This is a genomic window from Clostridium sp. OM02-18AC, assembly GCF_003481825.1.
GTDB lineage: Bacteria > Bacillota > Clostridia > Lachnospirales > Lachnospiraceae > Brotaphodocola.
Genome location: NZ_QULW01000009.1, coordinates 1 through 57,671 on the forward strand (window position 1 = coordinate 1; position 57,671 = coordinate 57,671).

Genomic DNA, 57,671 nt, shown 5'->3' on the forward strand with positions numbered 1-57,671 from the left:
GGTGGAGTACGACCTTGCCAAGGTCGGGGTCGCGGGTTCGAGTCCCGTCTCGCGCTCTCAAGAGTACAAGAAAGGGTATCCGAAATGGATACCCTTTCTTGTGCTGTTCAAGCCCTGCCGGGCTCGAACGTTCGAGGTCTCCGCTCCGGTCGTTGCAAAGCGAACGTCCACTGAACGTTCTGCAACGTCTCGCGCTCTTCTGAAAAGTGTGCCGAAGCCTGTATTTATAAGGGTTTCGGCATTTTTCTATTTGAAGACATGTGTCTGAGTTTGAAGACAGTCTAAATAGGAAAAAGGTTCCGAGATTTGCGGAACCTTTTTCCTATATAAAGCCAATAGTTTGATTTGCTGTTTACACAAGATCATGCGTGAGCACTAGGCGTTTGACGGCTGAGACCAGATAGTGTATAATAGCCAGTACTGCGGTAACGCGGAAACAAGTTTTGTCACAATGAAGTATAGTCATTAAATCGGCAAAATGGGGGAAAAGAAGGAGGAAAATATTTTGAAACAACGAGAAACCTTTCAGTCAAGACTGGGATTTCTGCTGCTTTCAGCAGGATGCGCCATCGGTATCGGAAATGTATGGCGTTTTCCATATGTGGTTGGAGCAAACGGCGGCGGCATTTTTGTCGTAATCTATCTGCTGTTTCTGGCTATTATGGGTGTTCCGGTTCTTTCTATGGAATTTGCGGTGGGACGTGCAAGCCGCAAAAGTCCGGTTAAGGCTTATCAGGAGCTGGAAAAACCGGGAAGCAAGTGGCATCTGCATGGTTATGTGGCGCTGCTTGGCAACTATGTACTAATGATGTTTTATACCACGGTTGCGGGTTGGATGCTTTATTATTTTTACAGCTTTGTGACCGGAGCATTTACCGGACTGGATACCGAAGGCGTTCAGGGAATGTTTGGTGAGATGCTGGCGAGCCCGGGCATCAATGTATTCTGGATGGTGATTGTGGTAATTCTTGGAATCATGATCTGTTCTTTTGGTCTGCAGGCCGGAGTGGAGCGTATTACCAAGGTGATGATGATCGGTCTGCTGTCGCTGATGATCATCTTGGCGATTCATGGCGTATTCCTGGAAGGCGGTATGGAAGGCCTGAAATTCTACGTGCTTCCTGACGTGGAGAAGATGAAATCCGTGGGAATCGGTCAGGTGATCGTGTCTGCCATGAACCAGTCCTTCTTCACGCTAAGCCTGGGTATTGGAGCCATGGCGATTTTCGGAAGCTATCTGGAGAAGAATAATACACTGCTGGGCGAGTCGGTCAATGTTGCAGTGCTGGATACTTTTGTAGCGATTACCGCAGGTCTGATCATTTTCCCGGCGTGCTTTGCGTTTGGCGTCAATCCGGACAGTGGTCCGAGCCTGATCTTCATTACGCTGCCGAACGTATTTATCTCCATGATCGGCGGACGGATCTGGGGAAGCCTGTTCTTCTTATTTATGTCCTGTGCGGCTTTCTCTACCGTCATTGCGGTATTTGAGAATATCATTGCCTGCGATATGGAATTATTCGAGATCGACCGGAAAAAATCTGCGAAGATCAATATGATCCTGATCATTTTACTGTCCCTTCCGTGTGCATTGGGCTATAATGTACTCAGTGGATTTGAGCCGCTGGGAGCTGGCAGCTCTGTGCTGGATCTGGAGGATTTCCTGGTGAGCAATATCCTGCTTCCTCTGGGTTCTCTGGTGTATCTGCTGTTTGCCACCTGGGATTTCGGCTGGGGCTTTGACAAGTACCGGGCTGAGGCAAATGAGGGTGTCGGAATCAAGGTGCCGGCATGGATCCGCGGGTATGTGAAGTATATTTTACCGCTCATGATCCTGGGACTGTTTGTTCAGGGAATCTGGGTGAAGTTTTTCGCCTAAATAGTGACCGATGTATGCGAGGAAAGAGAGGAATTGCCATGATTCGCTGTTGTATTTTTGATTTGGATGGAACCTTATTAAATACGCTGGAGGCGCTGACCTACACGACCAATCTGACATTAAAGGAGTTTGGCTACGGGCCGGTCGGAGAGGAGCAGGTCAAGCAGTTTGTGGGAGACGGATACCGCATGCAGATCAAGCGCGCACTGCAGTACTGTGGGGATGAGGCGCTGACCCATTATGAGGAAGCGCTTTCTGTCTACATGAAGCTGTTTGCGGAGCATTGTCTCTACCATGTGCATCCGTACAATGGAATTCCGGAACTTCTCGAGACATTAAAGAAACAGGGAATCCGCATTGCAGTTCTTTCCAATAAACCGCACGCACGGACAGTGGAAAATATTGAGTCTGTGTTTGGCAAAGGATATTTCGATGTTGTGGCAGGACAGAAGGATGAGATTCCGAAGAAGCCGGACCCGGCAGGTGTGAACCTGATCCTGGAGCAGTTTGGCTGTAAGCCGGAGGAGTGCCTGTATTTTGGTGATACCAATACCGATATGCAGACAGGGCTGAATGCAAAAGCGCATACGGTCGGCGTAACCTGGGGATTTCGGGGACGTGAGGAACTGGAAGCATTCCACCCGGATTTTGTGATCGATGAGCCGCAGACTGTGATAGAGAAAATCCTGAAATTTTATGTATAAGATTCTGGATGTGACGATACATAATATTATAGAAGAAATTCTGCTGGAAAAATTTTTGAAACAAGCGAACCTGTTTCCAGAATGGTGCAGTTAAAACATCGTTTTGGGTGAATGGCTTCCGCACAAAAGAAGAAAAAAGAGGAAATTTGTGGATAATCTGCAGATTTCCTCTTTTTTTCACTCCATGGCACTTGATTAATTTCAGAAATCCGATATAATGGGTTAGTATATGTTTTATATTTATGCAGAATATTCATCCGTAGATGAATAAATGCAAATCGAGGAGGATTATTATGAAGAAGAAAATTGTGGCATTATCCATGGCAGCATGTATGGCAGCTTCTGTAACCGCTTGCGGCGGCAGCAAGCCGGCAGAGACAACCGCAGCAGCTTCTGAGGCAGCTACCGAAGCAGCAGAGAGCAGCGCTGAGGAAACCAAAGCAGCAGCCGAGATCGAGACTGTAACTTCTGGCAAGCTGACCGTAGCAACCAGCCCGGACTTCGCTCCGTATGAGTTCTACGCAATCGGTGAGGACGGAACCCCGAAGCTGTCTGGTTTCGATATGGATCTGGCTCAGTATATCGCAGATTATCTTGGACTTGAGTTAGAGGTTGTTACCGTAGATTTCGATGGTGTATTAAGCGAGCTGCAGACCAAGTCTGTTGACATTGGTATGGCTGGTCTTTCCCCGGATGAGAAGCGTATGGGCATCATGGATTTCTCTGATATTTACTATACCGGCGGTCAGTCCTTAGTAACTGTTAAGGACAACGCTGAGACCTACAACAGCTTCGAAGCAATCAACAAACCGGAAGTTTCCGTAGGCGCACAGATCGGTTCCATCCAGATGGATCTGGCAAATGAGAACAGCCCGGAGGCTGACATTGTTGGTCTTCCGAAGGTTACCGATATCATTTCTGAGCTGTTAACCGGCAAGATGGATGCTGCTTACATCGAGACGGATGTAGCAAAGAGTTATCAGCAGAACTACCCGGAGCTTGCAATCGTTATGGACGTTCCGTACGATACCGAAGGTTCCGCAATCGGTGTCTGCAAGGGCAACGAAGCTCTGTTAGCTGGTGTTAACGAAGCAATCGCAGCTGCAAAAGAGGATGGAAGCCTTGAGAAGTTCATCGCTGATGCTGGTGAGCTTGCTGCAGGTGAGAAATATGAGGGTCTTCTGGACGCAGAAGGAAACGTTCAGAACTAAGACTGAAAGGAGCACCCAATGAGTCATTTTGTTCAATGGAGCAATTTTTCAAAAATAGCGCCGTATGCCGAGTTGTTTCAGCAGGGCATTATCGTTACAGTCCTGTTATCCGTATTTACGGTTGCAATCGGCTTTTGCATCGCGCTGATACTGGCACTGATGAGAATGTCCAATGTCCGTCCATTCCAGGCATTGGGACTTGATAAAGACGGTCATATGCGGGAGGGCGGTCCGCTTGTCTGGATCAGCAAGTTTAATCCGCTGTCTTTCCTGGCAACGGCTTACGTTGAGATCCTGCGTTCCACGCCGGTTATCGTGCAGGTGTTTATCATCTACTACGGCGTGTTCGGCATCATCCAGCTTCCGTCTTTCCAGATCCTCGGATTTATCAAGTTCAGCCGGTTTTTCCCGGGCGTTGTGGCTCTGGGCATGAACTCCGGCGCATATCTGTGTGAGATCATCCGTGCGGGAATCCAGTCCATTGACGGCGGACAGACAGAGGCAGCCCGTTCCCTCGGACTGTCCCAGACCCAGAACCTGCGCTATATCATTTTCCCGCAGGCATTAAAAAACATTCTCCCGGCAATCGCTAACGAGTTTGTTGTAATCATTAAGGAGTCTGCGATCACCTACACCATCGGTGTACAGGATATCATGTCTGCTGTAAATGCAGTTAAGGGTGCAACCTTTGTTATCGTGGAGCCTTTGCTGGTGGCAACGGCAATTTATTTCTGTCTGTGCTTCCCGACTTCCAAGATCATTGCATATTTTGAGAGGAGAATGAGCCGTGGCGACAAACGATAGCATGATTCAGGTAAAAGACTTAAAAAAGCATTATAAAATGGGAACCATCAAGGCGCTGGACGGTGTGACGATCAACATCAATAAAGGCGATGTTATGGCAGTCATCGGGCCGTCCGGTTCCGGAAAATCCACATTCCTTCGCAGCTTAAACCTTCTGGAGGAGCCGACCGGAGGAGCTATCATCTTTAACGGGATCGACATCACCAAGAAGAAATATCAGGATGAGAGCGGAAAAATGGTAAAACTGGACATCGATGCCCTGCGCCAGCGCATGGGAATGGTGTTCCAGCATTTCAACCTGTTTCCGCATATGACGATTCTGGAGAACATGGTGCTTGCACCGATGAAGGTAAAGGGGGTCAGCCGTGCAGATGCGGAAAAGAAAGCCTTAGAGCTTCTGGACCGTGTTGGTTTGAAAGACCGTGCAGATGCTTACCCGATCCAGCTGTCTGGTGGACAGAAACAGCGTGTAGCAATTGTGCGTGCGCTGGCGATGGAGCCGGAGGTGATGCTGTTTGACGAGCCGACTTCCGCACTGGACCCGGAGATGGTTGGTGAGGTTCTGGATGTTATGAAGGAGCTGGCCCATGAGGGCATGACCATGGTGGTCGTAACCCATGAGATGGGATTCGCGAAAGAGGTTGGAAACCGCGTCCTCTTTATGGCAGATGGAAAGCTGTTGGAAGAGGGAACGCCAGAGGAGATCTTCGATCATCCGAAGCATGAACGTCTGAAGGAATTCCTTGCAAAGGTATTATAAAAAGGATTATAATCATATTGCTGCGGCACAAGGAGCAACGGTATTGAGATTATGGTTTGAAGTTACATCAGAGTGCCGGGCTTGGTTCCCGGCACTTTTTGCGTTATATGGAAAATAATAGACAGGAGGAGCATCAATATCATGACAGAAGAAAAGAAAGCAGCCCTCGCAGCCATCGAAGTCAGAAAAGATCAGATCTGCGATGTGGCAGACCGCATCTGGGAGTATGCGGAATTATCTTTGCAGGAGGTAAAGTCCGCAGCGCTTTACTGCAAAGTGCTGGAGCAGGAAGGATTTCATGTAGAAAAGGGAATCAGCGGCATTGATACGGCATTTTCTGCGAGTTTTGGAAGCGGCCGTCCGGTGATCGGTATTCTGGCAGAGTACGATGCGCTTTCCGGTTTGTCACAGACTGCGGGCTGTACGGAGGAAAAGCCGCTGGTCGAGGGCGGCAGCGGACATGGCTGTGGTCATAACATTCTGGGCGCCGGTGCGATGGCAGCTGCGTTTGGCGTGAAGACTTATCTGGAGCAGAATAAAATAGAAGGAACTGTGATCTTATATGGCTGTCCGGGGGAAGAAGGCGGTGCATCCAAGGCATTTATGGCGCGGGATGGTGTCTGGAAAGATCTGGATGCGGCACTGACCTGGCATCCGGAGGATGTCAATGAGGTTGCGACCGGTTCTTCCAATGCCTGCATTCAGACCCAGTACAAGTTCCACGGAATCGCTTCCCATGCATCCGGGACCCCGGAGAAGGGACGCAGCGCACTGGATGCAGTAGAACTGATGAACACGGGCGTGCAGTATCTGCGGGAGCATATGAGCGACAAGGCGCGGATCCATTACGCGATCACCGATGCCGGCGGATGCAGCCCGAATGTGGTGCAGGCGAAGGCCAGCGTACTTTATATGGTGCGCTCTAACCATGTAGCAGAGGCGATAGAGCTTCAGAAACGGGTCGATAAGATTGCCCAGGGTGCGGCGCTGATGACGGAGACAACCTTTGAGAAGAAATTCATCGACGGACTTTCTGACACGATCAGCAACTTTGCGCTGGAGCGCGTTTTGTACAAAAACTACGAGGAGCTTGGTGTGCCATCCTATACGGAAGAAGAGAATGCATTTGCAGACGCTCTCGCGAAAACTTATCTCGGTAATGACAGGGTTCCGGGGGTGGCAGCAGACAACGATGAACAGGCAAAGGAGCAGGTCATCGCCATGCAGCAGGCGTGCGGTCATGCCATGAATGCATTTCTGGCGCCGCTGTACCAGGGGGATGCATTTAAAGCGGGATCTACCGATGTAGGTGATGTGAGCTGGCTGACTCCGACTGCGCAGATCCATGTGGCTGCATGGCCAAACGGCTGCCCGGGACACAGCTGGCAGAATGTTTCCTGTGACCGGACTGAAATTGGACACAAGGCAGCGGTCCATGCAGGAAAGGTACTGGCGGCGGCAGCCATCGACCTTTATAACCAGCCGGAAATCTTAAAAGAAGCAAGGGCAGAATTTGAGAAGCGCACGGCAGCAGGCTTTGTGAGCCCGGTCCCGGCGGACGCAGTCCCGGTCATCCCGGATTAGTTTGTTAAATTTGCAGTTCACAGATGCGACACAAAGAATTTAGAAAGTTTTAACAGGAGCGGGGGTTTAAAATTCCCCGCTTCTGTTGTATACTTAATAGAACAGAAAAAGCTGGGAAACATTCGTTTTCAGTCACATATGGGGGAAGGGCAGTGTGTGAACAGCCATATGTGAAGAGAGAAGAACAGCTGCAAAAATTCTGGATACAACACGAAAGACATAAAGGAGAGCAAACGTATGGGTATGAAAGAAGACGGACCAAAGCGGCCAAATAAAAAGCTGCTTTATTACTATGGCATCATTCTTCTGATTACGGTTCTGCTGAATGCGCTGGTTATGCCGGCCCTGGCAGAGCGTTCCGTAACGGAAGTTACCTACGATCAGTTTCTGGATATGCTGGACAACAAACAGATCGCAGGAGTAACAAGAGGAGACAATCAGCTGACCTTCTGGACAGAGGATGTGCAGCAGGTTTTAAATGGTCAGCTTCCCATGAAGTCCTGGAAAAACGCAGATATTAAACTGTACAAAACAGGTATCTGGCCGGATGATGACCTGACGACCAGACTGAGAAATGCAGGAATCAGTTTCTCAGAGACGATCCCGACACAGGCATCACCGCTGCAGAATTTTATTTTTAGCTGGGTTCTGCCGATCCTCATGTTTGTGATCATCGGTCAGGTGCTCAGCAAGAGTATGGCGAAGCGTATGGGAGGCATGGGCAATGCCATGACGTTCGGAAAGTCCAATGCCAAGATCTACGCGGAGACTGAGACCGGCAAAACCTTTGCCGACGTAGCTGGTCAGGAAGAAGCGAAAGAGGCATTGAAGGAGATCGTAGATTTCCTTCACAATCCGCAGAAGTATGCAGATATCGGTGCTGTACTTCCGAAGGGTGCCCTGCTTGTGGGCCCTCCTGGAACCGGTAAAACCCTGCTTGCAAAGGCAGTAGCCGGTGAGGCACATGTCCCGTTCTTTTCCATTTCCGGTTCGGAATTCGTGGAAATGTTCGTTGGTATGGGCGCAGCCAAGGTGCGTGATCTGTTTAAGCAGGCAAATGAAAAGGCACCTTGTATCGTATTTATCGATGAGATCGATACCATTGGTAAAAAGCGTGATGGTTCCGGTTTCTCCGGAAATGATGAGCGTGAGCAGACGTTAAACCAGCTGTTAACCGAGATGGATGGTTTCGATGGCCGCAAGGGTGTTGTGATTCTGGCAGCAACCAACCGTCCGGAGTCCCTGGATAAGGCGCTGCTTCGTCCTGGCCGTTTTGACCGCCGGATCCCGGTTGAACTTCCGGATCTGAAGGGGCGTGTGGCAATCCTGAAAGTTCATGCAAAGAATGTAAAACTCGGAAGTGACATCGATTTCGATGCCATCGGACGTGCAACCTCCGGTGCCAGCGGTGCGGAGCTTGCCAATATCATCAACGAGGGCGCACTGCGTGCGGTCCGTCAGGGTCGCGCTTTTGTAAGCCAGGCAGACCTGGAAGAGAGTGTTGAGGTAGTCATTGCCGGTTACCAGAGAAAAGATGCCGGTGTGTCCATGAACGAGAAGCGTATCGTATCTTACCACGAGGTGGGTCATGCGCTGGTGGCAGCGTGCCAGAGCAACAGCGCTCCGGTGCATAAGATCACCATCATCCCGCGTACCTCCGGTGCCCTTGGTTATACCATGCAGGTGGAAGAGGGCGAGCGTTTCCTGATGAGCAAAGAAGAGGCATTGAACAAGATCGCGACGCTGACCGGCGGTCGTGCCGCAGAGGAATTTATCTTCCATTCCATCACGACCGGTGCGGCAAACGATATCGAGCAGGCGACCAAGCTCGCACGTGCCATGGTAACCCGGTACGGTATGAGCAGCCAGTTTGGTATGGTAGCATTGGAAACCGTGAATAACCAGTATCTGGGCGGCGATACTTCCATGGTATGTTCCCCGGAGACTGCAAGACTAGTCGATGAAGAAGTCGTCAACATCGTAAAACAGCAGTATGACAAGGCAATGCAGATCTTAAAGAACAATGCAGCCAAGTTAAACGAGATTTCCGCTTATCTGCTGGAGCGCGAGACCATTACCGGTGAGGAATTCATGGAGATTCTGAATGCCGGGAAGGAAACAGAGGAAGATAGCGTTCCGGTGAGTCAGGAAGAAGCTGCGCAGTAACAATATCGCATGATAACAAACGAGGTGCGAAAGCTCCCACAGCCGCCATGCATGGCGGCTGCGGGAGCTTTCGCACCTTTGATATTTACTGTGCTAAATTGTTTAGTCTGCGAACAAATGTTTGCAAGCAGCCTGTTGCTGTGGTATAATGGGCTGGTATCTGAGTTACACTAAAAAGAGGAATCGTACAAGTGACGATGCAACGATGCACAAGAAAGGTTTACGGCCATGGCAAAGCAGTATATCAAGATTCGAGGTGCCAATGAGCACAATTTAAAAAATATATCCCTGGATATCCCAAGAAATGAACTGGTAGTTCTGACTGGATTAAGTGGTTCGGGCAAGTCTTCCCTGGCGTTTGATACCATCTATGCAGAAGGACAGCGGCGTTATATGGAGTCGTTGTCTTCCTACGCCAGACAGTTCCTGGGACAGATGGAAAAGCCGGATGTGGAAAGCATTGAGGGACTTTCTCCTGCCATCTCCATCGACCAGAAATCGACCAACCGCAACCCGCGTTCCACGGTGGGAACGGTGACGGAGATCTACGATTATATGCGTCTTCTGTATGCACGCATCGGTATTCCGCACTGTCCGAAGTGTGGACGTGAGATCAAAAAACAGACCATCGACCAGATGGTTGACCAGATCCTGCAGCTGCCGGAGCGCACGAAGATCCAGCTTCTGGCACCGGTGGTGCGCGGGCGCAAGGGGGAACACGTCAAGCTTTTGGAGCAGGCGCGCCGCAGCGGCTATGTGCGCGTGCGCATTGACGGGAATCTCTATGACCTTTCCGAGGAGATCAAGTTAGAAAAGAACATCAAACACAATATTGAGATCGTGGTAGACCGTCTGGTGGTGAAAGAGGGCATCGAAAAGCGTTTGACGGATTCCATCGAGACCGTTATGGGACTTTCGGATGGTCTCATGATCGTTGATGTGATCGACGGGGAGCCGATCAATTTCAGCATGAGCTTTGCCTGTCCGGACTGCGGCATCAGCATCGAAGAGGTGGAGCCGCGAAGCTTTTCCTTTAATAATCCGTTTGGCGCCTGCCCGGAGTGCTTCGGTCTTGGGTATAAGATGGAATTTGATGAGGACCTTATGATCCCGGATAAGTCCTTAAGCATTTCCAAAGGAGCCATTGTGGTGATGGGCTGGCAGTCCTGCACGGAAAAGAGCAGTTTTACCCATGCCATTTTGGATGCGCTGTGCAAGGAGTATCATTTTGATCTGGATACTCCGTTTGAAGATTACCCGAAGGAAATCCAGGATGTGATCCTGCATGGAACGAACGGGAAAGAGGTCAAAGTTTATTACAAGGGACAGCGCGGTGAGGGCATTTACCCGGTCGCATTCGAAGGTCTGATTCGCAATGTGGAGCGCCGCTATAAGGAAACCTTTTCCGAGGCATCGAAAGCGGAATACGAGACGTTTATGCGCATCACACCGTGTAAGGCCTGCAAGGGTCAGCGTTTAAAGCCGGGTTCCCTGGCGGTTACAGTTGGTGATCTGAATATTTATGAGGCAACGGAGCTGTCCATTACCCGCTTCCGTGCTTTTCTGGAGGATTTAAAGCTGACGCCGATGCAGGAGTCCATCGGTCATCAGATCTTAAAAGAGATCAAGGCGCGGCTGGATTTCCTGCTGAATGTCGGTCTGGAATATCTGTCACTCTCCCGCGCGACCGGTACGTTATCCGGCGGTGAAGCACAGCGGATCCGTCTGGCAACGCAGATTGGTTCCGGCCTGGTTGGAGTTGCCTACATTCTGGACGAGCCGAGTATCGGCCTGCATCAGCGCGACAACGACAAGCTTCTTGCGACCCTGACACATCTGCGCGACCTTGGAAATACCGTGCTTGTGGTCGAGCACGATGAAGATACCATGCGGGTAGCGGACTGTATTGTGGATATCGGACCGGGAGCGGGGGAACATGGTGGAGAAGTCGTGGCGGTTGGCACGGCAGAAGAAATCATGAAAAACGAAAAGTCCATCACAGGTGCGTACTTGAGCGGACGCATCCAGATCCCGGTTCCGAAGGAGCGCAGACAGCCGACCGGCTGGATCACGGTGCGCGGGGCAGCAGAGAACAACTTAAAAAATATCGATGTTTCCTTCCCGCTTGGCATTATGACCTGCGTGACCGGTGTCTCCGGCTCGGGAAAAAGTTCCCTGGTCAACGAAATCCTTTATAAGGAACTGGCAAGAAAGCTGAACCGTGCGCGTACTATTCCGGGCAAATTTAAGAAGATCGAGGGATTGGAGCAGCTGGATAAGGTCATCAACATCGACCAGTCCCCGATCGGCCGTACTCCGCGTTCTAACCCGGCAACTTACACGGGCGTGTTTGATATGATCCGCGACCTGTTTGCGTCGACGCCGGATGCCAAGGCGAAGGGCTATAACAAAGGACGTTTCAGCTTCAATGTGAAGGGCGGTCGGTGTGAGGCCTGCAGCGGTGACGGCATCATCAAGATTGAGATGCATTTTTTGCCGGATGTCTATGTGCCGTGTGAAGTCTGTGGGGGCAAACGCTATAACCGCGAGACGCTGGAAGTGAAATATAAGGGAAAGAGCATTTACGATGTGCTGAACATGACGGTAGAAGAGGCTATGAAATTCTTTGAGAATGTGCCGTCGATCTACCGGAAGATTGCGACCTTGAATGATGTGGGACTTTCGTATATCCGTCTGGGACAGCCGTCAACCCAGCTTTCCGGCGGCGAGGCACAGCGGATCAAGCTGGCGACGGAGTTAAGCCGCCGTGGAACCGGAAAGACCGTTTATATTCTGGATGAGCCGACAACCGGTCTGCATTTTGCGGATGTCCACAAGCTGGTGGAGATCCTGCGCAGATTGTCGGATGGTGGTAATACGGTCATTGTCATTGAGCACAACCTGGATGTGATCAAAACAGCGGATTACCTGATCGATATTGGACCGGAGGGCGGCGAGCGCGGTGGAACTGTTATCGCGAAAGGAACGCCGGAGGAAGTCGCAGAAAGCCCGGTATCTTATACTGGAAAGTATGTGAAGCGGTATCTGAGTAGAAACTGATCATCATAGGTGTTTTTAGAAAAATCCGAATGTCATTACACGGTAACATATGGTGTAATGACATTCGGATTTTTTATGTTTATAAAGGATAGAGCTGTGGGATTAATTGTTTACGAATTAAATCAAGCATATCTTGAATTAAATTGACGTTATTGGGATTTTCAGCATAAAAGGCGTGAATGTTTTGAACGGGAGGTGTTGAATCCAAAGTACAAAAATAAACATCGTATCGAGATGCAATTTGTTCCCATCTGCAAATGCTTTGAGAAATGAATGTAACGCCCATGCCATTGCTGGCAAGAAGCAGAGCAGCTTGAGGCGTACCATAGGTTATTAGATTTCCATATTTAAACTGATAGCGATTCATTTCTCGTTCTAAAAAATATGTGTAATTATTAATATTTTCGCCACAAACAAAAGGTGCACCGTCTAATATAGAAGAATCGATAAGGCAAGGATGTTCAATAGAGCATCCTTTGTATTTTTCTGGTGAAATAAGGCCAAGCGATTGAGGTATTACATAGATAAGATTTTCTTGGATTAAAAATTCATCTTGAATATTGTTATGCGTGTTTGAAAGGCTAAAAGTTCCGATCGCTAGAGTAGCAGGAAGATTGTCAATGTTTTTGTCATGTGTATTCAAAGCGTTGTTATTGATGGACAATTGTACGTCTGGATGAAGTTTTGCAAACGTGGGCAGTAAAAGGGGAAGCCAATAATGCCCACGTCCACTTCCGATGCTTAGACAGAAACGAGTTTTTGATAAAGATGATAATTGGTTTTGCATTTTGATCTGCAGTTGCCGGATATGGTTCATTTCTTGTATATAGAGATTTCCGGCAGCGGTCAGTCTGATCGGTGAATGTTTACGATCAAAAAGTTTCACACCTAATTCGCTTTCTAACTTATTTAATGCACTTGTTAATGCGGGCTGTGAAATATATAGTCTGGCTGCAGCTTTTGTTAAATTTTGTTCTTGAGCAACAGCTATGACATAATCTAATTTATCGAAAGACATAAAGCACACTCCTTGAATTATAAATATTTGTTTATAGTATTATTTATGGGAACATATTGGACAAAATGATGAATTACACAATATAATTATGTCATAAAGTATATGATGCTTTTGCAGCAAAGTCAATAAATGCAGAAATTGCATAAAAATTCTTGATATATGTCGACAAATATTTAAGAAAAAAGAAAAAAATATAAGGAGAATATTATTATGGGTGTTTCGAAAAAGTATGAATGGATGGGTTTGCCTTTACTGACATGGGTGGTGTTAGCTGGGATAACGGTATTAGGTATGTACTCAGGAAAAATGGGAACAGATTTTGGCTCTACAATATTTTGGCTTACAGTAATCGGAGCTATAATCATGGGAGTGGGCAATCAGCTTCCAATCGTAAAAGATTATTTAGGTGGTGGACCATTACTTTTATTATTACTTGGTTCTTTTGCAACATGGGCGAAATTAATACCGGAAGCTTATGTTGAAGCTGCAAATAACTGGATGTCTGGAATCAATTTTCAAGCTTTTTTTCTTACATTATTGATTGTAAGCGCAGTTATGGCTATTGAGCGAAAAATTTTGTTAAAATCTTTGGTCGGATATCTTCCGTGTATTTTAGGTGGCTTAGTAGGAGCTGCGATTATGGCGGCTGCAGCAGGCATGATTTGTTTCCATTTAAGTATCGGAGACATTTTGATGACTTATGTGATGCCTATAATGGGTGGTGGAAGTGCAGCAGGTGCTCTTCCAATGAGTAGCATTTATGAAGAGGTGACAGGAAAAGACAAGGATGTATATTACGGCATTGCGATGTCTGCATTGATGGTTGCTAATATTCTTTGCATTTTCTTTGCTGTTGGTTTGGATCTTTTAGGAAAGAAATTTCCAAAAATGACAGGAGATGGAAGTCAATTATTACGTAAAAAGAATGACAAAGATAGCATTGGAGATTCGGAGCAGGTTACATACAGTTTAGAAGATATGGGAAATGGAATGATGATCATGGCTGGGTGCTGGGTATTTGCCGGTCTTTGTTCCAAATGGTTTCTTCCTAAAATTTTTGGTGTATCGATTCATCAGTATGCATACTTGGTTATTATTGCGGTTGGATTAAATATTAGTGGTGTGTTGTCTGCAAAATTAAGAAAAGGAATTTGCAAAGTCTATGATGTAATGAAAGTTTGGCTGACACCGTCAGTATTTGCAGGAATGGCAATTTCTCTTCTGGATTTTCAGAGCTTTATCGATGCTATGTCAGTGAAAACACTGGTGCTTTCTGTTGCTATTATTGTAGGTTGTATTTTGGGAAGTGCGCTGATTGGTTATCTCGTGGGCTTTTATCCAATAGATGCCGCAATGACAGGAGGGTTATGCATGGCTAACATGGGAGGCAGTGGAGATATGCTGATTTTGGCTGCTGGAAACAGAATGGATCTTATGACTTACGCATCAATTTCCTCTAGAATTGGTGGAGCCATTGTACTTGCAATTTCGGGAGTTGTATTTGGTATGTTTGGCTGAATGGACATGCCGAGCTATGATTCATATAAACAATATGGTAAAAGGTTGGAGAAGCGATATGAAAATTGTAAATGTAAAAGTAATAAAATCAAACAGAGCTGTTTATTGTAAGATACTCACAGATGAAGGAATCACAGGTTTGGGGGAAAGTGGAGCATGGGGATTTTTGGATGCCAGTGCACAGGCAATAGAAACGTTTTCCCAGTATCTGATTGGAAAAGATCCGATGGATATTGAACATCTTTGGCAGTCCATGTATCGCTATTCGCATTTCCGTGGCGCAGCAATCATGGGTGCTTTGAGCGCGATAGATATTGCATTATGGGATATCAAGGGAAAATATTACAATGCGCCTATATGGCAGTTGCTTGGTGGAAAATGTAGAGACAAGGTGAGAGTATATGCACATGTGAATGGCTGTACGGTAGAAGAACAGGTCGAACATTGCTTAAAGGCAAAAGAAGAGGGATATACAGCAGTGGGACATATTAATCCGTTTTTGGATGAACCTTCGGATGTGCCATTTTCTGATGGAACTGCGGCAATGTTATATAAAGCAGAAGAGCGGGTAGGAAAAATACGAGAAGCAGTAGGAAAAGATATGGACATTTGTCTGGAATTGCATCGAAGACTGGAACCTGCTTTGGCTATTTCTTTGTCGGGTAAACTGGAACAATTTAACCCTATGTTTTTGGAAGATCCAATTAGACCAGATAATTTTGATGCAATGGCACAAGTGGCTTCTGCTTCTAGGATTCCCATTGCTACTGGAGAACGTATTCATAATATTTTTGAATTTCAAATGCTTTTGGAAAGAAGAGCATGCCATTATGTAAGAGCAAGCATTTGTTTATGTGGAGGTATTACGGGAGCTATGAAAATTGCGGCTGTGGCAGAATCTCATCATTGTAGTCTGGTGCCGCACAACCCGCTGAGTCCTGTTGCTACGAATGCAGAGTTACAGTTATGTGCAGCCATTGATAATTTGGCTATTGCAGAGTATCCATCACCAGATGTTCGTTCCACCCAAGATCAGTTTATGGGTAAGAAAAATGGATTACGCATGCGTGATATGGTGAATCATGTACCAAATGTAAAAGACGGTTATGTTGAAATTCCAACAGAACCAGGATTGGGAATTGAACTGGTGCCAGATGTAGAGAAACTATTTCCTTTTCAGTCGCACAAAATTGCTACTAGAATGAGAATAGATGGTTCTGTGTGCGATCAATAAGATTTCAGTAACAAAAAGGTTCTCTTTTTACGAAATAACCGGTAAAAGAGAACCTTTTATTGTCGAAGCAGTTTATAATGAATTTGGTGTTATTTCAGAAAATAATTCTGCCTACCTTCCCGGAAAAAGTATTTCCGGTGCATACCAATGGACAGAAGCAGAGTGAGAAACTCTGCCATCGGTACAGCGAGCCAGGCACCGTTGATTCCAAGAAACTGCGGCAGGATCAGCAGGGAGATCGTGGTAAATACCAGAGTTCTCGCAAAGGAAATGATTGCGGATACCCTTCCGTTCGACAACGCGGTGAAAAATCCGGAGGAAAGGATATTAAAACCGCAGAACAGGAAGTTTACGGCAAACAGCTGGAAGCCGGTGACAGCCAGTTCATAGGTTTTCGGATCATCCGTGAAGATGGTGACAATGCCAGTGGAAAGAAAAATGGCGGCCGCAGTCATAAATACGGAAATGATTGCAGTGAACCAGAAAGAAATATGGTAAATATTTTTCAGCTCCTTTCGGTTTTCAGCGCCGTACTGGAATCCGATCACTGGGCTGATGCCGATGGAGAATCCCAGATAAAAGGCCTGGAATAAAAACTGACCGTACAAAAGAATGGTGATGGCGGCAACCCCGTTTGGTCCGGCCAGGCGCATCAGGATGATGTTAAATAAAAGGGTGATCACGGCATTGGAAAACTGGGTGACCATTTCGGAAGAACCGTTGTAGCAGGCCTGCAGGAGTTCTTTTACACGGAAAGAAAAACGGGTCAGATGCAGTTCGTGTCTGGGTGACAGGAAAAAGACCAGTCCGATCACGGCAGGGATGGTCTGTCCCAGTCCGGTTGCCATGGCGGCTCCGCCGATTCCAAGCTGACACGGTACAATGAGAACATAATCCATAACGGCATTGACCAGTCCGGCCAGGATTGTGAGGATCAGCCCCATATGCGGAGCTCCGGCAGTAACCAGAAAACACTGGAACAGGGTCTGGAGCATACAGGCCGGGGAAAACAAAAGCAGGATCTTCAAGTAGGTTATGCTGTCAGCCAGAAGCAGGTCGTTTGCACCAAGCATCCGGCAGATCGGTTCTGGAAAGAGAACAGCGATCAAAGCGGCGAAAAAGCTGAATAACAGTCCGACTAAAAGAAACAGAGAGAGGCATTCCCGTGCCTCTCTTTTTTTGCCCTCGCCCAGATATTTGCTGATGACAGCTGTGCCGCCGGTTGCCAGCATGGTGCCGACAGCGATGACAACGCTAGCAGCAGGAAAGGCGATATTTAAGGAAGAAAGCGCATTGCTTCCGACAAAGCGGGATACGAAAATGCCGTCCACAATTGTGTAGAGGGACATAAACATCATCATGATAATAGATGGAAACGCAAATTTCAGCAGCGACCAGGGGCTGAAATACTGATTAATGGATGTTGTCATTATAAAAACTCCTCGATATTCTGAAAATAGTCTTGAACATACAGGTGACTTTTGAGAGAATAAACCATAGGGTTACCCGATAGTCAAGAGAAATTGAAATTATTTTTGAAATAGATCATGACAGAAAGGAATTGGATATATGGATCGTAATTTATATATGACAACCGGAGAGTTTGCGGCTTTGACCGGAGTGACGAAGCATACCTTGTTTCATTACGATGAAATTGGTCTGTTTTCCCCAGAGTTTGTGGCTGAAAATGGTTACCGCATGTACTCCCTGGATCAGGTGGAAACTCTGGATACGATTCTGATTCTGCGGGATCTTGGCATGCCGCTAAAGGAAATCCGCCGGTTCCTGCAAATGCGCAGCCCGCAGGAACTGATGCGCATTTTTACAGAGCGGGAAGCGCAGATCGAGCAGGAAATCGCAAAACTGGAAAACATGCGAGGGTGGATCCGGCAGCGCCGGGAAAAAATCAGTACAGCACTGAGACAGGATTTTTCCAAAATACAGATCCGGCATTATCCGGAGCGGTATTATCTGATCCGGCAGATGGACGGCAGCTCGGAGCAGGATTACGTGGAAAAAACCAATGCATTGATCCTGGATTTTAAGAATACGGAGCAGAGAAATGATTATGAGGTGGCATATTTTCAGCATGAAGGAAATGTGCAAAATCAGGATTATAACGTGTACGATAATGTACTTATTCTGTTACAGCAAAAGCCGGATCATATGACGTATCAGATCCTTCCGGAAGGAGACTACCTGACTGGATTTCATGTGGGTTCCTGGATGGAAATGAGGGAAGCGTATGAGCGTATGGAGACCTACCGAAAGGAACATAAAATCCAGACAGAAGGTCCCTATGTAGAGCGCGATGTGATGGACAATCTTTCGGTAAAGCGGATGGAAGATTATGTGACAGAAATCGCGGTACGGATCGCAGAAAAAGAATGGTCATGACAGTGGCTGGATGATATTTTTGCGGAGATCATTGCAGAGAGTATGCGCCGGGTAGGGGAACTGTGGCCAATCGATATTTATACAGAAGATGCAAGGGAACTGGTAGAAAAAGCGAATGAAACGTATGCACAGTGATGAGTATCAGGCAGTGTTCCTGTTATGTGAAAAAATTGGAAGATCAGGCGGATTTTTAAAGAGGACCGCGGTAACCGGGTTAAAACAGATACCTTCCTGGAAGAATATCTGGAAAATCCGGAAGTGCTGTTTGAGGCAGAACTGCACAAAAACCGTGACACCGTGCTTTCTTTTCGGTTAAAAGGTTTTGCGCATGAGATATCTGCGTGTATTAAGGCAGTCCAGAAGCATCATCTGGTATTTATCGGCTATATCACATGCCAGCAGGATTTCAAACATTTTTCCTGGGACTGTGCGGAGTATTTTTCCTGGGCAGACAAGTACCTGTGTATTCCCTATGATGATGGCTATTACCAGATCCAGCTGAATCTTCCCTTGCCATGGCGGCAAGGCTGCTGGTCGATTATTTAAAGCTGGACCGCCAGTTTGTGGTGGAGGATGTGAACGACAAGCGCCACCAGGAGGTCATCCGCTTTATCATGAATATGGCAAAAGCACTGAACATGCAGGTAATCTTCGAGGGAATCGAGACAAAAGAACAGGCAGAGCTGATCTACGATATGGGCTGTGATTTCGCGCAGGGACATTACTACAGTAAGCCGAGGCCGTTCGCAGAGCTGCTGGATGCAGAGTAACGAAAAACTGGACTGGTTAAAAATGCAAATACTGGCTATTTTGAAATATCCAGATAGCGCCTATAATGTGGAACAAGATCACCGATGCGGTCCGGAACGCATAGGAGTGTTTACGCAAAGGAGATTGTTGGATATGTTTGAGGAGGCAAAGGTTTTAAGAGTTCCGTATGACCTGGTGCAGTATGTGCATGACAACGGACGTCTTCCGGTTGTAAATTTCGCGGCAGGTGGCGTGGCAACCCCGGCAGATGCGGCACTTATGATGCAGCTTGGCGCGGAAGGTGTTTTTGTCGGATCCGGTATTTTTAAATCCGGTGATCTGAAGAAGCGTGCGGCAGCGATCGTCAAGGCGGTTACCAACTTCAATGACCATAAGATGCTGGCAGAGCTTTCTGAGGATCTTGGCGAGGCCATGGTTGGCATCAACGAGCAGGAAATCGCGCTGTTAATGGCAGAGAGGGGCAAATAGGATGAAGATTGCAGTCCTGGCAGTCCAGGGAGCCTTCATCGAGCATGAGAAAAAGCTGGAAGTCCTGGGTGCGCAGTGCATCGAGCTGCGCAAAAAAGAAGATCTGGATGCAGAGTTTGACGCTCTGGTGCTTCCGGGCGGTGAGAGTACTGTTCAGGGAAAGCTGCTGAGGGAACTTGGGATGTTTGATATCCTGAAAGAAAAGATTGAGGATGGGATGCCGGTTCTTGCGACCTGTGCCGGACTCATTCTTCTGGCAGAACATCTGACGAACGACGAGCATGTGTATTTTGGAACCCTTCCGGTTTCTGTGCGCCGCAATGCTTATGGAAGACAGCTCGGAAGTTTTCACACTGTGCAGGAGTTTGCCGGAATTGGAAAGGTGCCTATGACCTTTATCCGTGCTCCTTATATGGAAGAGGCAGGGACGGAGGTGCAGGTGCTGGCAGAGGTGGATGGACATCTGGTTGCGGTCCGTTATAAAAACCAGTTTGGCATGTCGTTTCATCCGGAACTGGATGAAGATAGCCGGATCCATGCGTTATTTTTGCAGACAGTGGCTTGTTCCATGGAAATGAAAGAAACTGCGATGCTTCGGTAAGAAATAGAAAAGTGGACAAAAAAACAACCCCCGGCTGTACATCTGGTGAGAAATTCACCAGGCTGTACAGCCGGGGGTTTGTGTGAACATACAGAACGTTTATTCGGCGACCGGTTCTGCCGTACATACTTTTTTGAGCGGCGCTTCCAGGAAAGAACGCCACAGACGGACCAGCTGTCCAACGCAGAGTGCGTTGATCAGGGTACCTTCACGCACGCCGTTGAGTTTGTGGAATGCAATGAGGGCAACGACCATAGCCAGGATGGTCAGGGTGCTGTCGAATGCGACCTTGACATTTCCGAAACGGATGCCGGTCTGTCTGGACAGCTCGCGAACCAGAGCTTCTGCCGGAAGCATGATCACATCGGCGATGACCTCAAAGCTGATGCCCAGTGCCATAATGACACATCCGATGACCAGATAGACAAAGGATGCTCCCCATGGACCGCCAAAGCGGGTCGGGATGAAGCCCATGGCCTGATCGATGCAGAAACTGAAAAAGAATGTGATCGGAATCTGCAGGGCCTGCTGGATGCTGAATTTTTTGCGGAGCAAAGCTTCCAGGACCAGGAATGTCATATTGAATAAAAATGTGTAGGTCCCCATGGAAATTCCAGTGACCAGGCTCAGCACAAACGGCAGTCCGGATACCGGTGATGTACCAAGTCCTGCGCGTGTGATGAAAGCGATACCGGTGGCGCTCAAGATGACTCCGGTTAAAAACAGCAAATAGCGCCGGATGTAAGTGTGAATAGACATGACGGTAAACCTCCCCAGAACGGCAGATGAAATTTGCTTGTATTGATAGAAGATGGGTCCCGAACATTATGCTTTTTATACAAGATGCTGCCGTTAAAAAACTGTCAGTGTCTATATTTTAAACGAAAACTAACTATTTTTCAATGCTAAAAACTATTTTTTAGATAAAAATTATTTTTTGAGCCCGCGGATGAACTGGATCAGTTCAGCAGAACAGTTCGCTTTTACAATGATCATGCCCTGATTTGCGGCAGTCATCAGATAAAAGTGGGTTCTGGTCTCTACCAGATGTGCGATGCTGCTGTAAGGAATGTCAACAGACTGGTGATTGCTGGTTTCCTGCAGATGGTCTTCGTAGAAACGCATGACAGAGTGGCGGTTCTGCAGTTCCGGATTGGCATTGTAAACCTTGCGGCACTGGCGCTTGGAGACGTACACCAGAACAAGCGGAATGGCAAAGACAATCAGCAGATAAGTGAAGGCAGAGGTTCCCGGATCGGTAAATACGCGTAAAAATCCGGAAAAGATCATAAGAATATAGCATACAGTAAGGAATTTGGAGCGGAATTTGCTGATCCGGAAAGGAACGATCATATTAAAACGTGTAAATTCCTCCAGATTGTAATCGGTAAATGTCTGGTGCAAAAATGGCATGGATAGGGCCTCCTTGTAAAAATTATGCAGAAACAGATGGTTTTAAAATCCCGGATTGCTGTATCTGAACAATACGATTATAGCGAAAACAGATAAAAATTACAATCTGCATTGTGTATTTTATACAACTTTTCCGTTGTGAACGGCACAAGAACACCATGTAAACTTAAGATAGTTAAGAAAAATTGTGTGGAAATTTAGGAATTGATGTGCAAAATAGAGAAAGCTCATGTCTTAACTTGACTTTTGAAAATCATCATGCTATCATACGTGGCAAGACAAAGGGGTCTACATCAGATGAGAAGATGTAGGCCCCTTTTGTTATATCACAACATACCCCTTTGTTACATGATTGGAATTACCATTACGGTTAGAAAACAAAAAACAGCCGTGCAGCTGTTCTTTCCGAGAGAGGAGATGAGTAATTTTGAAAAAAATAGTCGGGCTGATTCCTCTTTATGACGATGAGAAGGACAGCTATTGGATGCTTCCTGGATACATGAAGGTACTGGAAGCATGTGGAGCACTTCCGGTTATGCTTCCCCTGACGATAGACACGGAAGAACTGGATGACTGCTTCCGGCTGTGCGATGGAATCCTGATGACAGGAGGACACGACGTGGATCCAAAATTGTATGGAGAACATGCGAAAGCGACCTGTGGTACGGCATGCAGCAGCCGGGATCAGATGGAAACGTATCTTTTCAAAAAAGCACTGGAGGAAGATAAGCCGGTGTTTGGCATCTGCCGGGGCGTTCAGCTCATGAATGTCCTGCTTGGCGGAACACTTTACCAGGATCTTCCAACCGAGCATCCATCCGGAACGGAGCATCATATGACACCACCGTATGACAAACCGATCCACAAGGTTGATGTGGTTTCAGGAACAAAGCTTTCTGATATCATTGGTGCCGGGGAACATGCGGTGAACAGTTATCACCATCAGGCAATCAAAGAACTGGCGCCGGGAGCTGAAGCGATGGCGTACTCAGAAGACGGACTGGTGGAGGCTATTTCCGTACCGGGCAAATCGTTTCTGGTCGGAGTGCAGTGGCATCCGGAATTTGCGTTTGAAAGCGATCCGGAGTGTAAAAAGCTAGTTCAGGCATTTGTCGATGCCTGCAATGGAAAAAAGTGATCTTGGATTGGCGAGAGCCATTTCAGATAAATGCGTGATCGGAAGAGGAAACATGCGAACCGTCACGGAGAAAAGAGAGGAGAACAAGATTATGAAAAAGAAAGCAATGGTTATGGTAATGGCAGCAGCAATGACAGCAGCTCTGACTGCATGCGGCGGCTCTAAGAGCACAACCGCAGACACCACCGCAGCAGCAGATACTACCGCAGCAGACACCACTGCAGCAGAGTCCAAGGCAGATGAGACTACCGCAGCAGCAGATACTTCAGATAAGACCTGGGTCATCGCAACCGATACTGCTTTTAAGCCGTTTGAGTATACCGATGAGAGCGGTAATTTCGTAGGAATTGATATGGATATCCTCAAGGCGATTGCAGAGGACCAGGGCTTCAAGTACGATGTACAGGTTCTTGGATGGGACGCTTCCATCGCAGCATGTCAGTCCGGTCAGGCAGACGGTATGATCGCAGGTGCATCCATTACCGATGAGCGTAAGTCTTCCGGCTGGATCTTCTCCGATGGCTATTACGACGCAAACCAGAGCATGGCAGTTGCTGAAAACTCCGATATCACCGGCTTTGATGGCTTAAGCGGCAAGAAAGTAGCAGTAAAAACTGCTTCCATGAGTGCAGATTATGCAGAGAGCATCAAAGATGAGTATGGTTTTGAGATTACCTATTTCGAGGATTCACCGACCATGTACCAGGCAGTTGTAGGTGGTCAGGTTGCAGCCTGCTTCGATGATACCCCAATCATGGCAAGCAACATCAAGGATACCGGCATTGCCATGAAGCTGGTAGACGGTACCGGCAACGATCCGGCTGAGTATGGTTTCGCCATCTTCGATGACAGCAAGCAGGAACTGGTTGATATGTTCAACGCTGGTCTGAAGGACATCAAGGATAACGGAACTTATGATGAGATCATTGCGAAGTATCTGGGTGAGTAATCAAAAGATAGCAGGTATGTGTCTGAAACACAAAAACTGAAACACAAGGCGGACGCGTCTTAGGCGCGTCCATGATGTGTGTAACAAAGAAAAAGAAGGGTGAGGCATTATGGTTAAGATTATCACCACCTACGGAGAGCTTCTTCTGCTTGCAATGGGACGGACCCTGCTGCTTGCATTCTTAGGTTTGGTATTTGCATGTATTCTGGGAATGATCTTCGGACTTCTCAGTGTTGTAAAGAACAAGGCATGCAACATCATTGCACAGATTTTCGTATTCGTCATACGTGGTGTGCCAATGATCGTGCTGGCGTTCTTTGTATTCTTTGGTATTCCGTATCTGCTCAATACCATTCTGGGCATCGGAAATGGATTTACCCTGTCAGCACTTCAGGCCGGCACCATCTGCCTCGCCTTAAACTGCGGCGCTTATATGGCTGAGATCATCCGTGCCGGTATCCAGTCCGTGGATATCGGTCAGATGGAAGCCGGAAGATCGTTAGGTCTTCCTTACTGGAAAACCATGAGAAAGATCATTCTTCCCCAGGCAATCCGCACCATGATCCCGAGCATCATCAACCAGTTCATCATCACCGTAAAGGATACCTCAATTCTGTCGGTAATCGGATTTCCGGAGCTGGTACTTGCTGCGAAAAATGTACAGGCAAATACGTTTAAATCCTTTGAGACCTGGACGATCGTCGGCATCATGTATCTGGTCGTGATCACGATCCTGTCTTACATTGCAAAGCTGGTAGAGAGGAGGATGAACCGCGGTGTCAAACGATAAAACAGTAAAAATCAAAGTCGAGAAACTCCGGAAATGCTTCGGAGACCTGGAGGTTTTACGGGATATTTCCACGGAAATCCACGAAGGAGAAGTGGTGGTCATCTTAGGACCATCTGGTTCCGGTAAATCCACCTTTCTGCGCTGCTTAAACAAGCTGGAGACTGCTACTGCAGGAAGTATTGTGGTGGACGGCGTGGATATTTCCGACAAGAAAGTAAACATGAATAAGGTTCGCGAGAACATCGGCATGGTGTTCCAGCATTTCAACCTGTTCAATAATATGGATGTCCTCCATAACCTGATGCTGGCTCCGGTAGAACTCAAAAAAATGACGAAACAGGAAGCCGAGGAAAAGGCAAGGGCAATGCTAAAGCGGGTGGACTTAGCGGAGAAAGCCGATGCATATCCGTCCCAGCTTTCCGGTGGACAAAAGCAGCGTGTTGCCATCGCACGTGCGCTCTGCATGCAGCCGGATATCATGCTGTTTGATGAGCCAACTTCCGCGCTTGACCCGGAGATGGTCGGCGAGGTACTGGCAGTCATGAAGCAGCTGGCAGCAGACGGCATGACCATGGTCATTGTCACCCATGAGATTGGTTTTGCAAGGGAAGTAGCAGACCGTGTTATCTTCATGGATGGCGGTTACATCGTGGAAGAGGGAACTCCGCAGGAAGTCATCTTAAATCCGAAAGAGCCGCGTACCATCAGTTTCTTAAACAAAGTACTGTAAAACGGAGGTGAAGACATGGAAAAATATGTGATTACCATCTCCAGACAGTACGGTTCTTTTGGACGTTTGGTGGCGAAAGAGCTTTCTGAGCAGCTTCACATTGATTTTATGGACCGCGACATTGTGGAGGAAACCGCAAAGCGCATGAACACTTCCATAAAAGAGATCAGCCGCGAAGAAGAGGATACCCGGTCCAAATTTGCTTACCGCAGTTACCCATTCGGACTTGGCATGCCGGATGTGCGGGATGAGATCTTCCTGGTGCAAAAAAGCATCATCCAGGATTTCGCCCGGAAAGGTTCCTGCATCATTGTAGGGCGCTGCGGTGCGTATTGCCTGCAGAACGAGCCGAGACTTCTTCGGGTTTATATCTATGCGCCGTATGAAGTGCGCGTGAAGAACTGCATCGAATACTTCGGAATGACTGAAAAAGAAGCCTTAAAGGCGGTAACGGAAGCAGACAAGGCGCGGGAAAGCTACCACAAAAAATACATACCAGGCTTCCAGAGCGACACTTTGAACAGTGATCTGTGCATCAACAGTGCGTTTTATAACATTGAGGAGGCAGCAGAGCTGATCAAACAGGCAGCGCGGATGAAGTTTGGGGAGATATAAAATAGAAAAGGGAATCATGTACACAAATGTGAGTTACTCACAAAAGGTACATGATTCCCTTTTTACAGTTCTTTGGTCATTCGTTTCTTTTATGCTTTTAAATATTTGTCAAAAAAGCGTTCTACGATTCCGCGGGTTTCCGGCTGGAAAAATTCAGGAGTTCCGTGTCCGCCATTTTTCAGCATATAAAAATCTGCCTGATCTTCCATTCCAGCATCACAGATTTGATGATAAAAGGTTTTGCTGATGTCACATGGAACCAGAGGATCGGCATCTCCGTGCATGATCAGGATCGGACACATCTTTTTCGTAATATAAGTACCGGCAGAAGCAGCTTTTGCCCGTTCTTTCATGGTTGCCGGATCTCCTCCCATAAGAGCTCCGGCATGCGTATCCTCGATGGTTTTCCAACGGTGATTTGGATTGGCTTTCATTTCACGTTCGTCACTTTCCATCAGGGTTACGATATCGACTGGTCCAAACATATCATAAGCTGCCTGTACTTCCGAAGAATATTCACTCCATTCTTCTGTATCATAGCCAGGTGTATTCATTGCAGCCATAGCTGCCAGATGACCTCCGGCAGAACGTCCCATGACTCCGATCCGCTCTGGGTCGATTTCATATTCTGCGGCATGAGCCCGCAGAAAACGAATGGCTGTTTTTACATCGATCAGCTGATCTGGATAATGTCCCTGCGCGCTGCTGCGGTAGTACATGGATGCGACCACATATCCGGCTTCCACAAGATATTCCACTTCTGCAACCATTAAATTTTTGTCTGCTCCGCGGTAGCCACCACCCGGAATCCACAAAATAGCAGGTTTTCGACTGCGAAGATCTTTATTTTCGTCGATACCGGCTGCAATGCGCATTTCACTGTTTCCATTTTGAAGCATGACAGACATTTTCAGCTCGAGGTCATTTCCATCCAGATCCTTTTGATGGGAGTAGACAATATTATCGATAAAATTTACACTTTTGCGAAGTCGTCCAGGGTTGATATAATATTCCATTTCTGTTTCCTCTTTCTAGATGTTAGTAATCGTCAGGTGTTTAACTGTAAATAGGATAAAAGATGTTTGCGCAGATAATCAATGTTACAAGAAGCAGTGCAACAAGCGGCAGCGTAAACTTCATGGTTTTTAGTGGGTTGTGGTTTCCGGTTCCGTATGCCATAATTGCGCCGGAACTTCCGGTCGGCATGATAAATGCAGTCAGCCAGGATGCTGCGGTAACGACCAGCACGATTGATTTTACATTCATTCCTCCGGCCAGAGCGGTGGATGCAGCAATCGGACACAGAACACCCATGGTTCCAAAGTTTGAAAGGAAGTTGGTCATGATCGTTGCAAACACTGCAAAGACAACCATTACAAATAATCCGCTTGGATTGCTTCCGAGAATGGTAAGGACACCTTTACCGATCAGTTCGCCAACACCAGTTGAAGCCATGGCAGCGGACATGGTCTGCATACCTGCAACCATCCAGATCATATCGGAAGTGAGAATCTTTACGACTTTTTCAGCTGGAAGAACTTTAAAAATGATCAGTGCCAGAACACCTGCTGCCGGCATGATGTTTGAAATATTGCTGCCAAGCTGTTTCTGAAACGCAAATCCTCCGGTTACTGCAAAAAATACTGCCCAGATAACAATCTCATCTTTGATCGGCAGTTTTTCATAACTTTTTACTGCATTCTGATCGCCGGTGATTTTGGTTTTCGGAATCAAACGATAAAAGAGCAGACAGTAGATGGTGCCGACGATGGATGGAATGATACCAATCCGGAACAGGTCGTAGATGCCAAGAAGATCTTCCGGTCCGACTAATCCTTCGTACAGGGAATTAGTCATACCATACATGGCAACGCCCATACCGATCGGAAATCTTGCAACCCACATGCAGTTCATGACGCAGAGAATGAAAAAGATGCGTCCCGGACAGATTTCACTTTCATCGTCCAGCGTCTGTGCAAACAGCAATAAGATAGAGAGACAGGCCATCTGTCCCATAAACTGAGAAAGCGGGATCAGGATTGCGAATAACATCAGAATCAGAAAAATTCCGGATTTGCCCTGAAGGTGACTCAACGATTCTCTTAGTTTTCCCATAGGTCGGGTATTTCCCAGGACAGAAGCAATGACAATCATACATGCTATCATGATGGTATTGCCGCTGGAAAATCCGGCAAACGCAGTTGGAATGTCATTAATTCCGGTGAGAACGAGCACGACGCAGCATGTCATGCCGATTACGCCATAAGGCAGAAAATGGGTTAAAAGTCCTACAACCATAAACAGAAGCAGGCATAGTACAATGATTACTTCCCGTGTAAACATAAGAAACTCCTTTTGGTATTTTTAGTTATACTTTTTAGTTCAGTGATCATTTCCGGAAATATGATATTGTCATTATATAAGGGATTTTTTTGATTGACAAGTTCGACATCTTTATATATATTGTTAGAAAAAGTTATAATATAAGGTGACAAAAACCATGAATTCACGACCGTATGAATATATTCTGGCTATTGCAGAATGTCAGAATCTTACAGAAGCTGCCAGGCAGCTGCATATCTCCCAACCTGCACTGAGTAAGTTTTTGGCAATGCAGGAAGAAGAAGCAGGTACACCGCTTTTTATCTCTTATCATAGAAAGTTAATTCCAACTCCGGCCGGTCAGATTTATATTAGAAGTGCAAAAGAATTTTTGCGTGTAAAAAATATTACATATCGCCAAATCCAAAACTATATCGAAAATTCAACACGGCAGCTGACGGTTGGAGCTTCGGGATATTCCGGTTCGATTCAGATGTCACCGGTCATAGCAGATATGTTTGAACAGTTTCCCAATATTTCCATTCGAATACAGGAAGGTGCATCAGGAACACTTCTTCGTCTTCTTTCAGATGGAAAGATTGATTTTGCGATTCTCGCTTTCCCGGCTGAACAGGATATTCCTTTTACGTTTTATCAGTTTTATGAAATGGAACTTTGTATGGTGGTGCCGGTGTCTTTCAAGGCGTCTTTATTCTCCACAAATGATGATACACCGCTTGTGGATTTGGCAGAATTCCAACATACACCATTTATCCTTCCAGATTCGGATATTTCTTACCAGCCCTATCTGCTTACTTTTTTTGCAGAAGTTGGTTTTTCACCGATCGTAATTTATACTTCATCCAATCCGTTTGTCGTAAAAACACTGGTGGAAAAGGGACAGGGAGTTTCCTTTCTTCCAGATCATTTTATTTCACAGCTTGATTGGGAAAAATGCAGTGTGTTCCGCTTGCGGAAACCACCTCTTCTTAGGGCTGGGTTAGCTGTGAGAAAAGATTTGTATGTTGCAGATGAGGAAACATATTTTATAAATCGTTTTCTTGAGTATGAACAGAAACATTATGTTCAGCATTTTTATCCCAATGAAGAAACGATGAAAATACTAAATACAAGGATGACTGATATATGATGGATACAAGAATTGTAGAGTATATCACTGCAATTTATGAAGAAAAAAATCTTACCCGTGCAGCGGAACGTTTATTTATTACACAATCAGCGCTCAATCAGCAACTTAGAAAACTTGAAAAAGAACTTGGAACACCGCTTTTTGAGAAGAAGGGACGTCAGATGGTTCCAACAGGTCCTGGAAGAATTTATCTTTCCGGGGCAAGAATGATTCTGGAAATGAAACATAATGCCGAAAAGCAATTAGCAAATATAAAAAATTCAAAGTCTGGTTTTGAAATTCGCTTCGCTTTTTTTTATACAATGCTTCCCTTTTTTCAACAGGTGATTGAACCGGCATTTTCTGAGCGTGTTCCGGATGTTTCCCTAAAACTGGTTCCGGTTGAAGAGAAATCGGTCAAATCTGCCATAAAAAACAATCAGGCCGATCTGGGACTTATGGTTACCCCATTGCCTTCGACTTCTGCTTTGGAATATATACCGATACGCAGGGAAGAAATTCATCTGGCATTTCCAGCTGTTTTGGAGGAAACGTTCCCGGCAGCAACTGGATTTCCACAAAAAGATTTTGCTGCAAGGATACACGCACTTTCTTCTATTGGCTATATTCAGCATCCGGAAGTTTCTTTTTTAAATCTGACTTCGGAATATTATTTGAAGCGTGCAGGGATTCATCCGCATTATTTGTGCCAGGCATCATCTGTTAAGGATTTATTTTATTTACTGAACCAGCAGTTCGCCTGCGGACTCATACCGGAGACACTGATTCAGCTAACAGACACCTTCGGACATATGCCATTGATTCCGGAAGCAAGCTATTATCTTGGAATTGCTTATAAAAAGGATCTGGCCATAACATTGCCAGTGCGGGAACTCATTTTGCTTTTACTTCATGTTTGTGACCGGGAGTATGAGGATTACGATATTTTTTCTGTGCAAAACCTGAACCGGTCACCTGACGCGGCAAGGGATGATCGCTGATGTAGTAGCTGACGAAGTATGCACATTCGTTCTTGCGTAAGTGTGGAAAACACCGTACAATGGATAGCAGATGATGCAGGAAATGGTAGTCTGATCCCTGCAAGGATGAATCATTTTTGAATTTGTATATGAGGTGGAATGTTTATGAATAAGGAAAATAGAGGTTGTCTGATCGATCTTCATGCCCATCTGGATGGAAGCGTTACGGTAGATATCGCGAAAAAACTGGCTGCTCTGCAGAATATCGCGTTGCCAACGGACAAGGAGGAAGAACTTCTGGCGCTCTTATCAGTGCCAGAGTCCTGCGAGAGCTTGAATGACTTTTTGCAGTGCTTTGACCTACCGGGGAAGCTGATGCAGACACCGGAAGGATTAAAGAATGCGGTGAGACTGGTTTTGGAGAACATGGCAGCGGATGGCGTGATCTATGCGGAGCTTCGTTTTGCGCCGCAGTTTCATACGATGGGCGGTATGCCCCAGGAAGAGGCGGTGCAGGCGGCATTGGAAGGACTGAAAATAGCTCCGATTCCGGCAAACCTGATCTTATGCTGCATGCGCGGCGAGGGCAATGACAAGGAAAATGAAGAAACTCTGATGCTGGCTAAGAAATATCTGGTTGAGGATCATGGTGTGACGGCTATGGATCTTGCCGGGGCAGAGGCACTGTTTTCGACGGAGAAATATCTCGGCCTGTTTGAAAAGGCAAAGGCAATGGGAATCCCGTTTACTGTTCATGCAGGAGAGGCAGCAGGACCGGAGAGTGTGCGTACTGCAATCCAGACTGGAACAAAGCGGATCGGTCACGGGGTGCGCAGTACCGAGGATGAGAGCGTGGTGGAGCAGATCCGAGAGAGCGGTATTACCCTGGAAATGTGCCCGACCAGCAACCGCCAGACACACGCAATCCCGGATATGAAACAGTATCCACTGATTCCTTTCCTGGAAAGTGGAATCCGGGTTACGGTCAATACGGATGATATGGGAATTGAGCGGACCTGCCTGTCAAAAGAATTTGAATATCTGAGGCGCGAGTTTGGATTGACAAAAGCACAGGAAAAGAAATTGTTGCTGAATGCGGCAGACGCGGCATTTGCGAGTGAGGAAACGAAGAAGATGCTGCGGGAGAAAATTCTTGCGGCATATGAAAATAACTGTGAATAACGGATACTTTTTACGAATCAGATGTGGATTTTACGATTTGCAAAAAGAGGGGAGATTCCTATGATTAATCGGGAGGATATGCTGGAACTGACCAGACGCATGACACTGGCGCGTTCGTCGATTGGGCGGATCGCTGGGGCATATTTTGACGAGGAAGGCTATGTGGATGGAACCTTCAATACCAATTTCCTGAAACTGTCTGTGCCGGAGCGGACAAAAAACTTAAATCTTGCCAAGTCTGTACTGTTTTCCAGTACCAATGAACAGTTAAAAGAATACCGCATTCCGGACGGCGCAAGAAAACCGGGCGGATTGTGGCAGCTCCTTAACGCTATCAAAAAAGACGGCATGAAGAATGATGCATCATTGGATTTATTTTATGAGGTCTTTGGAGAACATTTCCAGCCGGGTTACCCGTATGCGGTCTTTCTCTTCCACGGACGGTACGATGTACCGGTAAAGGGAAGTGATAAAGAGTGGCTGGAGGGATCCGAGGAGATTTATGAGTATCTGATCCTGACCGTCAGTCCGCTGGCTGGGGAGTATGAGCCGGGAGAGGCAGAGTTTGGATTTTTGTATCCGGCATTTAAAGAGCGCGGCGCAGCACTGAATTTTGTGAATATTTTTGAGAAGGATCCAGCGCGTGTGCACCGGGATCTTGGCGCCTGGATGCTAAAGGGTTAAGTGCCATGACCAGTCGAAACAAGATGAAGTTGCAGCAGGCGGTCCGGATTCTGAATCTGTCTGAGAAAGATGATTTCGATACAGCAAAAAAGAAGTACCGGAAACTGATGGGAACCTTTCACCCGGATGCGGTGGACCGGGATCAGCCGGAAGAGATCCGTCTGGAATATGTGCGGCGCTCTCAGGAAATCAACGAGGCATACCGGGTTCTGCGGGAGATTGCGGAACAGGGAAAATGGGGGAGCATACGAATCTGTTTTGAGAGACAGCAACGTAGTGGAACGAATTCAGCGAAGGGACACAGTGGACAAAAACAGGCAGGTGGGTATCCTGAACAAAACTGGAAGCAGGAATATCAGCAAAACTCTGCTTCAGAGCACGAAAAATGGGCTCCGTACCAGAATGGCGAGGAGAATGAATCTGCGTTTTGTGAGCGTAATATTTACTGCCATTACAGTATGAAAACCGAGATGGAAACACCGCTTTCCTACAAAGCAGCCCGGGGACGGTATTTCTGGAATCCAGAAGAAGAGACCTTTTCTTTGTTTCTGACCAGTCTTCATCATGCGTCAAAGGAACTGCTGGAACAGGCAGAGGAAGTGTGGCTGGCATCGGGAAAAGGAAAAATGGGTATCAGTGCCGAAGAACGATTTGCGCGTCAGGCGCAGCTGATTCCTCTTCTGGCAGGACAGTTTCTTCATCCTGTCAAGACACTGCAGCGTCTGGCAAAGCCAGAACAGACCGATGAGAATGGGCGTGTCATTTATCATTTTCAAGCTTTTCTGGGTGCCGGAGTGTACGGAACTTTTGGAAAACAGGTGGATGCGTTAAAAGAGGGAGACTGGCTGTTCCCGGAGTCTTTTCAGGGAAATAAGATCATGGTAAAGACGCAGGAAGGAATGAGTCTGGGTCACCTTTCGCTGAAAGAGGACTGGCTGTATTTCTGTCTGATTCCGCTTCTGAAAAAACGGAAAGGCCAGATAAAAATGGTGGTGCGGCACAAAAAGGCGGTGCAAAAGAATGGAAGACGCCAGACTGTGGCAGAGATTGATCTGTATTTCCGTATGGAACCGGAGATAACGTGGCATGCTGACAGTGATACGAATCTTGAAATTGCAAAGATTTTGAACTTTTGATCTTCGGGAAAGTTGGGGTGATATTATATAATGAAGAAACGGGAATTTTACCTTCCGTCCAGTGACGGGAAAAACAGGCTGCATTGTGTGGAGTGGCTGCCGGAATTAAAAAATGAACAGCAGCCGCAGATTCGCCTCTGGGTACAGCTGGTACATGGGATGAATGAGCACATGGGCCGCTACGGAGAATTTGCATCTTTTCTGGCAGAGCATGGCATTGCTGTGATCGGACATGACTGCCTGGGACATGGATCAACAGCGCCATCCAAGGAAGAACGGGGATTTTTCGGGGAACATCAGGGCGGAACGTTCCTGATCCGTGATATGCACCGGGTTGCCAGCTACGGAGCAAAACGGTTTCCTCATGCAAAGCATGTGATGCTGGGACACAGTATGGGTTCTTTTCTGACCAGACGGTATCTGGCGGCATATCCGGGGGCAGAACCGGATGGCGTGATCCTGTTAGGCACAGGTTTTCCATCTCCCGGCCTTGTGTTTACCGGCGAAATGCTAGCGATGATGTTTGGAAAATTATGTGGAAATCATTATCGGAGCCGTCTGCTGTATGAAATGTCGATTGGAAATTACAGCCGGAAATTCTGGCCGATCCGGACACATTATGACTGGCTGACCAGGGACGAGCGTTATGTAGACCGTTTTCTGCACAATGAAGTCTGTAATTTTATCTTTACGGCAGGAGGATACCGGGACTTTTTCCATGAGATCCGCGCTGCAGAAGAGGCAGAACAAGACGGATATATTCCGAAAACGATTCCGTATCTGATCCTGTCCGGTGACCAGGACCCGGTGGGAGAGCAGGGGAAAGGTGTCAAAAAGCTGGTGAAGCTGTATCAAAGGATTGGAGTGGAAGATATCACAATGAAGTTATATCCAGGGGCACGACATGAAGTGCTGAATGAGGTGAATCGGGAAGAGGTGTTTAAAGATATATTTGAGTGGTTAGGAAAATGGCTAGACAGTAAGCATGAGGACGACAAAGAATAGCCGACTGGATGCTTGGCCAGGATAATAAACAAGAAGAAGCCCTCAACTGTGCGGCAACACGGTTGAGGGCTTCAATGATTTTACAAACATTCACTGCCCCAGACTTCCTCAGCAATTTCTTTGACCAGAGCCAGTTTTGCCCACTGCTCTTCTTCGGTGAGCTTATTGCCGATTTCACAGGATGCGAAGCCGCACTGCGGGCTGAGATACAGGCGGTCGAGCGGGATATATCTGGCAGCTTCATGGATCCGGCGGATTACGGTCTCCTTGTCCTCAAGCTTCGGGGATTTGGTTGTGATCAGACCAAGTACCACTTTTTTGTCCGGGCTTACCTTTGCGAGCGGAGCGAAGCCGCCGGAACGCTTATCGTCATATTCCAGATAGAGGGCATCAACGTGTTCCTGGGCGAAAACATAATCTGCAACGGAGTCATACGGACCGCTGGTAAAGAAGGTAGAGTGGTAGTTTCCGCGGCAGATGTGAGAGTTGATCACCATGTCGGCCGGTTTTGCTTCCAGCGCCAGATTGTTGACTTTCAAAAGTTCGGTCATTACGTCGTCCAGATTAAGACCGAGAGCACTGTAACGCAGTTTGGCAGCATCGCCTACGACTGCGCCCCAGGTACAGTCATCGAACTGGAGGTTGCGGCATCCGGCTTCATAAAACTGACGGATCACGTCCTGGTAAGCGACACCGATGTCATGGATCAGTTCTCCGTTGGTCGGATAGAACTTTCTGGTGCTTTCCAGGTTTAGCGGAACGATCATCTGCTGGAACATCTGGGCTGGAGCCGGAATGGTATATTTTGCAACGGTATTCTCATCCTCGAACTGCTTTAAGAATTTAAAGTACTCTACAAAAGGATGTGCTTTCGCTTTTACCTTGCCAACCAGATAAGTATCTTCAACTGCTGCAAGCTCTGCGTGAAACGGTACGCCGGAACCGCTCTGTTTGTGGGCAACACCCTCAAAACCCCACATAAAGTCTAGATGCCAGTAGGTTCTGCGGAATTCTCCATCGGTGATCACATGATAACCGGCAGCCTTCTGCTTTGCCACAACATCGCGGATCGCATCGTTGATCACGGTGTCTAACTGATCTTTGCTGATCTTGCCTTCTTCGAACTGTTTTTTGGCCTCTTTTACGGATTCCGGGCGTAAAAAGCTGCCTACGTAATCATAACGGAATGGTGTATAGAAATTGCTCATGGGGAATGCTCCTTTTCGATTGTTTTTCCATTTGCAGTCTGGAATTGATGTATTTATTGTACGGACAAGCAGGGAATTTGTAAAATATGGGAAAACAGCGGTTTGCCATAGGATAAAACTATAGCGAATCGCTGTTTTTGTTGTCTGACATATCGAGGCGGTGGCAGGGGAGAGTCTGTTGATTTTATTGGAAATTAATCATGATTGGTCTGCCAGGAAGTTGCGAAGAGTTTTTCTGCGTGTTTCCCATGCTTCATCCACACAAACGCGCCGGTGCAGATGATCACAGATAAGAACGAACCGGCCGGTGCGGCAAATCCCATCGGGAACAGCGTGTCCGGGTACTGTCTGGATGCCAGGTAAGCAATCGGAATGCGTGCGCAGATAATGGCCGCCAGGTTGTGCATAAAGGAAATACCGGAAAGGCCATACGCGCAGAAATATCCGCTGAAGCAGAAGTGAATCCCGGCAAAAATGGTGTCCCAGATATAGCTGTGCAGATACTGGCTGCCGAGACGGACCACATCGGCGTTATCCGAAAACAGATGGACTGCCGAGCCACCCAGAAACTGCATGAGTACGGAGATCACAATCCCGTAGAAAACGGTAATACTCATGGCGCAAAGCAGCGTCTGGCTTGCCCGCTCGTGCTTTCCGGCACCGATATTCTGGGCAGAGAGTGCGGAGACAGTGGAGAGCATGGAGGACGGGACCAGGAAAAACAGGCTGATCATTTTTTCCACGATACCGACTGCCGCTGCATCGTTTAAGCCACGGCGGTTGGCAATGATGGTGATCACGATGAATGCGATCTGAATGAATCCGTCCTGCATGGCGATCGGAAAGCCAATCTTTAAAAGATTTCCCATAACCGCTCTGACTGGTCTTAAATTTACAGGCTGAAAACCTGGAATCATCTTCTTGCGGAATACCATGGTCAGGGAGACCAGCACGCTGATCGTCTGGGACAGGGTAGTGCCAAGTGCTGCACCGGCAGGCCCCATATGCAGTGCTCCAATGAACAGGTAGTCGAGGGCAATGTTAAACGCACAGGCAATGGCGATGAAATACATCGGACTTTTCGAGTCTCCCATCCCGCGGAAGATGGAGCTGATCATGTTGTAAGCCGTGATAAATGGAATGCCGATAAAGCAGATCGTTAAGTAGATGATGGTGTCCTTCACGGCTTCCTGCGGAGTGGACATGATTGCTACGATCGGCTTTACAAAGTACAGCAAAACTACGGTAAGGCAAATGGAAAGCAGCATGAACAGTGTTACGGTATTGCCGATGGAGCGGTTGACCTGTTCGCGGTCATTGGCGCCGACGGCACGTCCGATCATGACGGTTGTTCCCATGGCCAGTCCGACGATCATGACGGTCAGCATGTGCATGACCTGGCTTCCGATGGAAACGGCCGTAGTGGCACCGACTCCGTTAAACTGACCGATGATGAACAGGTCGGCAGTTCCGTAAAGCGTCTGCAAAAAATAGGAAAGAAAGTACGGAAGCGAGAACAGCAGGATGGTTTTCGGCACGCTTCCAGTTGTTAAATTGTGTTCCATGAATATGTCTCCTTTGATTGAAAATAGGTTTTACAGGCTGATAGCTTTTTAATCTGTGAATGGTTAAGCTCCATGCATGCGTAAACTGTCATTACGCATTGCATTGTATTGTATTGGAATGCAGATTTCGGTTACAAATTTGTCCGTGTCGTTTGTGACACCGTAGTCGATCAACGTGATTTCGCGGGAAAAGCCGGTAATCTGCATTTTATGCATGGAAATATAGTCCAGCAGCTTCCGGTACTCTTGCGGTGCTTCGGTATGCTGCCCGTGAAAGCGGATCCGCACAGCCAGCGTTTCCGGCAGTGTGAGTGTGCTGCCGCGATAGAGATCCTCCTGCTCCAGCATGAGGAAGATTCCATCGTACGAAGTGATCTGATGACTCAATAGATGTTCGCAGGAAATGCCGACTCCGACTTTGCCAAGGAAGATCAGTGCTTCGGACTGGGATTCGTCGAGCTTCTTCAAATTGGTTTCCATATCGAGCGGTTCGCCGGTTTTTAGGGAATCATCGATCCATACGATCCGGCTTGCTGGAAGCTGGATCAGGGAGATGGTATCAAGTGGGACACTTTGTGCGTCTAAAAGCCAGTTCAGGCGATGGTCTATCTTTCGCTCGATGCGTTTTAACGCTTCCTGTTTTTCAAGAACGATCTGCTTTTGATGAAGCAGCTTTTCTTTGATGGAAGAAATATCCCGGTTTTGCAAAAAATCAATGATCTCAGCCAGCGACATATCCAGCGCTCTCAGATACCGTATGGTATTGAGGATTTCGAACTGTTCAGTACTGTAATAGCGGTAGCCGGAATCCGGTGAAATGTATTCCGGTGTGAGCAGGCCGATCGTTTCATAATGCCTCAGACTGCTGACACTGAGATGAAACAATTTCGACACTTCTCCGATTGAAAACAAATTTTTTTTATCCATAGGCAGGACCTTTCTGTACTGCAAAGTTTTTTTGATGAGTTTTATATGCTGCTGCATTTTGTATTGCACGTTTTTTATTATAAACACTACAATGATTATAGAGTCAAGAGAAAAAGTAGTAAAACAAAATTTTTCAATGCGGAATAAAAATAAAGAGAACTAATTGACAATAATTGGAAATATTTATATAGAAGAAACAGGAATGGAAAGACCGGTGAAACTGGGAAAAAAGCCAGTTTCACCGGTCTTTTTGGACGGAATTTTATGGATAGTTATGCTCAAAATCGACAAATTTCACCATAAATCTGCCAAGCATATCGCGTAGGATGTTGAAGCTGTGTTATATTACCACTATATTGCGCCTAAATATAGAAAGTGTATCAGAACATGGAAACAAAAGAGAAACATATGGACTTAAATAACCGTTTTTTGGAAGAAGCTGTTTTTGCGATCGCAGATGGTTACTGTAGCATCAACCTCACGAAGAACCTGATCCCAGGTGTCATGCATCAGGTCGTGGACGGGGTAAATTATGATTTAAATAAACAGCTTGGAATACCGGAAAATTCCAGCTTTACAGAGATCGTGGCGCAGTGGGCCCTGACGATCCCGGAAGAAGGACGAAAGGATTTTCTGGATGTTCTGGACCGGGAAAGTCTTTTGGCGCGTTACCGAAAGGGGGAACGCCATATTTCCTTCACGTATTGGACGAGGACGGCGACCTACGAGCCGATGCTGGCAGAGGATCATCTGGCGATGTTTGAAGATGAGAAAACGGGCGATATCCTGGGGGTAAATTATGTGTTGGACCGCACGGAGCAGTACCGCTTAAAACAATATAAAGCACAGCTGGAGCAGAAAACGCAGAAGCTGGAAGCTTTGCTGGAGGTGGAAAAGGTATACAATACCAAGCTGTACCTCGATGCGCTGACCGGTGCTTATAACCGCCGTTATTATGAAGAAGTTGTGCATGATTTTACCGGTCCTTCCGGTGTGGCATTGATGGATCTGGATGATTTTAAGATCTATAATGATACCTATGGTCACCAGGCGGGAGACCGTGCCCTGGAAACTGCGGCGAAAGCGGTTCGCGCCTGCATCCGCACGGGAGATATGTTTATCCGCTATGGCGGTGATGAATTTTTGCTGGTTTTAGTCGGGATTCCGTCTCATTTCTTCCAGGCAAAGCTGGATCAGGTACGCGAAAAGGTATACCATGCCAGTGTTCCAGGGTATGCGCATATTCAGCTTTCCATGAGTATCGGAGGTGCCATGCAGACGCTTGCAGAGCCGATGGAAGCAGTTGTCTGCCGGGCAGACCGCCTGATGTACCAGGCAAAGCGTCATAAAAACAAGGTGATCGTGGAGGGCAGCGAAGAGGAACAGAGTCTGGCACATGGCGCTGCCTCCAGCCGGGAACACCAGAAGATCCTGATCGTGGATGATTCCCAGTTAAACCGGGAGCTGCTTGCTGCAATCTTAAGTGACGATTACCAGATCATGGAGGCAGAAGACGGTCAGGAAGGATTGAAAATCTTATATGAGAATCAAAAGCAGATCGCGCTGATACTTTTGGATATCAATATGCCGAAACTGGATGGGTTTGGGGTATTGAAAGCCATGAATGCAAACCATATCATCGAAGATATTCCGGTCATTATGATCTCCAGCGATGACTCGGAGGTGGTGATTCGTGAATCTTATGAGCTTGGAGCTTCTGATTATGTGAACCGCCCGTTCGATGCGCGGATCGTGTACCGCCGTGTGGCAAATACCATCAAGCTCTATGAAAAGCAGCGGCGTCTGGTGCAGCTGGTGTCCAGGCAGATCCGTAAGCAGGAGCACAATACGTCCATGCTGGTTGGGGTGTTGAGCCAGATCGTGGAATTTCGAAATGGGGAAAGCGGCTCTCATGTGCGTAACATCCGCAGAATCACAGAGCTTCTGTTAAATCACCTGACTACGATCACAGATAAATATAAGCTCACGCCGGAAGAAAAAGAGTACATTCCGCTGGCTTCCGCCCTGCACGATATTGGTAAGATCGCAGTAGATGAAAAGATTCTAAACAAGCCAGGAAGACTGACAAAGGAAGAGTTTGAGATCATGAAAACGCACAGCATGATGGGAGCCGAGATGCTCCAGAAGCTGGAGAACTTTGAGAAAGAACCGCTGCTGCAGACAGCCTATGAAATTGCCCGTTGGCACCATGAACGATGGGATGGAAGCGGATACCCGGATGGACTGAAAGAAGATAAGATCCCGATCAGTGCACAGCTGGTATCCATGGCTGACGTTTACGATGCACTCACCAGTGAACGGTGCTACAAGCAGGCGTTTTCCCATGAGACTGCGATTGCAATGATCAAAAATGGGGAGTGCGGGGCATTCAATCCATTGCTGATCCATTGCCTGACCCAGTTGGAAGAAGAACTGAAAGGGAAAAGTAGAAAATAACAGGTTTTGTATTGACAGTTTCAGCCTGTATGTCGTAAACTATGCTGCGGAATCAGTGTCGGTCGTTTGGGACCGGTGAAAAGGGAAACGGGTGGAAGTCCCGTGCGGTGCCGCCGCTGTAAGCGCATAAAAGGCAGTCTGCATTTCACTGTATCATCATGGGAAGAAATCGGACAACATTGCCGCGCAAGCCAGAAGACCTGCTTTTTCCACTTTTGCTGTCACGGTCCATGACATGGCAAGGGAAACAAGGGGAAAGTCTGCTGTTTGACACGCATGTGTGAACAGGAATAAACGTGTCCCCTGGATGCAAAATACGGTGCATCATTCGGTTTATCGTTGGATAGGCTGAATGGTGCTTTTTCTTTTTTATATGACATTGCGATAGGGCAAGTTATGTTTTTGCATCACATTCCTGCATGGGTGTACAGAAAATTAATTTTTACTCATTTTCAACATCAGGAGGAAAACAATTATGAGAAACAAGAAACTGGTAACATTCACGATGGCTGCCTGCATGATGACAGGCCTGGTAGCTGGTTGCGGCGCAAAAAATGCAGATACTGCTTCCAAGGCAGAGACTGCTGCTGAGAGCAGTACTGAAGAATCGAAACAGGCAGAAACCGAAGAATCCAAAGCTGATGAGGCAAAGACAGATGGTGCAGAGGAAGCTTACGAGCCGGTTACCATTACCTTAAACCTGCAGCGTTCTGGTCTGGGTGAAAATGTAGAATATACCTTTACCAAAAAGCCATCTGCTGTTGTGGCATCCGGTGATCAGATGGCAGATTTCTTCTTTGATCTGGGACTGGAAGACCAGATGGTTGGTTACACGAAGGGAAGCTGCTGGAGTACGGTTTCCCAGTATCCGGCAAGAGACAAGGTGCCGCAGCTTCTGGAGGCAGGAAAGGGCATTTCAAATCTGTCCAAAGAGGAGCTTGCAGCTACCGGCTGTGATTTCCTGATGGGCTGGGACTCTGTATTTTCTGATAAAAACTTCGGAAAAGAGTTCTGCGATGCAAACGGAATTGCCATGTATTTCCCATACGTATGCTCCGATCAGGCAACCTTTGAGGATCTTTACAAGGACTATGAGACCTTAGGAAAAATCTTCCAGGTAAAGGATGTTGCTTCTGAGAAGATCCAGGCAATGAAGGACACCCTTCAGGAAGTAAAAGATACTCTCGGTGAGGATGTTTACCAGAATCCGGTTACCGTATTTGCTTATGATTCCGGTGAGGATGCACCGTTTACCGCATGTCAGGGTATGCCGGGCGACATCATCAAACTGGCTGGCGGAATCTCCATTTTTGATGACATTGAGGCTGGCTGGGCAACTCCTTCCTGGGAAGAAGTTGTAGAGCGCGACCCGGATGTGATCCTGATCCTGGACTACACCGGAGACATTTCTGAGAAGAAAAATTTCCTGGAGACCAACGAGTTCACCAAGGATTTAAGAGCTGTCAAAGAGGGCAAGATCTACTCTGCATGCTGCAGTGATATGCAGGGTTCTGCAGGTTCTGCAGAGGCTGTCAAAGAGATCGCAAAGCAGCTGTATCCGGACAAATTCTAATTGGCCCCGTTTTAGGAGAAAAAAACAGAAAATGAAATCAGAAATCAGTAAAAACAATGGACGGAAAACGGGCCGTTTTGCCGTAACACTCCTGATTGTCCTGCTTCTGATCGCGTTCGTCACAACCATTTCCGTGACACTTGGAGCCATCCATGTGTCGCCGGATGAAATCTTAAAGATCATCGTAAATAAGGCATCGGGAAGTGATCTGTTTCCGGTTACCTGGGAGCAGAAAACGGAAAATATCATCTGGAATATCCGCTTTCCGCGCGTGATCATGGCCTTTATCGTGGGAGCCGGATTATCGCTTTGCGGTGTGCTGATGCAGGCGCTGACGAAGAACCCGTTGGCAGATCCGTATGTGCTGGGCATTTCCTCCGGTGCTTCTGCCGGTGCGGTCAGTGTGATCATTTTGGGGTGGTTCAGCTTTCTGGGCGGCTATGCGGTAATCTTTGGCGCAACGCTGGGAGCGGCAGCGGCCATATGCCTTTCCTTGAGCATCGCCTCCCTGAAGGGCAGGATTACCTCCACGCAGCTGGTTTTAGCCGGAATTGCCACTTCTGCGTTGTTTTCCGCGACCACAAACCTGATCGTGTACGGATTCAACAACGGTTCGGACAAGACAAAAATGGCGCTGTACTGGATGGTGGGTTCCTTAAGCGGTGCGACCTGGAGCCGGGTAAAATACGTCTTTATCGTGGCGGCTGTGACCATGATCCTTATCATTTTAGTTTCCAGGGAGTTGGATGTGCTGCTGCTTGGTGATGATGTGGCAGAGACATTGGGAGCTGACACCAGACGCATCAAACTGCTGATCATTCTGGCTTCCACGGTGCTCACCGGCGTGGTCGTTTCGGTCAGCGGCGTGATCGGATTTGTAGGCCTGGTCGTGCCGCATATCATGCGCGGATTTGTAGGTTCCGTGCATAAGCGGCTGATCCCGGTATCGATCCTGGGAGGCGGACTGTTCGCCATGATCGCGGACCTGATCTCCCGCGTCATCATTGCGCCGGAAGAACTGCCGATCGGCGTGATCGCGGCATTTTTCGGTGCGCCGTTCTTCCTCTATCTGATCCGGAAAGGAAGTGTGGGCCGATGAGTTTATATGTAAAAAATCTGGATTACCAGATTGGAAATGACCAGATCCTAAAGCAGATTTCCCTGGAAATCCGGGATGGAGAGTTTGTGGGACTTGTGGGACCGAACGGCTGCGGAAAGTCCACGCTGTTAAAGCATATTTACCGCACGTATAAGCCAAAAGGCGGCACGATCTTTTTAGACGGCAAAGATATTACAGAGTTTTCTGCGAAGAAAATGGCGGGAGAACTGGCTGTCATGGCACAGGAAAACCAGCTGGAATTTGACTTTACCGTGCGGGATATGGTCATGTTTGGCCGCTACGCACACAAGAAATTTTTGGAAGGTGACACCGCAAAAGACCGGGAATTGTGCGAACAATGCCTGCGGGAAGTCGGCCTGACCGGCTATGAAAACCGCTCATATTTAAGCCTTTCCGGTGGGGAAAAACAGCGTGTTCTGCTGGCCCGTGTACTGATGCAAGAAAGCCGCTATATCGTGCTGGATGAGCCGACCAACCACCTCGATGTCAGCTACCAGTACCAGATCATGGATATTCTGCGCGGGCAGAATGTCACCGTCTTTTCCTCGATTCATGACTTAAATCTGGCAGCACTTTACTGTGACCGGATCCTGTTTTTGTATCAGGGAAAGATAGTGGACAGTGGGACACCGGAAGCGGTGCTGACGCAGGAAAACATCCGGAAGTATTTTGGAATCGAAGCGCAGATTACGAAAAATGATGTGACCGGGAAGATTCAGATTTATTATCTGCCGGGATGGGTGAGGAAAAAAGCTTGTAAGTAACAGCAGAAATTTTACAAAATAGGAATGATTTAGGAGAATTTACTATGTTGCAGCGAATGGTATTATCGCAATTTCCAGAAATTTACCGTATTATGGAAGCCAGCTTCCCTGATGATGAGTACCGTCCATATGAAGAACAGCTTGCTCTATTCGAAGAGCCGGAGTATGGCATTTATTATATGTCAATTTCATCGGAAAGCTTGGAATCACAAGTTTCTGATAGTGTTTTGAAAGACAAGCCTGCCGGCTTTCTTGCAGTGTGGGAATTCGTTGAGTTTATCTTTGTGGAACATTTTGCAGTAGATCCGAAGCTTCGTAACAGCGGGACAGGCTCCGGTATGCTTCAGGAACTGGTAAAACTTAGTAAAAAGCCGGTTTGCCTGGAGGTGGAACTTCCAGACGCCGAATTGGCACGCAGACGTATTGGCTTTTATGAGCGCAATGGTTTTGTTTTTAATGATTATTCGTACATGCAGCCGCCGATTTCCAAGGGAAAATCTCCGGTGCCGCTTCGTATCATGACATACGGAAAGGCTGTGTCGCAGGAAGAATTCGAGCAGATTCAAAAAAGTCTTTATCAGCGTGTTTACAAGTGTGAGCCAGGCTCTTTCGTTTAAAAATTCGAACTGGTCAAAAGGTTTACACAAAAACTGTGCAGTGCTATATTTGAGACAGATACTAAAAATCTGTCTCATTTTTAATTTGCGGGATCTTGAAAATGTATCGTCGATGCGTCCAACCCCGGAAAGTGGGATCCACAGGAGTACATTTGCTCCATGAAAGGAATGGTATGATCACCTACGAGTCTACAAGAACGGTCCACGCGCTGGTGCACAATGCGGCAGCGGAGCATAAGGACCGGGTATTTTTGCAATATGAAGAAAACGGAGAGGTTTTCCGTGTTACTTACGAGCAGTTTGCGAAGGAGTGCGATGCGATCGCGGCCTGGACCAGGGAGAAGCGGGCCGAGGTGGGGCATAAGCTGAAGGTCGGCATTCTCGGTGTCAGCAGTCACCATTATCTGGCGGTGCTGCTTGGGGTTATGAGCGGCGGTGATACGGGAATTCCGCTGGATGTACAGCTCAATGCGGAGAAGCTGGCGGATTGTCTGAACCGTTCGGATGTGGATGTGCTGTTTTATGACTGGGACTTTCATCCGATCACGGAGCAGGTGCAGGATGTCTGCCCGAATGTGACGGAGTATATTTCACTGCAGCATGGCAAGCATGTAAACTGTTCCGATAAGATCCTGAAGGCATACGAAGGCAGACAGGTGGAGTCAGATGCGAAGGCGGAGGAGTGCGCCATGATCCTGTTTACTTCCGGTACGACCGGGCGCGGGAAGGGCGTGATGCTGTCTAACGGCAACCTGATGGATAATAACTTCTGTACCACGGACACCAATCATCCAGAGAATGAAATCTATTTAAATGTCCTGCCGATCCACCATGTTTTCTGCTTAAACGGTGATGTGTTTACGGTCATGCGTTATGGCGGGATCCTCTGCTTAAACCGCGATATGAAGAAGCTGGCAGAGCATATTCTGCTGTTTGAGCCGACGGTCATCCGCATGGTTCCGATGATGGCGAAAGCACTGTATAACCGCATTGCAATCTTGAACCGCCAGCACCCGGAAATCCCGGTCCGCAAGGTGAAGGAGCAGGTGCTTGGCAGAAGACTTCACAAGATCATCAGCGGCGGCGGCTACCTGGCACCGGATCTGGCAGCGAATTACCAGCGTCTTGGCATTGCCATTGCACAGGGCTACGGCATGTCGGAGTGTTCCCCGAAGATTTCTTCCCCGGACTGGACGAGACCGGATAAGATCGCATCGGTTGGCCGTATCGTGGACCGCTGCCAGGTGCGGATCGTGGATGGCGAGATCCAGGTAAAGAGCCCGTCTGTCATGATGGGATATTATAAGGAGCCGGATAAGACGGCGGAAGCAATCACGCCAGATGGATGGCTTTGCACGGGCGATATTGGTCATGTCGATGAAGAGGGCTTTTTATACCTGACCGGCCGGAAAAAGAACCTGATCATCTTAAGCAATGGTGAGAATGTGGCACCGGAGGAACTGGAAAATCTCTTTGAAGATGAGCGTCTGATTGAGGATATTCTGGTGTACGGGGCAGATGACAGGATCTGCGCGGAGGTGTACCCGAACTACAAGTATGCGGAGGCTGCGAACATCACCGATATTGAGGGAACCGTGGCCCAGATCATCAAAAAACACAATGAGGAGCTGCCGACCTTTAAGCGCATTTTGCGCAGCAGTATCCGGGAGGTCCCGTTTGCGAAAACCTCTTCGAAAAAGATCATCCGCAACCAGTATCTGGAAGGAAAAAAGGCTGAGGAACAGAGTGAAAAGAACCTGCGTATGCCGGAAACGGAGTTTCAGAAGCAGATCTATGAGTGTATTGCAGGCGTGCTGGGACACCGCCGTTTTGGCATTGATACGGAACTCTATGAGGCTGGTCTGGACTCCCTTGGAAGCGTTATGCTGCTGACAGATCTGTACCAGATTTTAAAGATTTCCATGACGCTGGATGATCTGGTGCAGCATGCAACGGTTCTGAAGCTGGAGGCATTTGCAAAGGATGGAGCAGGAAAAGACCAGGTGGATTACACGGTGCGCCCGGTATATCCGCTGACCAACCTGCAGCTGTATTTTGCCTATGTTATGCGTGGAAATACCACGGCAAACCTGCCGTTTTTCTACAAGCTGGATGAGCGTACCGACCTGCGCCGCCTGAAATTTGCGGTGGAGCAGCTGTTTGAGGTGCATCCGGAATTAAAGGCCATCATCCAGATGTCCGAGGGCCGTTACCAGATGTTCCGCGATGATAAACGTAAGATTGAGATTCCGGTCGTGAAGCTTGGGGATGCCCAGTGGGAGGAGACGCGGAAGGGACTTTTGTATCCGTATCTGTACGGCGAGGGAGAAAACCTGTTCCACATTGGCATTTACCAGACTGATTCCGCAAACTATTTCTTCTTTGACATTGCCCATATCATCGGTGACGGCATGACCATGAATGTGCTGCTGGAGGACTTAAACCAGCTGTATCTGGGCAAGGCGGTAGAGCCGGAAACCTATACGTTTTACGAGTACATCCTGGATGAAAAAGACCGGGATGCAAGAGGACTGCGTGCGAAAAATGAGGAATATTTCCGCGGCCTGATGAAGGATTTCAAGGTAAGAAAAAGCATCCTTGCCCGGAAGGACTGCTATCATCTGGAGCATGGCGTAGATGCTGTGTTAAAAGGCCGTTTTGAGAGCCTGAACCGGAAAAACGTTACGGCATTCTGCAAAAAATACGGAGTGTCGGAGAATGTCTTTTTCCTGACTGCGTATAACTTGAGTATTGGTCTGTTCAGCAATGAAAAAGACACGGTTTCTTCTTCCATTCACAGTGGAAGAACCGACAGCCGCTGGAACCGTCTGGCGGGTCCGCTGTTTCTGACGTATTTCTTCCGCTGCACGGAGGAAATAGACCAGACCGTGCCGGAGCTGCTAAAGAAAAACGGAAAACAGATCATGGATACCATGCGCTGTTACATATCGAACCTGCATGCGGACGAGATGTTCTTCCAGTATCAGGGTGACATTGTGAACTTAAATATCGTGGGAGGGTATCCGGCGAAGCGGGAACATCTGCAGTTAGATTCCCTGCCGTTCCATCTGCAGGTATTTACCGATGATCGCGGTTATTACTATGAACTGCGTTACTGGGAGAACCGGTTTGACACCCTTCAGCTTCAGAACTTTATGGAAGTGATGGAATGTCTGATGGATGCCATGCAGGAGGAAACACTGGTGCGCCGCTTAAAACGGCATCTGCCGGACAAGCTCTTCCCGCTGCATTACACGATTTTTGTGGAAGCACTGAACCAGGAAGCCAGAGGACAGCTGGTAAGCGGTGTCGATGGAAAAAAGCAGATCAAGGTGTATGTCTTTGATGAGAACTGCAAGAAGAAGCCGTTTGGAGCCTGGGGAGAGCTTTATGTGATGGACCACAAGCCGGAGACTTACATGGATGAGATCACAAACCCGTACGGCCCTGGAAAGCTGTATGATACTGGCCGGATCGCAAGAATTTTGCCGGACGGCTCCCTGGATTTTTTGGAACAGGGCGGCAGAACCATTATGCAGGAGGGACTGACGGGCCGCCATTTCCACGATCTGCATCAGTTGGAAACTGTGCTGAAACAGATCCCGGGCGTGGAAGAGGCAGAAGCGTATGTCCGCTACGCAGAGGGCAACAAACTGCTTCTGACAGCCGAAGTCAAAGGAACCATGGAGCAGGACGAAGATGCGCTGAAGGCTTATGTAGAGGCGCAGTGCGGAAAGGCACATGTGCCGGCGGAGATTGTGATACAAAGAAACGTGTAAATGCCATATTGGAGCGGACCGGCTGCTTATTTAAAATCTGTGGAGATGAGCAAGGTTTGCTGCGTTATCGGCTTGGAAGGCATTCTGAATTGTCTCAAAAATAAAAAAATCAACAGGGGCTATTGCAAAATGAAGTCCAGAATTTTTAACATATCGGTGAATGCGAGCGTACAACGATATGGGAAAGTGCCGGACTGCATTTTGCAGTAGCCCCTGTTTTGCGTTATGTATCAGAAAAAGCTTTTTAGACCAGCAGATTAGGAAAGACTTTCCTGTTTTCTGGCCCGTGTCAGTTCAATTGCTTCCTTCCCGGTTACATGGTCAATGCTAATCTCCACACAGCACAGCGCATTCCATTCCCGGTGGATTTCCTGATCGACGGCTTCCTGATTCGGATTGTATTTCAGACCGAATACCTCTGCGGCATGAAAAATTTCTTCCTCGGTTTCCAGGATCCGGGCAGTTCCAAACAGGATCACGCTTTTAAAGTACGTGGTCAGTTCCTCAGAAACGATGTCATCTTTTTCGATGACGCAGAGGGAGACTTTGCTGTTTCGTTTGATCGAGTCAATCTTGTGGCCGGTTTTTGCACCGTGAAAATAGATCTTGCCATCTGCGTAAACATAGTTCACCGGTACGGTGTAGGGGTATCCGTCATCTCCAGAAAGCCCAAGAATAGCCGTCTTTCCGGTTCTTAAAATTTCAAAAGTTTCTTCTTCTGATAACTGCTGTTTTTTTCTTCTCATTTCACGAAACATCATAAATTCCACCTTTCTGAATGATAATAAAAAATGCGTAACGGTTCTGTAGCTTTCTGGCTGCAAAAACGAAAAAACACCCGCCTGTACATCTTCTAAGGCCTGACGATGTACACCGAGTGCAGTGCTGGTTCTACCCGGCGGCAGAACATTCGTTGCTGTTTACATGTTGCGCAAACAACAAATAATCATATTTATTATAAACAGGTTTTTGCAGGGTGTCAATTTGTTGATGCTGGAATTTTGTTGGCGTTGTCAGCAGATTTTGCCGATTTGGAATGGATTGAAAGAGGATTATCGTACAGTGCGAATCCTTGTTGAGAAAAAAACTTCACGATGCCTATTGACAGAGTGGAAGTTTTTTTTTATACTCAATATACCCCATGGGGGTATATGGGGCGGATGGATCGTATCAGACATAACCGTATGGAAAATGATCGGATACATTCGTCCTGACAGCGGCAGATGGTTGTCTATGCTTTGCATGACAGACCAAAAATCGGGCATGATAACAGGGCTGCCGGGCGCGCATGCGTGAACCGCAGCATAACAGGAAAGGTGGAATTACATGGAAGATACAACCCCAATGGAAACCAGATACCAAATGGAAGAGACAACTCCAATGGACAATACAGCTTCAATGGAAGAGAAAATGTCAATAGAAGGGATAGTCTCAAAGGAAGAGAAAGTTCCCAAAGAACAGGCAGGTGCACTTGAGCAAAAAGAAGAAAAAAAGTGCTGCTGCTGTCATAAAAAGAAAGAGCGTTCCGAAAAGGAATACAAGGACCTGATCCACCGTTTAAACCGCATCGAAGGGCAGATCCGCGGAATCCGCAATATGGTGGAGCAGGATGCCTATTGTCCGGATATTCTGATCCAGGTGGCAGCGGCGAATGCAGCGCTCAACAGCTTTAACAAGGTGCTTTTAGGGAATCATCTGCGTACCTGTGTGGCGAATGACATCCGTGAAGGACATGATGAGACGATTGACGAACTGCTGAAAGTTTTGCAGCGTCTGATGAAGTAATAGCCGTAGTCTGAGTGCCATAGAAACGGTGCAGGAAAAAAATGGAGAGCGAAAACGCTGTAAGTGTTTTTGAGATAGAAACAAAGAAGGAGGAATTTGCAAGCAATATGGAACAATATACAGTAACCGGGATGAGCTGCGCAGCCTGCAGCAGCCGCGTGGAAAAAGCGGTTTCCAAGGTGCCGGGCGTGACATCCTGTTCGGTCAGTCTTCTGACCAACTCCATGGGAGTGGAGGGGACAGCAAGTGCAGCTGATATCATTTCGGCAGTGCAGGAAGCCGGATACGGTGCATCGTTAAAAGGTACCGGAAAAGACGGAGCAGTCAAAGCGCAGGCGCTGGATGCAGAGGAAGCATTAAAGGACCATGAGACACCGGTCTTAAAGCGCAGGCTCTGGTATTCCCTGGGATTTTTGATCGTGCTCATGTATTTTTCCATGGGTCACATGATGTGGGGATGGCCGCTTCCGAAGTTTTTCGATGGAAACCATGTGGCCATGGGACTGATCCAGTTGATCTTAACTGCCATTGTCATGGTCATCAACCAGAAATTCTTTCTCAGCGGATTTAAGAGCCTCTGGCATAAAGCGCCGAACATGGACACGCTGGTGGCGCTTGGTTCCATGGCAGCGTTTGTTTACAGTACCTATGCACTGTTTGCCATGACCGATGCCCAGGTAAAGGGCAATGCAGATGCGGTCATGAGCTACATGCATGAATTTTATTTTGAGTCCGCAGCCATGATCCTGACACTGATCACAGTCGGAAAGATGCTGGAGGCCCGCTCTAAGGGCAAGACAACCGATGCGTTGAAGAGCCTCATGAAGCTGGCTCCGAAGACGGCGGTGGTGGTGCGCGGCGGCGAAGAAGTTACCGTTGGCATCGAGGAAGTCCAGAAAGGCGACGTGTTTGTTGTCCGCCCGGGTGAGAACATTCCGGTGGACGGTGTGGTGTTAGAGGGCAGCAGTGCTGTGAATGAGGCGGCCCTGACCGGCGAGAGCATACCGGTCGATAAGACGGTGGGAGGCAGTGTGTCTGCCGCAACCGTGAACCAGTCCGGCTTTATCCGCTGTGAAGCAACGAGAGTCGGTGAGGACACTACCCTTTCCCAGATCATCCAGATGGTCAGCGATGCGGCAGCGACCAAGGCGCCGATCGCAAAGGTTGCTGATAAGGTATCCGGTGTGTTTGTGCCGACCGTCATCACGATTGCGGTGCTGACCACACTGGTATGGCTGTTTGCCGGACAGAGCATTGGCTTTGCTCTGGCACGCGGCATTTCCGTGCTGGTCATCAGCTGCCCGTGTGCGCTGGGCCTTGCGACTCCGGTTGCCATTATGGTAGGAAACGGCATGGGCGCGAAGCATGGCATTATGTTTAAGACCGCAGTTTCCTTAGAGGAAGCTGGCAAGATGGATATCGTGGCACTGGATAAGACCGGTACCATTACAAGCGGTGAGCCGAAGGTGACCGATGTGGTCCTGGCAGAGGCAGACAGTGAGCAGGAACTTTTGAAACTGGCTTATGCATTGGAAAAGAAGAGCGAGCATCCGCTTGCCCGTGCGATCAATGAGCGTGCAGAGGCAGATGGCATTACCGCAGGTGAGGTGGAAGACTTCGCAGCCCTTCCGGGCAATGGACTTTCTGCCATTTACGAGGGCAGCGAACTCTGCGGCGGAAACTTCACCTTTATCGGCAGCGTTGCATCCGTATCTGATGAGATCCGGAAAACGGCAGATCAGCTGGCAGAAGCTGGAAAGACTCCGCTGTATTTCAGCCGGGACGGCAAGCTTCTTGGTATGATCGCGGTGGCCGATGTCATCAAGGAGGACAGCCCGCGTGCCGTGAAAGAACTGCAGAACATGGGCATCCGCGTGGTGATGCTGACCGGAGACAATGAGCGCACGGCAAAAGCCATCGGCGCACAGGCCGGTGTGGACGAAGTCATCGCCGGAGTGCTTCCGGAGGGCAAGGAAAGTGTCATCCGTTCTTTAAAGGAGCAGGGCAAGGTAGCCATGGTTGGAGACGGCATCAACGATGCTCCGGCCCTGACGCGTGCCGATATCGGAATCGCCATCGGCGCAGGAACCGATATCGCGATCGATGCAGCCGACGTGGTTCTGATGAAGAGCCGGTTAAGCGATGTCCCGGCAGCGATCCGGTTAAGCCGCGCAACGCTGCGTAACATCCACGAGAACCTGTTCTGGGCATTTTTCTACAATGTGATCGGAATCCCGTTAGCAGCCGGAATCTGGTATCCGCTGTTTGGACTGAAGTTAAATCCGATGTTCGGCGCGGCGGCTATGAGCCTTTCCAGCTTCTGTGTGGTAACCAATGCCCTGCGTCTGAACCTGTTCAAGATGTATGACGCATCCAAAGACAAGAAGAAAAAACAAAGCAGACCACATGATGAAAGTCATGTTGATCATAAAGAGAAAAAGGAGAAGAGAACTATGACGAAAACCATGAAAATCGAAGGAATGATGTGCGGTCACTGTGAGGCAAGAGTGAAAAAGACTCTGGAAGGCATTGAGGGCGTAACCGGCGCAGAGGTAAGCCATGAGAAGGGAACCGCAGTCGTTACCCTGGAGAAAGAGGTCGCAGACAGCGTGCTGAAAGAGGCTGTAGAGGCACAGGATTACAAGGTGGTATCTGTAGAGTAATCGTAAGTAACGTGACATGTGCGGAAGTTCCCTGTTTTACAGGAAGCAAAGCGAAACGTCCGGCGCATGCATGATACAGCTTAAGTTGCGGCTGACAAGATCATGCGGCTGTCTGGGAAAGCACAGGCAGCCGCAGACATTGAAAAAAGAAAAAACTGGATTTGGGTCAGAAATCCAGACGAAACAATCAGGAGGAAGAGCCGTGTCACATTCACAAAATTCTATGGGCTACATGGTGGTGCTTTGCATCATCCTGTACATAGTGGGCGTATCCATTTATCTCTTCGTAAAATTTGTAAGAAAAAAACTAGATGAGGCGAGAGACCGCAGATTCCAGAGGGAACATCAGGGAAGTCCGATGACAGAAATAAAAACGGAAGATCCGTCGGAAAAGCAGATTCATTCATAAGAAAGAAAAACTGACAGAAAAAGAAGACAGAAGGGAGCAAGCTATTATGACAGACATGATTGTAATCTTAGTCATTGCAGTATTTGTACTTCTTGGTGTAAAATCCACCATCAAGCATTTTAAAGGCGAGGGAGCCTGCTGTGGAGGCGGCGGTGGAAGCCTTCCGCCGGAGAAGAAAAAACTTGAGAATCCGGTCATCGGAAAGAAGACCGTTAAGATTTCCGGCATGCACTGCGAACACTGCGTCAACGCAGTCACCGAAGCCATCAACAAGATTGACGGTGCATCCGCAGAAGTCAGCCTGCACGGCAAAAAAGCCGTGGTAAGCTATGACCGCGAGCTGGATGAAGCACTGCTCAAAAAAACGATTGAGGATGCCGGGTATAAGGTGGAAGCGATCAAATAACAATTTGATTAACTTTAATAGGGCCGTGTGAGTTGCCTTTCGGCAACTCACACGGCTCTTGTCATATGTTAATATTGTTAAAAATTGTGATTGCATTTTTGAAAATTTTATGATATGATAACTTTCGTCGTGAGACGCGGGTGTAGTTCAATGGTAGAACACCAGCCTTCCAAGCTGGATACGTGGGTTCGATTCCCATCACCCGCTCTATTTTTTTGGGAAGTCCGATGAATTTACGGATTTCCCTCTTTTTTTGCCTGTTTGGAATTTATTGAGATTTTCCATCAACAGCGTTATAATAAAATAACATAGTTGCGAATCAAGCGTTATGGGAATTCGTACAAAACGGATAACAAACAGAATGGAGGACGAGCAGATGAACGAAAATATGGCAAAAAGAAATGAATGTCTGGCCAAGACGGTGATCAAGGGTCTGGAGTCACGTAACATGTCTGGTTATTATGCGGCAAACAAAGAAGAAGCATTAAAACAGGCATTGCAGTTGATTCCGGAAGGCAGCAGCATTGCCATGGGCGGCTGCACCAGTGCTCATGAGATCGGACTGATCAAGGCTCTGGAAGAGGGAAATTACCATTATATTGATCGTGCAAAACTGGAACCAAGAGCAGGATTAATGGCAGCTTATGATGCTGATATTTTTCTTAGCAGTGCCAATGCCATTACGGATGATGGTATTATGGTCAATATCGATGGAAATTCCAACCGCGTCTCCTGCATTGCACAGGGACCGAAAAAAGTTATTTTCATTGTAGGAATCAATAAAGTCTGTGCGGATCTGGACAGTGCCATGAAGCGTGCAAGAAACGTAGCTGCTCCAATCAATGCCCAGCGCGTGAAAAGCAACACGCCATGCAGCAAAACGGGTACATGTATGGACTGCAAATCTCCGGATACGATCTGCTGTCAGTTTCTGATTACAAGATATTCCAGACATGCAGGAAGAATCCATGTTGTTCTGGTAAATGATGCATTAGGATTTTAACAACATACTGCAAGAATTCTCTTATTCTTTATAAGTGATGAGATGAACTGCAGACAGGAAACTTAACGGCAGTGGGGGAGAAAGTATGATTCAGGATCGTTTATTTGCATTGCAGGATCAGATATATGGTGATTTCCATAGTAAGCTGCTTCCGGGAATCTCAAGGGACCGTGTGATCGGAATCCGTATGCCTGCTATGAGAAAACTGGCAAAGGAATTTGCCAAAGAGGAGGAAGCGGACTGTTTTTTACGACAGCTTCCGCATACCTATTACGATGAAAATGTGCTTCATGCGCTCTTGCTCATGGAAATAAAAGACTATGAGGAGTGTATGAAAGCGGTGGAAGCATTTTTGCCCTATATTGACAACTGGGCGGTATGTGACTGCCTTTCCCCGAAGGTTTTTCAGAAGCATAAAAAAGAACTCCTGGAAAAGATCCGGATCTGGGTCGCATCCGGGCATTCTTACACTTGCCGTTTTGGCATGGGGATGCTTATGCGCTGGTTTCTGGATGAGGATTTTAAGCCAGAATATTTATGTCTGCCTGCATCCGTATGTTCGGAGGAGTATTATGTTAATATGATGACTGCGTGGTTTTTTGCGACTGCGCTGGCGAAACAGTGGGATGCCACGATACCGTATTTTGAAAAGCCGCATCTGGATCGATGGACTCACAACAAGGCCATTCAGAAAGCACGGGAAAGTTATCGCATTACGCCGCAGCAGAAAGAATATCTGAAGACGCTGAAAATATAAACAATATTGCACAGTAAATAGCAATAAGTCCAAAAGCCCCACTACATAAAAAAATGCAACCACTACTGAAATGGCAGAGATAGGCTAACTATCTGCCAAGATTCAGACAAAGACGGAGAAGATGCTGAGGGAAGCGAAAGAGTGTTTAAAAAGAAAGCATTTTTCTTTCGGTTTTCACAGGTAGAACCAATACGGAGGGCAGAAGATGAATGTGAAAAAGTATGATGTCAGAGTAAGGGAAAGCCGGATACCGTATCTTGTAGCGGTAGGAAAGACAAGGATTACCGATGAAGATATGCACCAGTCTTCAAAACGGATAGCAGATGTGATAGGGACGGTATACCATGCGGACCGATTGCCGGAAGAGCATATGTTTTTGCTGTCGTTCATAACCATCCGAGTGGAGACCCAAGCCCATCAGATGCAGATATTAAAATAACAGAACAAATTGCCATGGCTGCCAAGGTATGCGGCGTCGATATGTGCGACTATATTATTATAGCCGGGGCACGGAAAAATACATATTTTAGCTTTCGTGAGAATACGGGTATTTTGCAATAATTCGCACAGGCTAAGTGATGCGGGTACAGGGGAGCCCCTGTGCCCGCGAGGGAACCCCCCCCGTAAAAACTTTTGCTAAAAAGCTATCAAAATCCATATATATTTGACAGTTATTGTGGAAAAGAGTATTATTTAAAATGAATTTTGTCATAAAGATAAGGTCGATAAAATTAAGCGCTTATATAATGAGAATATGGGATTCCTTTTATGTTACAGTGGGACCACACACTTTCAAAATGTATTCGCATGAGGAGGAGGAATACCATGAAAAAGAAAAAGTTACTGTCGTATATCTTGTCTACAAGTCTATTGATTTCTCTTACATCCAATCCAGTTTTGGCTATGACTGGGGGGGGGGAAAATATCAATCAAGAGATAACATCTGTACAGGAAAATCAAGATAATAATTCCAATCAAAACGAAAAAGATCAGGAGTCAGATTCAAAGGATATTTCAGATTCCAAAGACCAGGATAATGAACCATCATCGGATACTCCGGATAAATCGGAAGAAGACTCTGATAGCGGGGACAAAGAATCTGATCAGGACAAGGGTTCGGATAAAGCTGAAAAAGGATCTGATGCTGATGATCTGAATAAAGATCATAAACAGGATGATCCGGAATCGGAGTCAGATAAAGGCAAGGATTCCACAGATTCTGACAAATCAGATAAGGAAGATGATAAAGATCCAGTAAAAGAAGATTCATCTGAGAAAAAGGATGATGTATCCGATTCAGATTCGACAGATCAGGAAAAGAAAGATACTGAGAATGAAGATAAAACTGGTGAGAAACAGGAAGATGATTTAGAAACATCTTCTGGTAAGAGTGATTCTTCATCAGAGACCCAAAAAGAAGAGGAAGAAGCAGATCCGGATTGTGCCCAGTTGGAAGGCTGCGTGAATGGGAAACACGATAAGGATTGTCCTTTGTATGAAGAAGATGTGGATTTGATTCAGGACGCTGAATGCGCGCATCTGGAGGGATGTGTTGGTGAACTCCACGACAAGAATTGCCCGCTTTATGAAGAGCCGGATATGGAGAAAGAATGTCTGCATCTGGTTGGCTGCGTGGACGGAAAACATGATCCAGATTGTCCATGTTATAAAGAAGCAGATCCGTTGATGCTTGCCAGTGGCGTTCAGGTAGCGGATGCAATCTATCTTGATGCAAATGCAGGAAACGATTTAAATGATGGTAAAAGCAATGATATGGCTGTTCAAACCTTGGAAAAGGCTTATGAATTAGCTGAGGATGGAGATACCATTTATTTACTTTCTGATATTGAATCGACAGCAACGGTAACAATGTCTGGGAATAAGTCTGTAATTTTGGAGGGTATACCTGATAATAGCGGTAATATCCCAGAAATCAAATGCGAGAATAAAACATCAGCCCATGGTCTTTATATGCTCGAAATCGGAGAAGAGACAGGTGCTCCGCAAGAAACAAATATCACAATTACAAATTTGAAGATTGATGCGAATGAAAATGACATTCGTTGTGTGAGAATTTGTCCAGGTGCAGAATTGACCCTAGAGTATGGAGCCACTGTTTGTAATGGACGGGCAGTTAGTCAAACAGATTCACCAGGACCGAGCGACTTAGGTGGAGGCATTGTTGTTGATAGCGATGCAAGATTGGTCATGGAAGAAGGATCTTCTATTACAGGGTGTTCTGCAGAATGGGGTGGCGCTGTTTACTTAAGTGGTGAAATGGAAATCAATGGAGGAGAAATCAGTAATAATACAGCAGTTGGAGGTATTGGGCGATTTGGCATTACGGAACAGGGCAACGGAGGTGCAATTGCAATGTGTACCTGGCGTGC

General features: G+C 47.3%; 49 protein-coding genes, 1 tRNA gene, 1 pseudogene and 1 riboswitch (1 of these 52 running past the window's edge). Of the genes and pseudogenes, 41 read left to right on the forward strand and 10 right to left on the reverse strand.

The annotated features are described in order from the left end of the window. Positions 1 to 478: 478 nt before the first annotated feature. The 8 genes from DXB18_RS07695 to uvrA all read left to right on the forward strand — a co-directional run bounded on the left by DXB18_RS07695 (position 479) and on the right by uvrA (position 12,168). Positions 479 to 1,879 (forward strand): sodium-dependent transporter, encoded by a 1,401-nt coding sequence (locus DXB18_RS07695; protein WP_118706986.1) that lies wholly within the window; start codon positions 479 to 481, stop codon positions 1,877 to 1,879. A 38-nt stretch (positions 1,880 to 1,917) separates the two neighbouring features. Further along, positions 1,918 to 2,583, forward strand: coding sequence for an HAD family hydrolase (locus tag DXB18_RS07700; protein ID WP_118543333.1), 666 nt, complete (start codon positions 1,918 to 1,920; stop codon positions 2,581 to 2,583). 293 nt (positions 2,584 to 2,876) lie between these two features. After that, positions 2,877 to 3,794, forward strand: a complete 918-nt coding sequence (locus DXB18_RS07705) for a transporter substrate-binding domain-containing protein (RefSeq protein ID WP_182430508.1) — start codon at positions 2,877 to 2,879, stop codon at positions 3,792 to 3,794. 18 nt (positions 3,795 to 3,812) lie between these two features. Beyond that, complete coding sequence (locus tag DXB18_RS07710; RefSeq protein ID WP_118543332.1) at positions 3,813 to 4,598, forward strand: amino acid ABC transporter permease; 786 nt, start codon at positions 3,813 to 3,815, stop codon at positions 4,596 to 4,598. 1 nt (position 4,599) lies between these two features. Then, complete coding sequence (locus DXB18_RS07715; RefSeq protein WP_182430516.1) at positions 4,600 to 5,358, forward strand: amino acid ABC transporter ATP-binding protein; 759 nt, start codon at positions 4,600 to 4,602, stop codon at positions 5,356 to 5,358. A 141-nt stretch (positions 5,359 to 5,499) separates the two neighbouring features. After that, positions 5,500 to 6,942 (forward strand): M20 family metallopeptidase, encoded by a 1,443-nt coding sequence (locus DXB18_RS07720; RefSeq protein ID WP_118706990.1) that lies wholly within the window; start codon positions 5,500 to 5,502, stop codon positions 6,940 to 6,942. A 237-nt stretch (positions 6,943 to 7,179) separates the two neighbouring features. Beyond that, on the forward strand, positions 7,180 to 9,108 hold the full coding sequence (ftsH, locus tag DXB18_RS07725; RefSeq protein WP_182430509.1) for an ATP-dependent zinc metalloprotease FtsH: 1,929 nt from the start codon (positions 7,180 to 7,182) through the stop codon (positions 9,106 to 9,108). Positions 9,109 to 9,336: 228 nt separating this feature from the next. Further along, positions 9,337 to 12,168, forward strand: coding sequence for an excinuclease ABC subunit UvrA (gene uvrA / locus DXB18_RS07730; RefSeq protein WP_118706992.1), 2,832 nt, complete (start codon positions 9,337 to 9,339; stop codon positions 12,166 to 12,168). Between the two features lie 79 nt (positions 12,169 to 12,247). Here uvrA and DXB18_RS07735 read toward each other — a convergent pair whose 3' ends face one another. After that, a complete protein-coding gene (locus DXB18_RS07735) occupies positions 12,248 to 13,186 on the reverse strand; it encodes a LysR family transcriptional regulator (protein ID WP_118706994.1) in 939 nt (312 codons plus the stop codon). A gap of 210 nt (positions 13,187 to 13,396) precedes the next feature. On the opposite strand from DXB18_RS07735, the gene DXB18_RS07740 reads away from it, so the two are divergent. Both DXB18_RS07740 and DXB18_RS07745 read left to right on the forward strand, forming a co-directional pair. Next, on the forward strand, positions 13,397 to 14,704 hold the full coding sequence (locus DXB18_RS07740; RefSeq protein ID WP_118543327.1) for a 2-hydroxycarboxylate transporter family protein: 1,308 nt from the start codon (positions 13,397 to 13,399) through the stop codon (positions 14,702 to 14,704). 58 nt (positions 14,705 to 14,762) lie between these two features. Continuing rightward, positions 14,763 to 15,938 (forward strand): mandelate racemase/muconate lactonizing enzyme family protein, encoded by a 1,176-nt coding sequence (locus DXB18_RS07745; protein ID WP_118706996.1) that lies wholly within the window; start codon positions 14,763 to 14,765, stop codon positions 15,936 to 15,938. Positions 15,939 to 16,027: 89 nt separating this feature from the next. Here DXB18_RS07745 and DXB18_RS07750 read toward each other — a convergent pair whose 3' ends face one another. Then, positions 16,028 to 17,368 (reverse strand): MATE family efflux transporter, encoded by a 1,341-nt coding sequence (locus DXB18_RS07750; protein ID WP_118706998.1) that lies wholly within the window; start codon positions 17,366 to 17,368, stop codon positions 16,028 to 16,030. A 139-nt stretch (positions 17,369 to 17,507) separates the two neighbouring features. Between DXB18_RS07750 and DXB18_RS07755 the strand changes: the two genes are divergently transcribed. The 5 genes and pseudogenes from DXB18_RS07755 to pdxT all read left to right on the forward strand — a co-directional run bounded on the left by DXB18_RS07755 (position 17,508) and on the right by pdxT (position 20,175). Then, positions 17,508 to 18,335, forward strand: a complete 828-nt coding sequence (locus DXB18_RS07755) for a MerR family transcriptional regulator (RefSeq protein ID WP_118707000.1) — start codon at positions 17,508 to 17,510, stop codon at positions 18,333 to 18,335. Between the two features lie 258 nt (positions 18,336 to 18,593). Next, positions 18,594 to 18,881 carry a hypothetical protein gene (locus DXB18_RS07760; protein ID WP_118707002.1) on the forward strand — a complete coding sequence of 96 codons (288 nt, stop codon included), beginning with the start codon at positions 18,594 to 18,596 and terminating at the stop codon, positions 18,879 to 18,881. Continuing rightward, entirely contained in the window at positions 18,851 to 19,105 is a 255-nt protein-coding gene (locus DXB18_RS07765) for an EAL domain-containing protein (RefSeq protein ID WP_118707004.1), read from the forward strand. Before DXB18_RS07760 ends, DXB18_RS07765 begins: the two co-directional genes overlap by 31 nt. 130 nt (positions 19,106 to 19,235) lie before the next feature. Continuing rightward, positions 19,236 to 19,574: pseudogene (locus tag DXB18_RS07770) on the forward strand (pyridoxal 5'-phosphate synthase lyase subunit PdxS); the annotation flags it as partial. Between the two features lies 1 nt (position 19,575). Beyond that, a complete protein-coding gene (pdxT, locus tag DXB18_RS07775; RefSeq protein WP_118707006.1) occupies positions 19,576 to 20,175 on the forward strand; it encodes a pyridoxal 5'-phosphate synthase glutaminase subunit PdxT in 600 nt (199 codons plus the stop codon). 99 nt (positions 20,176 to 20,274) lie between these two features. Here the strand turns inward: pdxT and DXB18_RS07780 are convergent, their stop codons facing one another. Together DXB18_RS07780 and DXB18_RS07785 are read right to left on the reverse strand one after the other, a co-directional pair. Beyond that, a complete protein-coding gene (locus DXB18_RS07780) occupies positions 20,275 to 20,934 on the reverse strand; it encodes a DUF6198 family protein (RefSeq protein WP_118707008.1) in 660 nt (219 codons plus the stop codon). 171 nt (positions 20,935 to 21,105) lie between these two features. After that, positions 21,106 to 21,588, reverse strand: coding sequence for a YcxB family protein (locus tag DXB18_RS07785; RefSeq protein ID WP_118707010.1), 483 nt, complete (start codon positions 21,586 to 21,588; stop codon positions 21,106 to 21,108). Positions 21,589 to 22,015: 427 nt separating this feature from the next. On the opposite strand from DXB18_RS07785, the gene DXB18_RS07790 reads away from it, so the two are divergent. From DXB18_RS07790 to DXB18_RS07810, 5 genes are all read left to right on the forward strand, one after another. Continuing rightward, positions 22,016 to 22,726: a gamma-glutamyl-gamma-aminobutyrate hydrolase family protein gene (locus DXB18_RS07790; RefSeq protein ID WP_182430510.1), complete on the forward strand. Its 711-nt coding sequence runs from the start codon at positions 22,016 to 22,018 to the stop codon at positions 22,724 to 22,726. A 91-nt stretch (positions 22,727 to 22,817) separates the two neighbouring features. Next, positions 22,818 to 23,675, forward strand: a complete 858-nt coding sequence (locus DXB18_RS07795; RefSeq protein WP_243035329.1) for a transporter substrate-binding domain-containing protein — start codon at positions 22,818 to 22,820, stop codon at positions 23,673 to 23,675. Between the two features lie 109 nt (positions 23,676 to 23,784). Beyond that, positions 23,785 to 24,465: an amino acid ABC transporter permease gene (locus DXB18_RS07800; RefSeq protein WP_118543317.1), complete on the forward strand. Its 681-nt coding sequence runs from the start codon at positions 23,785 to 23,787 to the stop codon at positions 24,463 to 24,465. Then, a complete protein-coding gene (locus DXB18_RS07805) occupies positions 24,452 to 25,195 on the forward strand; it encodes an amino acid ABC transporter ATP-binding protein (RefSeq protein WP_118543316.1) in 744 nt (247 codons plus the stop codon). Before DXB18_RS07800 ends, DXB18_RS07805 begins: the two co-directional genes overlap by 14 nt. Positions 25,196 to 25,210: 15 nt before the next feature. Next, entirely contained in the window at positions 25,211 to 25,810 is a 600-nt protein-coding gene (locus tag DXB18_RS07810) for a cytidylate kinase-like family protein (protein ID WP_118707014.1), read from the forward strand. An 89-nt stretch (positions 25,811 to 25,899) separates the two neighbouring features. On the opposite strand, the gene DXB18_RS07815 is transcribed toward DXB18_RS07810, so the two are convergent. Next, positions 25,900 to 26,826, reverse strand: a complete 927-nt coding sequence (locus DXB18_RS07815) for an alpha/beta hydrolase (RefSeq protein WP_118543314.1) — start codon at positions 26,824 to 26,826, stop codon at positions 25,900 to 25,902. A 40-nt stretch (positions 26,827 to 26,866) separates the two neighbouring features. Next, complete coding sequence (locus tag DXB18_RS07820) at positions 26,867 to 28,153, reverse strand: SLC13 family permease (protein ID WP_118707016.1); 1,287 nt, start codon at positions 28,151 to 28,153, stop codon at positions 26,867 to 26,869. 157 nt (positions 28,154 to 28,310) lie between these two features. Between DXB18_RS07820 and DXB18_RS07825 the strand changes: the two genes are divergently transcribed. The 6 genes from DXB18_RS07825 (at position 28,311) to DXB18_RS07850 (ending at position 34,248) form a co-directional block, all read left to right on the forward strand. After that, positions 28,311 to 29,282, forward strand: a complete 972-nt coding sequence (locus DXB18_RS07825) for a LysR family transcriptional regulator (RefSeq protein WP_118707018.1) — start codon at positions 28,311 to 28,313, stop codon at positions 29,280 to 29,282. Beyond that, positions 29,279 to 30,262 (forward strand): LysR family transcriptional regulator, encoded by a 984-nt coding sequence (locus DXB18_RS07830; RefSeq protein WP_118543311.1) that lies wholly within the window; start codon positions 29,279 to 29,281, stop codon positions 30,260 to 30,262. The genes DXB18_RS07825 and DXB18_RS07830 overlap by 4 nt, the downstream gene beginning before the upstream one ends. A 144-nt stretch (positions 30,263 to 30,406) precedes the next feature. Beyond that, positions 30,407 to 31,423: an adenosine deaminase gene (add, locus tag DXB18_RS07835; protein WP_243103284.1), complete on the forward strand. Its 1,017-nt coding sequence runs from the start codon at positions 30,407 to 30,409 to the stop codon at positions 31,421 to 31,423. Positions 31,424 to 31,483: 60 nt separating this feature from the next. Further along, positions 31,484 to 32,107 carry a DUF4317 family protein gene (locus tag DXB18_RS07840; RefSeq protein ID WP_118707022.1) on the forward strand — a complete coding sequence of 208 codons (624 nt, stop codon included), beginning with the start codon at positions 31,484 to 31,486 and terminating at the stop codon, positions 32,105 to 32,107. 5 nt (positions 32,108 to 32,112) lie between these two features. Then, positions 32,113 to 33,243 carry a DnaJ domain-containing protein gene (locus DXB18_RS07845; protein WP_118707024.1) on the forward strand — a complete coding sequence of 377 codons (1,131 nt, stop codon included), beginning with the start codon at positions 32,113 to 32,115 and terminating at the stop codon, positions 33,241 to 33,243. A 30-nt stretch (positions 33,244 to 33,273) separates the two neighbouring features. Further along, a complete protein-coding gene (locus DXB18_RS07850; RefSeq protein WP_118707026.1) occupies positions 33,274 to 34,248 on the forward strand; it encodes an alpha/beta hydrolase in 975 nt (324 codons plus the stop codon). An 80-nt stretch (positions 34,249 to 34,328) separates the two neighbouring features. On the opposite strand, the gene DXB18_RS07855 is transcribed toward DXB18_RS07850, so the two are convergent. The 3 genes from DXB18_RS07855 to DXB18_RS07865 all read right to left on the reverse strand — a co-directional run bounded on the left by DXB18_RS07855 (position 34,329) and on the right by DXB18_RS07865 (position 37,948). Further along, a complete protein-coding gene (locus DXB18_RS07855) occupies positions 34,329 to 35,456 on the reverse strand; it encodes a 5-methyltetrahydropteroyltriglutamate--homocysteine S-methyltransferase (RefSeq protein WP_118707028.1) in 1,128 nt (375 codons plus the stop codon). Between the two features lie 194 nt (positions 35,457 to 35,650). After that, positions 35,651 to 37,021: an MATE family efflux transporter gene (locus tag DXB18_RS07860; protein ID WP_118707030.1), complete on the reverse strand. Its 1,371-nt coding sequence runs from the start codon at positions 37,019 to 37,021 to the stop codon at positions 35,651 to 35,653. A 63-nt stretch (positions 37,022 to 37,084) separates the two neighbouring features. After that, the gene (locus DXB18_RS07865) at positions 37,085 to 37,948 is read right to left on the reverse strand and encodes a MerR family transcriptional regulator (RefSeq protein WP_207665773.1); all 864 of its coding nucleotides are present in this window, start codon (positions 37,946 to 37,948) and stop codon (positions 37,085 to 37,087) included. Between the two features lie 387 nt (positions 37,949 to 38,335). Here DXB18_RS07865 and DXB18_RS07870 point away from each other — a divergent pair, with 387 nt between their 5' ends. The 6 genes from DXB18_RS07870 to DXB18_RS07895 all read left to right on the forward strand — a co-directional run bounded on the left by DXB18_RS07870 (position 38,336) and on the right by DXB18_RS07895 (position 48,258). Then, entirely contained in the window at positions 38,336 to 40,405 is a 2,070-nt protein-coding gene (locus DXB18_RS07870) for a diguanylate cyclase (RefSeq protein ID WP_118707034.1), read from the forward strand. 36 nt (positions 40,406 to 40,441) lie between these two features. Beyond that, positions 40,442 to 40,628: riboswitch (cobalamin riboswitch) on the forward strand. A gap of 252 nt (positions 40,629 to 40,880) precedes the next feature. After that, positions 40,881 to 41,978 carry an ABC transporter substrate-binding protein gene (locus DXB18_RS07875; protein WP_243103286.1) on the forward strand — a complete coding sequence of 366 codons (1,098 nt, stop codon included), beginning with the start codon at positions 40,881 to 40,883 and terminating at the stop codon, positions 41,976 to 41,978. Positions 41,979 to 42,009: 31 nt separating this feature from the next. Continuing rightward, positions 42,010 to 43,077, forward strand: coding sequence for an iron ABC transporter permease (locus tag DXB18_RS07880; protein WP_118543301.1), 1,068 nt, complete (start codon positions 42,010 to 42,012; stop codon positions 43,075 to 43,077). After that, positions 43,074 to 43,862: an ABC transporter ATP-binding protein gene (locus tag DXB18_RS07885; protein ID WP_118543300.1), complete on the forward strand. Its 789-nt coding sequence runs from the start codon at positions 43,074 to 43,076 to the stop codon at positions 43,860 to 43,862. The genes DXB18_RS07880 and DXB18_RS07885 overlap by 4 nt, the downstream gene beginning before the upstream one ends. A 44-nt stretch (positions 43,863 to 43,906) precedes the next feature. Continuing rightward, positions 43,907 to 44,479, forward strand: a complete 573-nt coding sequence (locus tag DXB18_RS07890) for a GNAT family N-acetyltransferase (RefSeq protein WP_118543299.1) — start codon at positions 43,907 to 43,909, stop codon at positions 44,477 to 44,479. Positions 44,480 to 44,631: 152 nt separating this feature from the next. Further along, entirely contained in the window at positions 44,632 to 48,258 is a 3,627-nt protein-coding gene (locus tag DXB18_RS07895; protein ID WP_182430511.1) for an AMP-binding protein, read from the forward strand. Positions 48,259 to 48,515: 257 nt separating this feature from the next. Here the strand turns inward: DXB18_RS07895 and DXB18_RS07905 are convergent, their stop codons facing one another. Next, entirely contained in the window at positions 48,516 to 49,016 is a 501-nt protein-coding gene (locus tag DXB18_RS07905; protein ID WP_118707038.1) for a pyridoxamine 5'-phosphate oxidase family protein, read from the reverse strand. Between the two features lie 652 nt (positions 49,017 to 49,668). On the opposite strand from DXB18_RS07905, the gene DXB18_RS07915 reads away from it, so the two are divergent. The 9 genes from DXB18_RS07915 to DXB18_RS07960 all read left to right on the forward strand — a co-directional run. Then, the gene (locus DXB18_RS07915) at positions 49,669 to 50,043 is read left to right on the forward strand and encodes a metal-sensing transcriptional repressor (RefSeq protein WP_118707164.1); all 375 of its coding nucleotides are present in this window, start codon (positions 49,669 to 49,671) and stop codon (positions 50,041 to 50,043) included. Positions 50,044 to 50,150: 107 nt separating this feature from the next. Next, positions 50,151 to 52,706 carry a heavy metal translocating P-type ATPase gene (locus tag DXB18_RS07920; RefSeq protein ID WP_118707166.1) on the forward strand — a complete coding sequence of 852 codons (2,556 nt, stop codon included), beginning with the start codon at positions 50,151 to 50,153 and terminating at the stop codon, positions 52,704 to 52,706. A 202-nt stretch (positions 52,707 to 52,908) separates the two neighbouring features. Then, entirely contained in the window at positions 52,909 to 53,115 is a 207-nt protein-coding gene (locus DXB18_RS07925) for a hypothetical protein (RefSeq protein ID WP_147353393.1), read from the forward strand. Positions 53,116 to 53,161: 46 nt separating this feature from the next. Then, positions 53,162 to 53,521 (forward strand): heavy metal-associated domain-containing protein, encoded by a 360-nt coding sequence (locus tag DXB18_RS07930; RefSeq protein WP_118707044.1) that lies wholly within the window; start codon positions 53,162 to 53,164, stop codon positions 53,519 to 53,521. A 136-nt stretch (positions 53,522 to 53,657) separates the two neighbouring features. Beyond that, positions 53,658 to 53,728, forward strand: a tRNA-Gly gene (locus DXB18_RS07935). Between the two features lie 169 nt (positions 53,729 to 53,897). Continuing rightward, on the forward strand, positions 53,898 to 54,524 hold the full coding sequence (locus DXB18_RS07940) for a lactate utilization protein (protein ID WP_118707046.1): 627 nt from the start codon (positions 53,898 to 53,900) through the stop codon (positions 54,522 to 54,524). Positions 54,525 to 54,609: 85 nt separating this feature from the next. Beyond that, a complete protein-coding gene (locus DXB18_RS07945; RefSeq protein WP_118707048.1) occupies positions 54,610 to 55,281 on the forward strand; it encodes a DNA alkylation repair protein in 672 nt (223 codons plus the stop codon). Positions 55,282 to 55,486: 205 nt separating this feature from the next. Next, positions 55,487 to 55,720 (forward strand): hypothetical protein, encoded by a 234-nt coding sequence (locus tag DXB18_RS07950; protein WP_118707050.1) that lies wholly within the window; start codon positions 55,487 to 55,489, stop codon positions 55,718 to 55,720. A gap of 386 nt (positions 55,721 to 56,106) precedes the next feature. Further along, positions 56,107 to 57,671, forward strand: partial view of a hypothetical protein gene (locus tag DXB18_RS07960; protein WP_118707054.1) — the 5' end (the start) only. Its footprint extends 2,425 nt past the window's final position; 1,565 of the gene's 3,990 nt are visible here — the first part of the coding sequence; the start codon lies at positions 56,107 to 56,109; the stop codon falls past the right edge of the window.

Bases quoted from the DNA above. Each gene is read 5' to 3' on its own strand.
- DXB18_RS07940 (WP_118707046.1), top strand. From the start codon at position 53,898: ATGAACGAAAATATGGCAAAAAGAAATGAATGTCTGGCCAAGACGGTG.
- DXB18_RS07920 (WP_118707166.1), top strand. From the start codon at position 50,151: ATGGAACAATATACAGTAACCGGGATGAGCTGCGCAGCCTGCAGCAGC.
- DXB18_RS07785 (WP_118707010.1), bottom strand. From the start codon at position 21,588: ATGCCATTTTTGCACCAGACATTTACCGATTACAATCTGGAGGAATTT.
- DXB18_RS07750 (WP_118706998.1), bottom strand. From the start codon at position 17,368: ATGACAACATCCATTAATCAGTATTTCAGCCCCTGGTCGCTGCTGAAA.
- DXB18_RS07875 (WP_243103286.1), top strand. From the start codon at position 40,881: ATGAGAAACAAGAAACTGGTAACATTCACGATGGCTGCCTGCATGATG.
- DXB18_RS07765 (WP_118707004.1), top strand. From the start codon at position 18,851: ATGGCGGCAAGGCTGCTGGTCGATTATTTAAAGCTGGACCGCCAGTTT.
- DXB18_RS07860 (WP_118707030.1), bottom strand. From the start codon at position 37,021: ATGGAACACAATTTAACAACTGGAAGCGTGCCGAAAACCATCCTGCTG.
- DXB18_RS07780 (WP_118707008.1), bottom strand. From the start codon at position 20,934: ATGTCTATTCACACTTACATCCGGCGCTATTTGCTGTTTTTAACCGGA.
- DXB18_RS07865 (WP_207665773.1), bottom strand. From the start codon at position 37,948: ATGGATAAAAAAAATTTGTTTTCAATCGGAGAAGTGTCGAAATTGTTT.
- DXB18_RS07830 (WP_118543311.1), top strand. From the start codon at position 29,279: ATGATGGATACAAGAATTGTAGAGTATATCACTGCAATTTATGAAGAA.
- DXB18_RS07815 (WP_118543314.1), bottom strand. From the start codon at position 26,826: ATGGAATATTATATCAACCCTGGACGACTTCGCAAAAGTGTAAATTTT.
- DXB18_RS07885 (WP_118543300.1), top strand. From the start codon at position 43,074: ATGAGTTTATATGTAAAAAATCTGGATTACCAGATTGGAAATGACCAG.
- DXB18_RS07695 (WP_118706986.1), top strand. From the start codon at position 479: ATGGGGGAAAAGAAGGAGGAAAATATTTTGAAACAACGAGAAACCTTT.
- DXB18_RS07715 (WP_182430516.1), top strand. From the start codon at position 4,600: ATGATTCAGGTAAAAGACTTAAAAAAGCATTATAAAATGGGAACCATC.
- DXB18_RS07740 (WP_118543327.1), top strand. From the start codon at position 13,397: ATGGGTGTTTCGAAAAAGTATGAATGGATGGGTTTGCCTTTACTGACA.
- uvrA (WP_118706992.1), top strand. From the start codon at position 9,337: ATGGCAAAGCAGTATATCAAGATTCGAGGTGCCAATGAGCACAATTTA.
- DXB18_RS07820 (WP_118707016.1), bottom strand. From the start codon at position 28,153: ATGTTTACACGGGAAGTAATCATTGTACTATGCCTGCTTCTGTTTATG.
- DXB18_RS07710 (WP_118543332.1), top strand. From the start codon at position 3,813: ATGAGTCATTTTGTTCAATGGAGCAATTTTTCAAAAATAGCGCCGTAT.
- DXB18_RS07795 (WP_243035329.1), top strand. From the start codon at position 22,818: ATGAAAAAGAAAGCAATGGTTATGGTAATGGCAGCAGCAATGACAGCA.
- DXB18_RS07945 (WP_118707048.1), top strand. From the start codon at position 54,610: ATGATTCAGGATCGTTTATTTGCATTGCAGGATCAGATATATGGTGAT.
- DXB18_RS07870 (WP_118707034.1), top strand. From the start codon at position 38,336: ATGGAAACAAAAGAGAAACATATGGACTTAAATAACCGTTTTTTGGAA.
- DXB18_RS07840 (WP_118707022.1), top strand. From the start codon at position 31,484: ATGATTAATCGGGAGGATATGCTGGAACTGACCAGACGCATGACACTG.
- DXB18_RS07825 (WP_118707018.1), top strand. From the start codon at position 28,311: ATGAATTCACGACCGTATGAATATATTCTGGCTATTGCAGAATGTCAG.
- DXB18_RS07720 (WP_118706990.1), top strand. From the start codon at position 5,500: ATGACAGAAGAAAAGAAAGCAGCCCTCGCAGCCATCGAAGTCAGAAAA.
- DXB18_RS07845 (WP_118707024.1), top strand. From the start codon at position 32,113: ATGACCAGTCGAAACAAGATGAAGTTGCAGCAGGCGGTCCGGATTCTG.
- DXB18_RS07705 (WP_182430508.1), top strand. From the start codon at position 2,877: ATGAAGAAGAAAATTGTGGCATTATCCATGGCAGCATGTATGGCAGCT.
- ftsH (WP_182430509.1), top strand. From the start codon at position 7,180: ATGGGTATGAAAGAAGACGGACCAAAGCGGCCAAATAAAAAGCTGCTT.
- DXB18_RS07930 (WP_118707044.1), top strand. From the start codon at position 53,162: ATGACAGACATGATTGTAATCTTAGTCATTGCAGTATTTGTACTTCTT.
- DXB18_RS07855 (WP_118707028.1), bottom strand. From the start codon at position 35,456: ATGAGCAATTTCTATACACCATTCCGTTATGATTACGTAGGCAGCTTT.
- DXB18_RS07880 (WP_118543301.1), top strand. From the start codon at position 42,010: ATGAAATCAGAAATCAGTAAAAACAATGGACGGAAAACGGGCCGTTTT.
- DXB18_RS07755 (WP_118707000.1), top strand. From the start codon at position 17,508: ATGGATCGTAATTTATATATGACAACCGGAGAGTTTGCGGCTTTGACC.
- DXB18_RS07735 (WP_118706994.1), bottom strand. From the start codon at position 13,186: ATGTCTTTCGATAAATTAGATTATGTCATAGCTGTTGCTCAAGAACAA.
- DXB18_RS07850 (WP_118707026.1), top strand. From the start codon at position 33,274: ATGAAGAAACGGGAATTTTACCTTCCGTCCAGTGACGGGAAAAACAGG.
- DXB18_RS07905 (WP_118707038.1), bottom strand. From the start codon at position 49,016: ATGTTTCGTGAAATGAGAAGAAAAAAACAGCAGTTATCAGAAGAAGAA.
- DXB18_RS07800 (WP_118543317.1), top strand. From the start codon at position 23,785: ATGGTTAAGATTATCACCACCTACGGAGAGCTTCTTCTGCTTGCAATG.
- DXB18_RS07890 (WP_118543299.1), top strand. From the start codon at position 43,907: ATGTTGCAGCGAATGGTATTATCGCAATTTCCAGAAATTTACCGTATT.
- DXB18_RS07745 (WP_118706996.1), top strand. From the start codon at position 14,763: ATGAAAATTGTAAATGTAAAAGTAATAAAATCAAACAGAGCTGTTTAT.
- DXB18_RS07810 (WP_118707014.1), top strand. From the start codon at position 25,211: ATGGAAAAATATGTGATTACCATCTCCAGACAGTACGGTTCTTTTGGA.
- DXB18_RS07700 (WP_118543333.1), top strand. From the start codon at position 1,918: ATGATTCGCTGTTGTATTTTTGATTTGGATGGAACCTTATTAAATACG.
- add (WP_243103284.1), top strand. From the start codon at position 30,407: ATGAATAAGGAAAATAGAGGTTGTCTGATCGATCTTCATGCCCATCTG.
- DXB18_RS07950 (WP_118707050.1), top strand. From the start codon at position 55,487: ATGAATGTGAAAAAGTATGATGTCAGAGTAAGGGAAAGCCGGATACCG.
- pdxT (WP_118707006.1), top strand. From the start codon at position 19,576: ATGAAGATTGCAGTCCTGGCAGTCCAGGGAGCCTTCATCGAGCATGAG.
- DXB18_RS07915 (WP_118707164.1), top strand. From the start codon at position 49,669: ATGTCAATAGAAGGGATAGTCTCAAAGGAAGAGAAAGTTCCCAAAGAA.